Source organism: Longimicrobium sp. (assembly GCF_035474595.1).
Taxonomy (GTDB): Bacteria; Gemmatimonadota; Gemmatimonadetes; order Longimicrobiales; family Longimicrobiaceae; genus Longimicrobium.
The window spans coordinates 1-57,671 of record NZ_DATIND010000137.1; the positions used below are offsets into that span (position 1 = coordinate 1).

At 73.0% G+C, this 57,671-nt stretch carries 44 protein-coding genes and 1 pseudogene; 10 read left to right on the forward strand and 35 right to left on the reverse strand.

Annotated elements, in window-relative coordinates; genetic code table 11:
• The 11 genes from VLK66_RS23325 to VLK66_RS23375 form a co-directional block, all read right to left on the reverse strand.
• The coding region (locus tag VLK66_RS23325) for a RelA/SpoT family protein (protein ID WP_325311898.1) at window positions 1-1,188 on the reverse strand (1,188 nt) is incomplete at its 3' end.
• A gap of 262 nt (window positions 1,189-1,450) precedes the next feature.
• Window positions 1,451-2,209 carry a RadC family protein gene (gene radC / locus VLK66_RS23330; RefSeq protein WP_325311899.1) on the reverse strand — a complete coding sequence of 253 codons (759 nt, stop codon included), beginning with the start codon at window positions 2,207-2,209 and terminating at the stop codon, window positions 1,451-1,453.
• 160 nt (window positions 2,210-2,369) lie between these two features.
• Complete coding sequence (gene secA / locus VLK66_RS23335) at window positions 2,370-5,642, reverse strand: preprotein translocase subunit SecA (RefSeq protein ID WP_325311900.1); 3,273 nt, start codon at window positions 5,640-5,642, stop codon at window positions 2,370-2,372.
• A gap of 28 nt (window positions 5,643-5,670) precedes the next feature.
• Window positions 5,671-6,276 carry a nicotinate-nucleotide adenylyltransferase gene (nadD, locus tag VLK66_RS23340; protein ID WP_325311901.1) on the reverse strand — a complete coding sequence of 202 codons (606 nt, stop codon included), beginning with the start codon at window positions 6,274-6,276 and terminating at the stop codon, window positions 5,671-5,673.
• Between the two features lie 9 nt (window positions 6,277-6,285).
• Complete coding sequence (locus VLK66_RS23345) at window positions 6,286-7,092, reverse strand: outer membrane protein assembly factor BamD (protein WP_325311902.1); 807 nt, start codon at window positions 7,090-7,092, stop codon at window positions 6,286-6,288.
• 270 nt (window positions 7,093-7,362) lie between these two features.
• Complete coding sequence (locus VLK66_RS23350) at window positions 7,363-8,085, reverse strand: tetratricopeptide repeat protein (RefSeq protein ID WP_325311903.1); 723 nt, start codon at window positions 8,083-8,085, stop codon at window positions 7,363-7,365.
• Window positions 8,086-8,340: 255 nt separating this feature from the next.
• Window positions 8,341-8,694, reverse strand: a complete 354-nt coding sequence (locus tag VLK66_RS23355) for a cupin domain-containing protein (RefSeq protein WP_325311904.1) — start codon at window positions 8,692-8,694, stop codon at window positions 8,341-8,343.
• Between the two features lie 45 nt (window positions 8,695-8,739).
• Window positions 8,740-9,522, reverse strand: a complete 783-nt coding sequence (locus tag VLK66_RS23360; protein WP_325311905.1) for a tyrosine-protein phosphatase — start codon at window positions 9,520-9,522, stop codon at window positions 8,740-8,742.
• Window positions 9,519-10,505, reverse strand: coding sequence for an SDR family NAD(P)-dependent oxidoreductase (locus VLK66_RS23365; RefSeq protein WP_325311906.1), 987 nt, complete (start codon window positions 10,503-10,505; stop codon window positions 9,519-9,521). The genes VLK66_RS23360 and VLK66_RS23365 overlap by 4 nt, the downstream gene beginning before the upstream one ends.
• Before the next feature lie 2 nt (window positions 10,506-10,507).
• Window positions 10,508-11,470, reverse strand: coding sequence for a UDP-glucuronic acid decarboxylase family protein (locus VLK66_RS23370; protein WP_325311907.1), 963 nt, complete (start codon window positions 11,468-11,470; stop codon window positions 10,508-10,510).
• A 14-nt stretch (window positions 11,471-11,484) separates the two neighbouring features.
• Window positions 11,485-12,870 (reverse strand): UDP-glucose/GDP-mannose dehydrogenase family protein, encoded by a 1,386-nt coding sequence (locus VLK66_RS23375; RefSeq protein WP_325311908.1) that lies wholly within the window; start codon window positions 12,868-12,870, stop codon window positions 11,485-11,487.
• A 202-nt stretch (window positions 12,871-13,072) separates the two neighbouring features.
• On the opposite strand from VLK66_RS23375, the gene VLK66_RS23380 reads away from it, so the two are divergent.
• The 5 genes from VLK66_RS23380 to VLK66_RS23400 all read left to right on the forward strand — a co-directional run bounded on the left by VLK66_RS23380 (window position 13,073) and on the right by VLK66_RS23400 (window position 19,848).
• The gene (locus tag VLK66_RS23380; protein WP_325311909.1) at window positions 13,073-13,705 is read left to right on the forward strand and encodes a polysaccharide biosynthesis/export family protein; all 633 of its coding nucleotides are present in this window, start codon (window positions 13,073-13,075) and stop codon (window positions 13,703-13,705) included.
• A gap of 50 nt (window positions 13,706-13,755) precedes the next feature.
• Window positions 13,756-16,212, forward strand: coding sequence for a GumC family protein (locus VLK66_RS23385; RefSeq protein WP_325311910.1), 2,457 nt, complete (start codon window positions 13,756-13,758; stop codon window positions 16,210-16,212).
• A 102-nt stretch (window positions 16,213-16,314) separates the two neighbouring features.
• Window positions 16,315-17,415, forward strand: coding sequence for a GNAT family N-acetyltransferase (locus tag VLK66_RS23390; RefSeq protein WP_325311911.1), 1,101 nt, complete (start codon window positions 16,315-16,317; stop codon window positions 17,413-17,415).
• A 126-nt stretch (window positions 17,416-17,541) separates the two neighbouring features.
• A complete protein-coding gene (locus VLK66_RS23395; protein ID WP_325311912.1) occupies window positions 17,542-18,630 on the forward strand; it encodes a polysaccharide deacetylase family protein in 1,089 nt (362 codons plus the stop codon).
• 180 nt (window positions 18,631-18,810) lie between these two features.
• Complete coding sequence (locus VLK66_RS23400; protein ID WP_325311913.1) at window positions 18,811-19,848, forward strand: GNAT family N-acetyltransferase; 1,038 nt, start codon at window positions 18,811-18,813, stop codon at window positions 19,846-19,848.
• Between the two features lie 205 nt (window positions 19,849-20,053).
• Here the strand turns inward: VLK66_RS23400 and VLK66_RS23405 are convergent, their stop codons facing one another.
• Window positions 20,054-21,997, reverse strand: coding sequence for a nucleoside-diphosphate sugar epimerase/dehydratase (locus tag VLK66_RS23405; protein WP_325311914.1), 1,944 nt, complete (start codon window positions 21,995-21,997; stop codon window positions 20,054-20,056).
• Between the two features lie 21 nt (window positions 21,998-22,018).
• On the reverse strand, window positions 22,019-23,176 hold the full coding sequence (locus VLK66_RS23410; protein WP_325311915.1) for a DegT/DnrJ/EryC1/StrS aminotransferase family protein: 1,158 nt from the start codon (window positions 23,174-23,176) through the stop codon (window positions 22,019-22,021).
• Between the two features lie 503 nt (window positions 23,177-23,679).
• On the opposite strand from VLK66_RS23410, the pseudogene VLK66_RS23415 reads away from it, so the two are divergent.
• The 4 genes and pseudogenes from VLK66_RS23415 to VLK66_RS23430 all read left to right on the forward strand — a co-directional run.
• A pseudogene (locus tag VLK66_RS23415) lies at window positions 23,680-25,065 on the forward strand (methyltransferase domain-containing protein); the annotation flags it as partial.
• A gap of 325 nt (window positions 25,066-25,390) precedes the next feature.
• Entirely contained in the window at window positions 25,391-26,665 is a 1,275-nt protein-coding gene (locus tag VLK66_RS23420; protein ID WP_325311917.1) for a glycosyltransferase family 4 protein, read from the forward strand.
• The gene (locus VLK66_RS23425) at window positions 26,665-27,342 is read left to right on the forward strand and encodes a sugar transferase (protein ID WP_325311918.1); all 678 of its coding nucleotides are present in this window, start codon (window positions 26,665-26,667) and stop codon (window positions 27,340-27,342) included. Before VLK66_RS23420 ends, VLK66_RS23425 begins: the two co-directional genes overlap by 1 nt.
• On the forward strand, window positions 27,339-28,304 hold the full coding sequence (locus VLK66_RS23430) for a GNAT family N-acetyltransferase (RefSeq protein ID WP_325311919.1): 966 nt from the start codon (window positions 27,339-27,341) through the stop codon (window positions 28,302-28,304). The genes VLK66_RS23425 and VLK66_RS23430 overlap by 4 nt, the downstream gene beginning before the upstream one ends.
• A gap of 448 nt (window positions 28,305-28,752) precedes the next feature.
• Here VLK66_RS23430 and VLK66_RS23435 read toward each other — a convergent pair whose 3' ends face one another.
• From VLK66_RS23435 to gmd, 22 genes are all read right to left on the reverse strand, one after another.
• Window positions 28,753-30,003 (reverse strand): glycosyltransferase, encoded by a 1,251-nt coding sequence (locus VLK66_RS23435; protein ID WP_325311920.1) that lies wholly within the window; start codon window positions 30,001-30,003, stop codon window positions 28,753-28,755.
• On the reverse strand, window positions 30,000-30,884 hold the full coding sequence (locus VLK66_RS23440; RefSeq protein ID WP_325311921.1) for a class I SAM-dependent methyltransferase: 885 nt from the start codon (window positions 30,882-30,884) through the stop codon (window positions 30,000-30,002). Before VLK66_RS23440 ends, VLK66_RS23435 begins: the two co-directional genes overlap by 4 nt.
• Window positions 30,881-32,851: an asparagine synthase (glutamine-hydrolyzing) gene (gene asnB, locus VLK66_RS23445; protein ID WP_325311922.1), complete on the reverse strand. Its 1,971-nt coding sequence runs from the start codon at window positions 32,849-32,851 to the stop codon at window positions 30,881-30,883. The genes VLK66_RS23440 and asnB overlap by 4 nt, the downstream gene beginning before the upstream one ends.
• A 4-nt stretch (window positions 32,852-32,855) precedes the next feature.
• The gene (locus VLK66_RS23450; protein ID WP_325311923.1) at window positions 32,856-34,007 is read right to left on the reverse strand and encodes a glycosyltransferase; all 1,152 of its coding nucleotides are present in this window, start codon (window positions 34,005-34,007) and stop codon (window positions 32,856-32,858) included.
• Window positions 33,994-35,751 carry a carbamoyltransferase family protein gene (locus VLK66_RS23455; RefSeq protein ID WP_325311924.1) on the reverse strand — a complete coding sequence of 586 codons (1,758 nt, stop codon included), beginning with the start codon at window positions 35,749-35,751 and terminating at the stop codon, window positions 33,994-33,996. Before VLK66_RS23455 ends, VLK66_RS23450 begins: the two co-directional genes overlap by 14 nt.
• A 533-nt stretch (window positions 35,752-36,284) precedes the next feature.
• Window positions 36,285-37,064 (reverse strand): class I SAM-dependent methyltransferase, encoded by a 780-nt coding sequence (locus VLK66_RS23460; protein ID WP_325311925.1) that lies wholly within the window; start codon window positions 37,062-37,064, stop codon window positions 36,285-36,287.
• 10 nt (window positions 37,065-37,074) lie between these two features.
• Window positions 37,075-38,547 carry an O-antigen polymerase gene (locus tag VLK66_RS23465; protein ID WP_325311926.1) on the reverse strand — a complete coding sequence of 491 codons (1,473 nt, stop codon included), beginning with the start codon at window positions 38,545-38,547 and terminating at the stop codon, window positions 37,075-37,077.
• Window positions 38,544-40,064 carry an O-antigen polymerase gene (locus tag VLK66_RS23470; protein ID WP_325311927.1) on the reverse strand — a complete coding sequence of 507 codons (1,521 nt, stop codon included), beginning with the start codon at window positions 40,062-40,064 and terminating at the stop codon, window positions 38,544-38,546. The genes VLK66_RS23465 and VLK66_RS23470 overlap by 4 nt, the downstream gene beginning before the upstream one ends.
• The gene (locus VLK66_RS23475) at window positions 40,057-41,250 is read right to left on the reverse strand and encodes a polysaccharide pyruvyl transferase family protein (protein ID WP_325311928.1); all 1,194 of its coding nucleotides are present in this window, start codon (window positions 41,248-41,250) and stop codon (window positions 40,057-40,059) included. The genes VLK66_RS23470 and VLK66_RS23475 overlap by 8 nt, the downstream gene beginning before the upstream one ends.
• Window positions 41,247-42,326 carry a nitroreductase family protein gene (locus VLK66_RS23480; RefSeq protein WP_325311929.1) on the reverse strand — a complete coding sequence of 360 codons (1,080 nt, stop codon included), beginning with the start codon at window positions 42,324-42,326 and terminating at the stop codon, window positions 41,247-41,249. The genes VLK66_RS23475 and VLK66_RS23480 overlap by 4 nt, the downstream gene beginning before the upstream one ends.
• Window positions 42,323-43,657, reverse strand: coding sequence for a flippase (locus VLK66_RS23485; protein WP_325311930.1), 1,335 nt, complete (start codon window positions 43,655-43,657; stop codon window positions 42,323-42,325). The genes VLK66_RS23480 and VLK66_RS23485 overlap by 4 nt, the downstream gene beginning before the upstream one ends.
• Before the next feature lie 6 nt (window positions 43,658-43,663).
• Entirely contained in the window at window positions 43,664-44,959 is a 1,296-nt protein-coding gene (locus tag VLK66_RS23490; protein ID WP_325311931.1) for a glycosyltransferase family 4 protein, read from the reverse strand.
• Entirely contained in the window at window positions 44,952-46,046 is a 1,095-nt protein-coding gene (locus VLK66_RS23495) for an SDR family oxidoreductase (RefSeq protein ID WP_325311932.1), read from the reverse strand. Before VLK66_RS23495 ends, VLK66_RS23490 begins: the two co-directional genes overlap by 8 nt.
• Window positions 46,043-47,431, reverse strand: a complete 1,389-nt coding sequence (locus tag VLK66_RS23500) for a nucleotide sugar dehydrogenase (protein WP_325311933.1) — start codon at window positions 47,429-47,431, stop codon at window positions 46,043-46,045. Before VLK66_RS23500 ends, VLK66_RS23495 begins: the two co-directional genes overlap by 4 nt.
• Window positions 47,432-47,534: 103 nt before the next feature.
• Complete coding sequence (locus VLK66_RS23505; RefSeq protein ID WP_325311934.1) at window positions 47,535-48,731, reverse strand: nucleotidyltransferase family protein; 1,197 nt, start codon at window positions 48,729-48,731, stop codon at window positions 47,535-47,537.
• Complete coding sequence (gene hemB / locus VLK66_RS23510) at window positions 48,715-49,692, reverse strand: porphobilinogen synthase (RefSeq protein WP_349260538.1); 978 nt, start codon at window positions 49,690-49,692, stop codon at window positions 48,715-48,717. The genes VLK66_RS23505 and hemB overlap by 17 nt, the downstream gene beginning before the upstream one ends.
• Before the next feature lie 677 nt (window positions 49,693-50,369).
• Window positions 50,370-51,176 (reverse strand): formyltransferase family protein, encoded by an 807-nt coding sequence (locus VLK66_RS23515; protein WP_325311936.1) that lies wholly within the window; start codon window positions 51,174-51,176, stop codon window positions 50,370-50,372.
• Window positions 51,173-52,057 carry a polysaccharide deacetylase family protein gene (locus tag VLK66_RS23520; RefSeq protein WP_325311937.1) on the reverse strand — a complete coding sequence of 295 codons (885 nt, stop codon included), beginning with the start codon at window positions 52,055-52,057 and terminating at the stop codon, window positions 51,173-51,175. Before VLK66_RS23520 ends, VLK66_RS23515 begins: the two co-directional genes overlap by 4 nt.
• A gap of 79 nt (window positions 52,058-52,136) precedes the next feature.
• A complete protein-coding gene (locus VLK66_RS23525) occupies window positions 52,137-53,747 on the reverse strand; it encodes a capsule assembly Wzi family protein (protein WP_325311938.1) in 1,611 nt (536 codons plus the stop codon).
• Entirely contained in the window at window positions 53,744-55,255 is a 1,512-nt protein-coding gene (cobA, locus tag VLK66_RS23530) for a uroporphyrinogen-III C-methyltransferase (protein WP_325311939.1), read from the reverse strand. Before cobA ends, VLK66_RS23525 begins: the two co-directional genes overlap by 4 nt.
• Entirely contained in the window at window positions 55,252-56,199 is a 948-nt protein-coding gene (locus tag VLK66_RS23535) for a GDP-mannose 4,6-dehydratase (RefSeq protein ID WP_325311940.1), read from the reverse strand. Before VLK66_RS23535 ends, cobA begins: the two co-directional genes overlap by 4 nt.
• Before the next feature lie 5 nt (window positions 56,200-56,204).
• The gene (gene gmd / locus VLK66_RS23540; protein ID WP_325311941.1) at window positions 56,205-57,191 is read right to left on the reverse strand and encodes a GDP-mannose 4,6-dehydratase; all 987 of its coding nucleotides are present in this window, start codon (window positions 57,189-57,191) and stop codon (window positions 56,205-56,207) included.
• Between the two features lie 220 nt (window positions 57,192-57,411).
• On the opposite strand from gmd, the gene rpmB reads away from it, so the two are divergent.
• Window positions 57,412-57,603, forward strand: coding sequence for a 50S ribosomal protein L28 (gene rpmB, locus VLK66_RS23545; protein ID WP_325311942.1), 192 nt, complete (start codon window positions 57,412-57,414; stop codon window positions 57,601-57,603).
• Window positions 57,604-57,671: the final 68 nt, after the last annotated feature.

Sequence of the window (57,671 nt, forward strand, 5' to 3'; positions counted from 1 at the left end):
GCGGAGGAATTCCATGAACTCCTCCGGCTCCTTCGTCTCCTGCTGCCACTCCAGCACCTGGCGGAACCAGGTCAGCGTCTCGTCCACGTCGTCGGTGGCGCGCCCCTCCTTGTACTTCCAGTGCGCCGCGATGCCGTACTCGGCGGTGCGGTGCATCTCGCGCGTGCGGATCTGGATCTCGTACAGCCGCCCGCCGGGGCCGAAGATGGTCGTGTGCAGCGACCGGTACATGTTGCTCTTCGGCGTGGCGATGTAGTCGTGGAACCGCTCCGTCAGCGGCGTCCAGCGGTTGTGGATCACCCCCAGCGCGTGGTAGCAGTCGGTGACCGTCTCCACGATCACCCGCATGGCCATCAGGTCGTAGATCTCCTCGTAGCTCTTCTGCCGCCGCACCATCTTGCGGTAGATGGACCACAGGTGCTTGGGGCGTCCGGTGACCTCGGCGTCGATCCCCGCCTCGAGCAGCTCGGACTGCAGCGGCTCGCGCATGCGCTCCACCAGCTCCTCGCGCTCGCGCCGCTTCTCGCTGATCTTCTTGGCCAGGTCGCGGTAGGCGTCGGGCTCCAGGAACTTGAAGCACAGGTCCTCGAGCTCCCACTTGATGGTGGCCACGCCCAGCCGGTGCGCCAGCGGCGCGTAGATCTCGCGCGTTTCCAGCGCGATGCGGCGCCGCTTCTCCTCGGAGAGGTAGTCCAGCGTGCGCATGTTGTGCAGCCGGTCGGCCAGCTTCACCAAAATCACCCGGGCGTCCTGCGCCATCGAGAGCAGCAGCTTGCGGAAGTTCTCAACCTGCTGCTCGGTGCTGGTGCGGAACTGCACCTTGGCCAGCTTGGTCAGCCCGTCGACCACCGTGGCCACCTCGTCACCGAACGCCTCGCGCACGTCGTCGATGGTGGCGGGTGTGTCCTCGACCACGTCGTGGATCAGCGCGCTGGCGATGGTCACCGAGTCCAGGTGCAGGTCGCCCAGGATGGCGGCCACCTCCACGCAGTGGGTGACGTAGTCCTCGCCCGAGCGGCGCTTCTGCCCCGCGTGCGCCACGCTGCTGAACTCGTACGCGCGCGTCACCAGCTCCAGGTCCAGCCGGACGGCGTAGCTCTCGATGCTCGCGAACAGGTGCGGCGGGAGGATGGCGCGCGCGTGCTCCAGCGCGTCGCCTTCCAGCACGGCGGGGGCGGAGGTGGCCATCAGCGGCCCACCCGGCAACGGGGCGCCACAAGCGCCCGCCCATCCCGGGGGGACGGGCGGGGCCGGAACACGAGTGCGGAGATCGGCGGAAGCACGCTCATGCCTTCAATGTAAACACACGCGGAGCGCTGGTCACGTCCCCCGTGCGCCACCCGCAAGTTCCCGACCCGGTCCGGGGCACGATCTCCGCCTTCCTCGTCCCAGCGCCGCATTCCAACGGCGACCGGAACGCTCCGTCGCCGCTCGCCGCCGCGCACCGCGGCTACGCCGCCGCGAGCGCCCGGGGTGCCTCCGCCCCCTGGCGCAGCTGGCCGCGCTCGCCGAACGAGAAGTAGCGCCCCTCGCCGATGATCACGTGGTCCGAGACGGGCACGCCCAGCAGGTCGCCGGCCTGCACCAGCTCCCAGGTGATCAGGCGGTCGTCGGGCGAGGGCGCCGGCTCACCGCTGGGGTGGTTGTGCACCAGCACGATGGAGGCGGCGCCGTCGTGCAGCGCGTGGCGGAACACCTCGCGGGCGTGCACCAGCGAGGCGTCGAGGGTGCCGCGGCTGATGAAAACCTCGCGGAGGATCTCGTTCTGGACGTTCAGGACCAGGATGTGGAACTCTTCCTGGTCCATGTCGCGCATGCGGAAGCGGAAGCGCTCGTACACGTCGCGGGCGTCCTGCACGCGCACGCGCCCGGGGCGCGCCTCTTCGGCGGCGCGGCGCCCCAGCTCCAGCGCGGCCAGGATACGCCCGGCCTTGGCCTCGCCGATCCCGGCGACGCGGCCCGCCAGCACGCACAGCGGCGTGCTCATCAGGCGCCGCAGCGAATCGCCGCCGTCCTCGCCGTGGAAGGCGGCCAGGAGGTCGGTGGCCAGCTCCAGCGCGGTGCGCCCGGGCCGGCCATCGCGGGGCGGCTGCCCGGTTTCCACCAGCAGCGCCAGCAGCTCGCGGGTGGACAGCGCCCGCACTCCCAGCGCGCGCACCCGCTCGCGCGGACGGTCGTCGGCGGGCCACTGCTTGATCGTGAAGTGCATGATGAACCCCCGCAAAAGGTGAACGCCGAGCGCACACCGAACAAAATACGAAAGTGCTCTCCCCCTGTCCAGAACCTTCTCCCACTTCCCGCATGGCGAAGCGGGGCGGCGCGCCTCCCGGCACGCCGCCCCGCTGCTTTCCCCTGTCCCCTGCCGAACGTCAGCCCCGCCCGTGGCAGTTCTTGTACTTCTTCCCGCTCCCGCAGGGGCACGGGTCGTTGCGCCCCACCGCCGCCTGCGCGGCGGGCTTCGCGGCGCCGGCTTCCTCGCGGTTGGTGCGCAGCTGCCGCGCGGAGGGGGGAACCGCCGCGTACGGGTTGATCCCCAGCGACGAGCGCGGGCGCGGGGCCGGCGGCGCCTCGGGGGCGGGGGTCTCCTCGCCGCCGTAGCTGGCCTCCACCGGCTCGCCGGGCTGCCCGGGGCCGCCGTAGAAAAGCGGCGGCGGGGGCGGCGCCTGCTCGGGCGGCGCGATCTGCGCGCGGAAGGCGAAGCGCGCCACCGACAGGTACAGGTCGCGCATCAGCGACTCGAACATGTCGTACGCCTCGGCCTTGTACTCCACCAGCGGGTCCTTCTGCCCCCACCCGCGGAACCCGATCGACGCCTTCAGGTGGTCCAGGTCGTAGAGGTGGTCCTTCCACTTCTCGTCGATCGTGGACAGCACGATGAAGCGCAGCACCGCGTCGCCCGCCTCGCCGAACTGGTCGAGCTTGCGGTGGTAGGCCTCGTGCGCCAGCTCCTGCACGTAGTCGGCGACCTCCTGGCGGCTCTCGAAGTCGTCGCCTCCCTCGCCGTCGGGGCCGGGAAAGCGGTCGGCGGTGAGGAAGAAGTCCAGCGTCAGCCGCTGCCGCAGCCCCGCCAGGTCCCACTCCTCGGGGTGCGCGCCCTCGGTGTACTCGTCGACGATCGGCGGCAGCGACCGCTCGATCATCTCCCACACCTCGCCCTGCAGCTCGCCGCCGCCTTCCAGCGCGAAGGTGCGCAGGTCGTAGATCACCTCGCGCTGCTGGTTCATCACGTCGTCGTAGTCCAGCAGCCGCTTGCGCGCCTCGAAGTTCTGCATCTCCACCCGCTGCTGCGCGCCCGAGATCGAGTTGGTGATCCACGGGTGGGTGATGACCTCGCCCTCCTGCGCGCCCAGCCGGTCCATGATCCCGGCGATGCGGTCGGAGCCGAACAGGCGCATCAGGTCGTCTTCCAGCGACAGGAAGAACTCGCTGGCGCCCGGGTCGCCCTGGCGGCCCGCTCGGCCGCGCAGCTGCCGGTCGATGCGCCGGCTCTCATGCCGCTCGCTGCCGATGATGTGCAGCCCGCCCGACTCGACCAGGTAGTCGTCGGGCTTGGCCGACAGGTCCTCGCTCTGCTCCGGGTCCGGCAGGGTGCCCACCAGCTTCAGGTCCACCCCGCGCTCCTTCAGCCACGCCACCGTGCGCGGATCGGTAACGCCCGGCCCCAGCTTGATGTCGGTGCCGCGCCCGGCCATGTTCGTGGCGATGGTCACGGCCCCCGGCTGCCCGGCGCGCGCCACGATCTCGGCCTCGCGCTGGTGCTGCTTGGCGTTCAGCACCTCGTGCGGCACCCCGGCGCGCTTCAGCATCCGCGACAGCGTCTCGGAGACGTCGACCGACACCGTGCCGACCAGGACGGGGAGCTCCATGGCGTGCAGCCGCTGCGCCTCGGTGATGATGGCGTTCAGCTTCTCGCGCTTGGTCTTGTAGACCAGGTCGTGGCGGTCGTCGCGCTGGACGGGGCGGTTGGTGGGGATCACCATCACGTCCAGCCCGTAGATCTGGTGGAACTCGCCCTCCTCGGTCTCGGCGGTGCCCGTCATGCCGCCGAGCTTGTCGTACATGCGGAAGTAGTTCTGGATGGTGATGGTGGCCATGGTCTGCGTCTCGGCCTTCACCGAGACCGCCTCCTTGGCCTCCACCGCCTGGTGCAGCCCGTCGGACCAGCGCCGGCCCTGCATCATGCGGCCGGTGAACTCGTCCACGATCATCACCTCGCCGTTCTGGATGACGTACTGCTCGTCCTTGTTGAAGAGCGTGTACGCCTTCAGCAGCTGGTGGATGACGTGGATCTTCTCGCTCTTCTCCGCGTACTCGCGCTCCAGCGCGGCAATGGCGTCGCGCTTCTCGTCGACCCCCAGCTCGGGGTCGATCTCCACGCGGTGCACCTCCTCGCTGATGTCGGGCACGATGAACGCGTCGTGCTCGCCCGGCGCCAGCACGTCCAGCCCCTGGTCGGTCAGGTGCACGTTGTGCCCCTTCTCGTCCATCGAGAACAGGAGCTGCTCCTCCAGCTCGTGCACCTTCTTTTCCTGCATGTAGTCGCGCTCGACCTTGCCGATGGTCTTCACCAGCCCGGGGTCGTCGGAAAGCAGCTTCAGCAGGCGCTTGTTGCGCGGGGTGCCGCGGCGAGCCAGGAACAGCCGCTCGCCGGCCGAGTAGGGGTCGCCCGCGGCGATGTCCTTCTCGGCCTGCGCGATCAGCTCGTTCACGATGCGCGTCTGCCGGCGGAAGAGGTCGGCCACCGACGGGTTGTAGCGCGCGTACGCCTCGTTGGTCTCGTTGCCCACGGGGCCGCTGATGATGAGCGGCGTGCGCGCCTCGTCGATCAGCACGCTGTCGACCTCGTCGACGATGGCGTAGGCGTGGGCGCGCTGCACGCGCTGCTCCAGCGCGTGCACCATGTTGTCGCGCAGGTAGTCGAAGCCGTACTCGTTGTTGGTGCCGTAGGTGATGTCGGCGTGGTAGGCCTCGCGCCGCTCCGGGCCGTTGGGCTCGTGCAGGTCGATGCACCCCACCGTCAGCCCCAGATAGCGGTACACGTGGCCCATCCACTCGCTGTCGCGCTGGGCCAGGTAGCTGTTCACCGTCACCAGGTGCGCGCCGCGGCCGGTGAGCGCGTTCAGGTACAGCGGCAGGGTGGCGACCAGGGTCTTCCCCTCGCCCGTCGCCATCTCGGCCACCTTCCCCTGGTGCAGCACGATCCCGCCGATCAGCTGCACGTCGTAGGGCACCATGTCCCAGGTGAGGGCCTGGCCGGTGACGGCCACCTCGGTGCCCACCAGCCGCGCGCACGCCGCCTTCACGGTGGCGAAGGCCTCGGGAAGGATCTCGTCGAGCGCGGCCTCGGTGGCGCTCTTCAGCTCCTTCTCCACGCGCCCCATGTCCACCGCCAGCTGCTCGCGCTCGGCGGCGCTCTCGGAGCTGCGCTTCTTCTCGCGCAGCTCGTCGACCTCGGCCTGCAGGTCGGCCGTGGCCTCGCGGATGTAGGCGCGGAACTTGTCGGTCTGCGCCTTCAGCTCTTCTTCGCTCACGCCCTGCAGGCGCTCGAAGTGGCGGTTGATCTCGTCCACGATCGGCTGCAGGCGCTTCAGCTCGCGCTGGTGGCGCGTGCCGAACACCGCCCGGATCACGCTCTTCAACATCGGGAAAGAACCCTTCCGCTCTTCGTTTCTAGAGATTGGTCTGGTACAGCCCCAGCCGCGCGATCACCTCTCGCACCGCCTGGGGCACCAGGTACCGCACCGTCTGCCCCGCGCCGATGCGGCGCCGCACCTCGGTGCTCGACACGTCGACCCGCGTGACCGGCACCGCCATGGCGGGATACGCGAGCCCCGCGGGCACTCCCTCGCCGCCGCGCGACACCACCACCAGCCGCGCCAGCCGCACCACCTCGTCGGGCTCGCGCCACTGCGGGAGCTCGCGCAGGTTGTCGGCGCCGGTCAGGAAGAAAAGCTCCGCTCCGGGGTGCCGCGCGTGCAGCTCCCGGAGCGTGGCCACCGTGTAGCTCGGACCGGCACGGCGCAGCTCCAGGTCGCACGCCTCGAAGCGCTCGTCGCCCGCGACCGCCGCGCGCACCATCTCCAGCCGGGCCTCGGGCGGTGCCGCCACGGCACCCAGCTTGAACGGGTGCACCGCGGCGGGGATCCACAGCACGCGGTCCAGCTTCAGCGCCAGCGCGGCGTCCGAGGCGGCCACCAGGTGCCCCAGGTGCGGCGGGTCGAAGGTGCCGCCGAACACGCCCAGCCTTGCCGCGCCGCCCTCTGCCCCCGTGGCCACTTCCGCGCGCTACGGCGTGGGCGCGGCGGGCGAGGCCGCGGTGCGCGCCGCCGAGTCGGCGGGCGCCGGCGCGGGCGCGGCCGACAGCGCGCGCGCCTCGGCGCTCTGCGGGAAGTCGCGCAGCAGCCGCTGGCGGGCCTCGTCGGCCTCCTCGCGGTAGTTGATCCTGCCGTACGTCTCCACCAGCCGGGCCAGCGACGCCGGCGCCCAGGGGGTGTCGGGAAAGCCGTTGGCGGTGTCGTGGAAGTAGATGGCGGCGGCGTCGTACGCACCCCGGCGGTAGTAGAACATCCCGTTCAGGTACGACTTGTACGCCATCTTGTCGCGCATCTCCTTCACCCACGTGCGCACCGTGTCGGCCTGCGCCGTCGCGCCGTAGTACTGCGCGAAGCTCTCGCAGTAGGTGATGGCGGTCTCGGTGTACTGCTGGTCCAGCTGCGCGCGCGGCGACAGGTTGTGGTACGCCTCGCACAGCCGGTAGCGGGCCTCCTGCTGCTCGGCCTGCTGCGGGTAGTCGGTGATGAGGCGCAGCAGCTCCGAGGCGCTGGTCAGGTACTCGCCGGTGTGGATGTGCGAGATCCCGAGCGCCAGCAGGGCCTGCGGCATGCGCGCGTCGCCCGCCGAGTTGGCGTCCACCCACCGCTTGATGAGCTCCGCGGCGCGCGGATAGCGGTGGGCCTGGTACGCGGCCATGCCGCGCACGTACGCCATCTCCGGGGTGAGCGGAAGCTCCTTCTTGAAGACGGCGCAGGCGGGCAGGAAAAGCGCTGCCATGAGCGCGGGGGCGAGCCTGCGCCCGAGTCGGGTTCTGGTCATGGAAGCCGAGTACCCCGCCGGGCGGGGGCTTGTTCATTCCGTGTGGCCCCGGTGCATTCCGGCACTGGGGCGGGGGTCCGCAAGGCGCGCGCCGCGCAGGGGCTGCCGTTTCGGCGGCGCGCCCGGCGCGGCGCATTCGTACTTGTCAGCATGCCGTGCGGTTCCGGCAGCCTCGTTCCATCTTCGTCCAACCATCCAGCGACGAGCGGGCAAAAGCGGAAGTTCGGAGGACTGCCCTTTCGTACTTCCGTACTTCCGCACTTCGTCCGATCAGCTCGCCTCGCGCTGCCTCGCCAGCATCCCCAGGTAGCCGGAGACCTGCGCGTTGTCCGGCTGCTGCTGCTCGCACCGGCGCCACTCGCGCTCGGCGTCGTCCAGGCGGCCGGCGCGGTAGTGCGCCAGCCCCAGGTTGGCGCGGGCGGCCACGAACGACGCGCGGCGGTCCAGGATCGACTCCAGCTCGGCCACGCCTTCGTCGGCGCGGCCCAGCTCGATCAGCGTGCGTGCCAGCTTGTTGCGGATGTCCAGGAACTGCGGGCGCAGCGCCGCGGCCTTGCGGTACTCCTCCAGCGCCTCGTCGCCCGCGCCGGCGGCGGCGTAGGTATCGCCCAGCTCGGCGTGCATGTTGGCCAGCTTGGCCGCCGCCGCGCTGCTGAAGCGCCCGCCCGACTTCTCCTCGTCGGCCTCGGCGGCGCGCTGGAAGCTTTCGCGCGCCTCGTCGGTGCGCCCCAGGTCGTTCAGCGTGATGGCGCGGTTCAGGTGCGCCTCCACGTAGCCGGGGTTCAGCTCGGTGGCGCGCTCGAAGGCCGGCAGCGCCTCTTCGCCGCGCCCCAGCAGCGACAGGCACAGCCCGATCAGGTTCTGCACGTCGGCGAACGCCGGGTGCCGCTCGGCCACGCCCTGCAGGTCCTCGAGCGCGGCCACGTACGCGCCGCGCGCGAAGCTCTCCTTGGCCCGCGCGATCGTCTGCTCGACGGCAGGGTCCAGCGCCATGCAGACCTCTCGGGTCGGTGAACCTGGAAAGGAAAAAGGCGGGGGAAGATATCCATCCCGCCCACCCCCATCAAGCCGCCGCGACGTTCCGTCTCCCGTGTCCGGCGTCCTTCATCTCACATCCGGTCCAATCCCCCGCGTCCTTCAAAGCACGAACGCGCCACCGGCTCGATGAGGAGGCGCGAACGCAGGAGTATCGATGCGATATTGGCCGGGACAATCGGATGCCGGCCACGACGACTGCCGTCGCCGCGGTCAGGTGCCGGCGCGGCCGTAGCGGTCTTCCAGGCGCACCACGTCGTCCAGCTCGGGGGTGCTCACCTCGAGGATCACCGCGTCTTCCAGCGCCTCCACGCGGTGCACGTCGCCGGGGCGCACGGTGATGCACTGCCCCGCCGCCATCTCGAAGTCGGTGCCGTTGAAGTGGTACAGCAGGCGGCCGGAGAGCAGGTACATGGTCTCCATCTTCCGCTCGTGCTTCTGCAGCGACAGCGCGTGTCCGCGCGTGACCTCGATGATCTTTCCCGCGTAGCGCTCCTCGTGCGCGTACCAGATCTCGCGCCCCCACGGCTTGGGGACGATCTTGGGCTCGGTGACGGGAACGGTCATGGACGGGGGCAGGAGACGTCGAGTTCGAAAGGAGCGCGGAAGCGGCTACCCGCGGCGGAAGAGCTTCTGCCAGACCGAGGGCTTGCCGGGAAGCGGCGGCACCGCGACCGGCGGCTCGCCGCGCCAGAGGCGCTCGGGGTTCTCGCGGGTCAGCAGGCGCCCCTGCAGCTCTCCCCCGGCGCGCTCCAGCGCGGCCAGGAAGGCGGTGGTGTGCAGCGTTCCGCGGGCGTGGTAGTCGCTGCAAACATAATCCGCCAGCCCGCCCCTCAACAGCCCCCACGCCCGCTCGGCCGCCTCGGGTCCGTACTTTCCCAGGACCGAGCCGGCGTTCACCTGCAGGAACGCCCCCATCCGCTTCCACTCGCCCGCCGCGGCCAGGTCCGCCGCCAGGTTGGAGTAGCGCTCGGGGTGCGCGATCACCGGCGTCCACCCGCGCAGCTTCAGCTCGAACAGCACGTTCTCGGCGTGGGGCGGAACGCTGAAGAAGGGGAACTCCACCAGCACCAGCGCGCTGCCTCCCAGCCGGATGCGGGGGTCGGAAAGGTCGGGGGTGGGCGTGTCGAGCAGCACCTCCACCCCGCGCTGCAGGCGGAGATCGGGGAACTCGGCCGCCGCCATGGCGCGCACCGCCTCCCACGCGGCGTCCAGCGCCCCCATCGCGCCCGCCATCTCCTCCGGCCGGCCGGCCACCGAGGCCTGGAAGTGCGGGGTGACGATGATCCCCGTGGCCCCCTGCGCCCGGAACTCGGCCATGGCCGCGCGCGTCTCGTCCAGGTCGGCCGCGCCGTCGTCCACCCCGGGAAGGAGATGGTTGTGGAAGTCGATCACGGCGTCTCTCCCCGTGAGCCCCGGAACCACTCCACGAAGCGCGGGATCCCGTCCTCGATCCGCGTCCGCGGGTCGTACCCCAGCATCTCCCGCGCGCGGGAGATGTCGGCGCAGGTGCGCTCCACGTCGCCCGGCTGCGGCGGCTGGCGGTCGATCTTCGGCTCCACCCCCATCGCCTCGCCCAGCAGCTCCACCAGGCGCGAGAGGGTGACGGTGTCGCTCTCGCCCAGGTTGAAGACCTCGAAGCAGCCGGGGTGCGCCGCGGCGAAGTCCACCGCCGCCTCCACCCCCTGCACGATGTCGTCCACGTAGGTGTAGTCGCGCCGCGTGGACCCGTCGCCGAAGAGGGGGATGGGGCGCCCCTCGGCCATCAGCCGCGCGAACTTGTGGATCGCCAGGTCCGGCCGCTGCCGGGGCCCGTACACGGTGAAGAAGCGCAGGCAGACGATGGAGAGGCCGTACAGGTGGTTCCAGGTGCGGCACAGCAGCTCGCCCCCGCGCTTGGTGGCCGCGTAGGGAGAGATGGGGTCGGCCGCCGCGTCGTCCTCGCGGAAGGGTACCGGCGCGCTGTTCCCGTACACGCTGGAGCTGGAGCCGAAGACGAAGTCGCGCACCCCCAGCCGCCGCGCCAGCTCCAGCATGGCCGCCGTGCCGGTGAGGTTCACGTCGGCGTAGACCTCGGGCTGCTCCAGCGAGGGGCGCACCCCGGCGCGCGCGGCCAGGTGCACGATCGCCGCCACCTCGCCCGGCCCGGCGCCCGCCGCGGCGAGTCCCGCGGCGACGGCATCCGGGTCGCGGATGTCGGCCTCCACCAGGCGGAAGCGGTCGCTCGCGGCCAGCTCGGCCACCGCGGCGCGCTTGATGGCCGGGTCGTAGAACGAGTCGAAGCTGTCGACCGCGGCCACGCGCTCGCCGCGGTCCAGCAGCCGCCGGCAGACGTGGCCGCCGATGAAGCCGGCGCCGCCGGTCACCACGATGGTCATGGCTAGAGCGTGCGGGCGGACAGGTCGTGCCGCTCCACCAGCGTGCGAAAGTGGGGGATGGTGCGCTCCAGCCCCTCGCGCAGCGGCACCCTGGGCTCCCACCCCAGCACCTCGCGCGCGAGGGTGATGTCGGGGCGCCGCACCTTGGGGTCGTCCTCGGGAAGGGGATGGCGCTGCACGACCGAGCCGGTCCCCGGGATCATCTCCAGCACCTGGTCGGCCAGCTGCTGCACGGTGAATTCGATGGGGTTGCCGATGTTGGTGGGGTCCACGCGGTCGGAGTGGAAGAGGCGGAAGATCCCCTCCACCAGGTCGTCCACGTAGCAGAACGAGCGCGTCTGCGACCCGTCTCCGTAGACGGAGAGCGGCTCGCCGCGCAGCGCCTGCACGATGAAGTTGCTCACCACGCGCCCGTCGCCGGGACGCATCCGCGGGCCGTAGGTGTTGAAGATGCGCACGATGCGCGTCTCCACCCCGTGGAAGCGGTGGTAGGCCATCGTCATCGCCTCGGCGAAGCGCTTGGCCTCGTCGTACACCCCGCGCGGGCCCACGGGGTTCACGTGGCCCCAGTAGCTCTCGGGCTGCGGGTGCACCAGCGGGTCGCCGTACACCTCGCTGGTCGAGGCGAGCAGGAAGCGCGCGCCCTTGGCCTTGGCCAGCCCCAGCGCCTTGTGCGTCCCCAGCGACCCTACCTTCAGCGTGGGAATCGGCTGCTCCAGGTAGTCGACGGGCGAGGCGGGCGAGGCGAAGTGCAGCACCCCGTCCAGCGGGCCCTCGACGTAGATGAAGTTGGTGACGTCGTGCCGGACGAAGGAGAAGTCGCCGCGCCCGAACAGGTGCGCGATGTTGTCGGGGTGGCCGGTGATGAAGTTGTCCATCCCGACCACCTGGTGCCCCTCGGCCAGGAAGCGGTCGCACAGGTGCGAGCCCAGGAACCCCGCGGCTCCGGTGATGAGGACCTTCATGCGCGCGCCGCCCCTCAGCTCGCGGCGCCGGCCACGGCCGGCCGGGCGGGCACCACCGAGGGCGGCGGGTACGCCGGCGCGCGGCCCACGGACACGTACTCGAACCCCATCTCGCGCATGCGCGCGGGATCCCAGAGGTTGCGCCCGTCGAACACCACCGGCTGGGCCAGCCCGGCGCGGATGCGGTCGAAGTCGGGAACGCGGTACGGCGCCCACTCGGTCAGCACCAGCAGCGCGTCGGCGCCGGGAAGGCAGTCGTAGTTGCGCGGGCACAGCTCCAGCGCGCCGCCGGCCAGCAGGTCGGCGAAGTGCCGCTCGGCCTCGTGCCCTGCCTCGGGGTCGTGCGCGCGCACCGTGGCCCCCGCCTCGCAGAGCCGGCGCACGATGGTGAGCGAGGGCGCCTCGCGCATGTCGTCGGTCTCGGGCTTGAAGGCCAGCCCCCACACCGCGAAGGTGCGCCCCGAGAGGTCGGCGCCGAAGCGCTCCGTCACCCGCTCGACCAGCACGCCCTTCTGCTGCGCGTTCACCTTCTCCACCCCCTCCAGGATGGCCGGGTCGACCCCGCACTCGCAGAGGGTGTGCACCAGCGCCTTCACGTCCTTGGGAAAGCAGCTCCCGCCGTAGCCGATGCCGGCGAAGAGGAAGGCCGGGCCGATGCGCTCGTCGCTGCCGATCCCCCGCCGCACCTCGCCCACGTCGGCGCCCACCGCCTCGCACAGCGCGGCGATGGTGTTCATGAACGAGATGCGCGTGGCCAGCATGGCGTTGGCCGCGTACTTGGTGATCTCGGCCGAGGCGATGTCCATGAACAGCACCGGGTTGCCGGTGCGCACGAAGGGGGCGTACAGCTCGGCCAGCCGGTCGCGGGCGTGCTCCGAGTCCACCCCCACCACCACGCGGTCGGGCTTCATGAAGTCCTGGACCGCGGCGCCCTCCTTCAGGAACTCGGGGTTGGAGCAGACGTGGAAGCGGCGCGCGGTGTGGCGGCGGATGGCGTCGCGCACCTTGTTGGCCGTGCCCACCGGCACCGTGCTCTTGGTGATGACGATCTTCTCGGGGCCGTCGTCCGGCATGCTGCGCCCGATGGTCTCGGCGACGGCGAGAACGTGCTTCAGGTCGGCCGAGCCGTCCTCGCCCGGCGGCGTGCCCACGGCGATGAACACCACCTCGGCCGCGGCCACGGCGGCAGACACGTCGGTGGTGAACGACAGGCGCCCCTCGCGCAGGTTGCGCTCCACCAGCGGCTCCAGGCCGGGCTCGTAGATGGGGATCTCGCCGGCGTTCAGGCGGTCGATCTTGGCCCGGTCGATGTCGGCGCACGCGACCTGGTTTCCCGTCTCGGCCAGGCAGGCGCCCGCCACCAGCCCCACGTACCCCGTTCCCACCACCGCGATTTTCATGTAGCTTCGGTCTCGGTCTGGACGCGTTCCCGGTTCCAGGCACCCGCCCGGCCGGAGCGGGCGCAGAATAGCCGGACGTTCCTTCGGACGCAAGCCGAGAACAGGCGCGTACTTGTAACCCCGCGACGGTCGCTTATATTACCGGTCTCCACGCCGCCGGCCCCCGGGGTCCGCGGCAGTCTCCGTCAGCCGTTCGGGACACATGCGCCGATTTTTCGCGATCCTCGTGGCGGGCGCCGCCGTGCTGTCCGCCATGCCTCTGTCCGCCCAGCAGCAGCAGCCGCTGCCGGCGGCCATCGACAGCTCCACGCTCATGCTGAACCCGGGCGACCTGGTGCGCATCCAGATCTGGCGCGAGGCCGACATGAGCGGCGACTTTCCGGTGGACGAGGGCGGAGTGGTCACGCTCCCGCTGATCGGGCCCAAGCGGGTCACCGGCATCCCCATCCCGCGGCTGCGCGACGAGCTGATCGAGGCGTACCGCGCGCACCTGCGCAACCCGTCCATCAACATCACCCCCCTGCGGCGGGTGAACGTGCTGGGCGAGGTGGCGCGCCCCGGGCTGTACCCGGTGGACCCCACGGTGAGCCTGGCCGGGGTGGTGGCCCTGGCCGGCGGCGCCACGCCCACGGGTGACCTGCGCCGCATCCGGATCGTCCGGGGGGGGCAGGTGCTGACCGAGCACGCGGCCACCACCCAGACCGTGAGCTCGATGGACGTACGCTCGGGCGACCAGATCTACGTGGACCGCCGCGGCTGGTTCGACCGCAACAGCACTTTCGTGGTGAGCGCGCTGCTCTCGATCACCAGCATCGTGATCACGCTGGCCCGCTGAGGGCCTTTTCGCGACCGCGCGCCCAACTTCCTCGCTACCCGTATTCGCAGATGCCCAACGTGAACCGGCCCGGCTCGGACGCCGGGAAGGAGCTGGACCTTCGGGACCTGACCCACATGCTGTTCGGCAACCGCTGGGTCATCCTGTCGGTTACCGCCATCGTGCTGGCGCTGGCCGGCGTGTTCACGTGGATGCAGCACCCGGTGTACGAGTCGGGCACCACGCTGCGCATCGACGACAAGGACGCCTCGCGCAACCCCCTGCAGGAGTACCAGCAGGCCATGGGGATGCGGAAGGGCGTGATCGAGACCGAGACCGTGGTGCTGCAGAGCCGCACCATGGCCGAGGCCGTGGCCGACTCGCTGGCGCTGCACGTGGAGCTGGTGAAGCCGCACGTGGCCCGCGGCAACGTGCTGCGGGTGCTGCGCGCGCCGCGCGACGCGCGCCCCAACCAGTACCGGCTGTCGCTGCGCCCCAACCGCACCTACGCGGTGACGTCCGAGGCCCCGGTGGCGGGGCTCCCCACGGCGGTGCGGCTGGACGGCGCGCCCTTCCTGCTGGGCGACCTGAGGCTGGCGTTCAGCCCGTCGCTGCTGCGCAACCCGCCCGAGCAGGTGGTGGTGCGGGTGCGCAGCTTCCGCGCGGCGGTCGACGGCGTGCGCCGGCAGCTGACGGTGCAGCGGGTGAACCCCGACGCCGACGTGCTGGCCATCCGCTACACCAGCGGCGACCAGGAGCTGGTGGCCGAGGTGCCCAACGCGCTGACCTCCACCTTCATCCGCTACAAGAACGCCGGGGCCAAGACCGAGGCGCGCAGCACCGTGGAGTTCCTGCGCACCCAGGTGCAGCAGAAGAGCGGCGAGCTGCGCGACGCCGAGGTGCGGCTGCAGAGCTTCCGCGAGCAGGCGCAGGTGGTGAACCCGGGCGAGGAGGCCAGCTCGCAGGTGAAGCGCCTGGCCGACCTGCAGGCGCAGCGCGACCAGCTGGTGGGTGAGCGCGACGCGCTGTCGCAGCTGCTGGCGCGGGTGCAGAGCGCCGGCCGCTCGCCCACCGACCACTCGCCCTACCGGCAGCTGGCCAGCTTCCCGGTGTTCCTGTCGAACCCGGCGTTCCAGGACATGCTGCGCACCATCACGCAGCTGGAGAACGACCGCTCCACGGCCATGGTCCGCCGCACCGAGACCGACCCCGACGTGGAGGCCATCACCCAGCGCATCCACGCGCTCGAGCTGCAGCTGTACACCACGGCCACCAACTACCTGCAGAGCCTGAACAGCCAGATCAACTCCATCCAGGCCAACCTGGCGCGCTTCGGCGGGCAGCTGCAGACCATTCCCGCGCGCGAGGTGGAGTACGCCCGCCTGCAGCGCCAGCAGACGCTGCTGGAGCAGCTGTCCAGCCTGCTGCAGACGCGCCTGAAGGAGGCCGAGATCCAGCAGGCGGTGGAGCCCGGCAACGTGCAGGTGATCGACGCGGCGCTCCGCCCGCAGGCCCCCATCTCGCCCAACCCGGTGCGCAACCTTACGCTGGCCTCGGTGTTCGGGCTGATGCTGGGGATCGCGCTGGTGCTGGGCCGGCAGGCGCTCGACACCAAGATCCGCACTCCCGAAGACGCCGCCACGGTCACCGAGGCGCCGGTGCTGGGCACCATCCCGCGCATCGTCCTGCAGACCGAGCGCAACGGCAAGGGGGCGTACGCCGCCGCGGGGAACGGCAACGGGAATGGCAACGGCAACGGCAAGAACGGGCACGGCAAGGGCGCCATCGTTCCCGCCAGCCCGGGCGACTTCCTGGACACCCGGCTCATCACCCAGCGCGACCCGCGCAGCCCGGCCGCCGAGGCGTACCGCGCGCTGCGCACCAGCCTGACCTTCTCCAGCACCGACAAGCCGCCGCAGGTGGTGGTGGTGTCGAGCGCGCTTCCGGGCGACGGCAAGTCGACCAGCGCGTCGAACCTGGCGGTCACGCTGGCGCAGCAGGGCACCCGCACGCTGGTGGTGGACGGCGACCTGCGCCGCGGCCTGCTGCACACCATCTTCGGGCTGAAGCAGGAGCCCGGGCTCACACACGTGCTGCTGGAGCGGGCCACGCTCGACGAGGCCATCCGCGAGGTTCCCATCAACGGGACCGAGCACGTGCTGCACGTGCTGCCGGCCGGCGTGTTCCCTCCCAACCCGTCGGAGATGCTGGGGTCGGAGCGGATGCGCAACCTGCTGCTGACGCTGCGCGAGCGGTACGAGATGGTGATCTTCGACGCGCCGCCGCTGAACCTGGTGACCGACGCGGCGGTGCTGGGAACGCTGGCCGACTCGACCGTGCTGATCGCCCGCGCGGGGAGCACCGACAAGGGCGCGCTGCACCACGCGGCCGCGCAGCTGCACCACCTGCGCGCGCCTCTGGGCGGAATCGTGCTGAACGACTTCCGCGTGAGCGCCGGGCGCTACTACGGCGGCTATGGCTACGGCTACTACGGGTACGGCGTCTACGGCTACTCGCCGCGCGAGTAGCCGGCGCCCCGCCGGAATGCGGAGGGACGAGATGGAGAGCGGCAAGCCGCCGCTCTCCATTTCGTTGCCCCCCCGCGCCGCTGCCGCCCCGGCGGCCGCGCGATGAAGATCGAGACCGTTCCCGTGTCCGGGCTCGAGGAGCTCGCGCGCCGCGCCCGCAACTTCGCGGTGGTGCCCATGACGGTGCACCGGGCGCGGTCGCAGATGCTGAACCCGCTGGCGCGTCCCGGCGACGTGGCGATGGTCACGGCGTGGGACGAGGGCCGCCTGGTGGGCTACCTGGGGCTCATTCCCGCCGTGCTGCGGCACGACGGGCGGCGCACCCGGGTGGCGTGGATGTCGGGCTTCTTCGTGGCGCCGGAGCTGAACGGGCGCGGGGTGGGGCGGCGGATCCTGCAGGCCGCCACGGCGCTCCCGGTCGACATCTTCACCACGCTGTACACACCCACGGCCGGCCGGGTGCAGGAGGCGGCCGGCTTCCGCGTGGTGGGCGAGCTCGCCTACGCGGTGCTGGACCTGCGGCGCGCGGCGCCCTGGAACCTGGTGGCCTCGCGCATCGGCCTGGGGGCGGTGCGCGCCTCACGCGCGCTGAAGCGGGCCACCGCCGGGCCCATGCGCCGGCTGGCGTGCCGGCTCCTGCGCCGGGGCCTGCGCGCGCCGGCGGCGGAGTGGGAGCGGGTGGACCAGCTCCCGGCCGGGGCGGCGGTGCCTCCCTCGGCCGAGGCCGAGTTCGAGCGGGGACGCGAGGTGCTGAACTGGATGGTCGGCCACCCGTGGATCGTGGAGCCCGGCACGCTGGCCGAGGAGCCCGCGCCCGGATACTACTTCTCCAACGTCCGCGAGATCTTCCGCTACGTCCCCCTGGTCCGCCGCGGCGCCGCCGCCGGGGGTGTGGAGTGGCTCCTGCTCTCCCTCACGCGCACGGACGCGATCACCACGCTGAAGGTGCTGGACCACGCGGTGGCGGACCCCGCGGTGGCCGCGGCCGCGGTGCTGGAGTGGGGCGAGCGGCTGGAGGCGGAGGTGCTGGTGCTGCCGGTGGAGATGGCGGAGCCGCTGCGCCGCGTGCCCCTGGCGCGCGCGATGCTCCTGGCCAAGCGCCGCCCGTACATGGCGCACCTGCGCGATCCCCAGGGTGAGCTGGCGCGGGTGCTCCCCTGCGTCCGGTGGCACTTCTGCGACAGCGACGCCCCGTTCCTGTAGGCCGTCCTCCACCCGCCGCGAACGAAATCCTTCCCCGTTGCGCCGGACCCCTTCCACGCCGTACCCCGCCTTCCCCGTGATTCCGTTCATCCCCTCCATCGCCCCATCCACAAGACCTGACATGTCGTGCCGGACCGCTCCCGCCGCGGGAGCGCGCTCGTGAAGGCGCGGCTGGCCGGCGCGGCCATGGCGGCGGCGCGGGTGGTGCCGAATGTGGCCTACCGGCGGCTGATCGTGCGCAACGGGTTCGGCCTGTGCTACCACCTGGTCTCGGACCGGGCGCGGGCGCACGTGCGGAACCCGTCCAAGACGCCGGAGCAGTTCGAGCGCGACCTGGTGTACCTGAAGCGCCACTTCCGGGTGCTCTCGTACGCGGAGTTCAGCGCGGCGCGCGCGGCGGGGAGGGGACCGGGGCCCCGGGACGTGCTGCTGACCTTCGACGACGGGCTGGCGGAGTGCTACGCGGTGGCGCGGCCGCTCCTGCTGAAGCACGGGCTGCCGTGCACCTTCTTCGTGGCCACCGACGCCCTGGACAACCGGCAGATCCTGGGCGTTTCGCTGGCGCCGCTGGCGCTGGAGCGCTTCCGGGAGCTGGGGCCCGATGCGGCCGCGCTGATGAACCGGGAAGCGGAGCGGCTGGGCCGCGGGTCGGACACGGCGGAGGGGTGGGCGGCCTGGCTGGCGGGGCTGCGCTTCCTGGGGCGCACGCCGGAGCTGGACGGCGCCTGCGCGGTGCTGGGGGTGGACGAGGCCGGGTACCTGGCGAAGGAGCGCCCGTACATGACCACGGCCGAGGTGCGCGCGCTGGCGGCCGACGGGTTCACCATCGGCGGGCACACGCGCTCGCACCGGCTGGTGCGGGCGATGAGCCAGGCGGAGATGGAGGACGAAGTGGCGGGGTCCTGCGCCCGGGTGCGGGAGATCACGGGCGACGCGGAGGTCCCGTTCGCCTTTCCCTTCACCGGCACGGGCGTCCGCATCGCCGACGTCGAGGCGGTGCGGGCGCGGCATCCGTACGTCGGGCTGTTCTTCGGGATGGGGCTGCGGCGCTCGCCGCCCTACGTGGTGGACCGCGTCTGGGCCGATCCCCCGCCGCCGCCGGAAAGCCGCGGCTCGTCGCTCCCCGCCAACCTGAACGCCGAGTACGCGGCACGGATGATCGGGAAGGTGGCCGGCGCTCTCCGCCCGGGGCGGCGCATCTCCACGACGCTGTAGCCGGGGATTCTCGGGCGGGGAGCCGCCCCGGTCGGAGCCGGGGCTTGCCCGACCGGCCCTCCCCCTCCCACCTTCCTCCCTTATCCAATCTCCTCGCGCCACGAAACGCCACGCATGGAAATCGAGAGGATCGCGCTCCGCGATCTTGAATCCTTCGCCGCGCGCGCACGGTGCTGCGGCATGGTGCCCATTTCCGCGCGGCGGGCGCGCTCGCAGGCGCTGAACCCGCACGCGCGGCCGGACGACGTTGCGATGCTGGCGGCGTGGGAGGGCGCGCGGATGATCGGCTACCTGGGGCTCCTCCCCGCGGCCATCCGCAACGGCGAGACGCGGGCGCGGGTCAGCTGGATCAGCACCATCTTCGTGGACCCGCAGCGGACGGGGCGCGGGATCGGCAGCACGCTGGTGAAGTACGCGGCCGCCATCCCCCTGGACCTGTTCACCACGCTCTACCTCCCCCGTCTCCGCGGGCCGCAGATCGCGGCCGGGCTGCGGCCGGCGGGCGACCTGCCCCATGCCGTTCTGGACCTGCGGCGGGCCGCGCCGTGGAACCGCGCCGCCGCCCAGGCCGTGCGTTTCGCGCCGTTCCTATCTCCCGTGGCGGCGGGGCTGGAGCGGGTGACCGGGCCGCCGGTGCGGGCACGCGTCTACCGTTCGCTGCGCCACGAGATGCGCGGCGCCGAACGCGCGTGGGAGCCCGTCCCCGAGCTGCCGGCCGACGCCGCGCCGCCGCCCGCCGCGCCGGTGGAGTTCGAACGGGGGATGCCGGTGCTGCGGTGGATCGTGAAGAATCCGTGGATCGTGGAAGCGGGGGCGGAGAGCAGCGGCGAGCCCCGCTATCACTTCTCCGCCGTCCGCGACGTGTTCCGCTACATCCCGCTGCGGCTGTCGGCGCGGGCGGGCGGGGGCGACGGATGGCTCCTCCTCTGCGTCACCCGCTCGCGGGGGATCACGCAGCTGCGGGTGCTGGAGCACGCGGTGGACGACGCCGCGGCGGGCGTCGCGGCGGTGCTGGAGCAGGGCGAGCGCCACGGCGCGGACCACCTGGTGGTGCCGGAGTCCTTCGCCGCGGTGCTGGGGCGCGTGCGGGCGGCCCGGCCGCTGCTGGTGCGCCGGCGCCGGCCGTACATGGCCCGCGTGCGCCCCGGCGGCAAGGCGGAGGCGGCGCTCCCGCACGTCCGCTGGCACTTCTGCGACGGCGACGCGGCGTTCGTCTGATCCCCAGTCATCCCCAGTCTCCAGAAACAGCAGGATCACACGGAGGAAACGGAGGGAACGGAGGTGGATTTCTCCGTTCCCTCCGTTTCCTCCGTGTGATCCATGTCTTTTGGTGTTCGGAGAGATGAAAAAACGCGGAGCAGCAGAGGATTCCACTCTGCTGCTCCGCTTGTTCATCTACCCGACAACTGCTTCTGATCGACCGTCAGCGCGAGCGCCCCTGCTGGCGGCGGGCCCGCTCGTCGCCCGGGGCGCCTTCCTCCACGCCGTCGGCCTCCGCGGGGGTGCGGGTGGAGCGCAGAGGGGGGACGCTCTCGGGAACCAGGCCGCAGATGGCGCCGCGCAGCTCGTCGGCACTGGAGAGCGCCAGCGCCGCCATCAGCCGGTCGACGCCCATCCGCAGCAGCCCCGCGTCGGTCTCGTCGGTGCGGATGACCCGGATCTTGTCGACCGGCGTGGGCACCGTGGCCTCGACCGCCGAGGTCAGCTCCTCGTGCAGCTTCTCGCCGGGGCGCAGGCCGCAGAAGGCGATCTGGATGTCGCGGTACGGCTCCAGCCCCGACAGGCGGATCAGGTTCTCGGCCAAGTCGGTGATGCGCACCGGCTCGCCCATGTCGAGCATGGCGATGTGGCCGGCCGTCTCCTCCATGGCCGCGGCCTGCAGCACCAGCTGCACCGCCTCGGGAATGGTCATGAAGTAGCGCGTGACCTCGGGGTGCGTCACGGTGAGCGGCCCCCCCGCGGCCAGCTGGCGCTCGAAGAGCGGCACCACGCTGCCGTCGGAGCCCAGCACGTTGCCGAAGCGCACCGCCCGGAAGGCCGTGCGCGAGCGCGCCAGCCCCGGCCACCCCAGCACCACCCGCTCGGCCACCCGCTTCGTCGCCCCCATCACGCTCGACGGGTTCACCGCCTTGTCGGTGGAGATGAGCACGAACTTGCGGGCGCCGTGGCGCGAGGCGCACTCGGCCACGTTCAGCGTGCCCAGCACGTTGTTGCGCACCGCCTCGACCACGTTCTGCTCCATCAGCGGAACGTGCTTGTAGGCGGCGGCGTGGAACACGTAGTCCGGCCGGTGCTCGGAGAAGACCCGCTCCAGCCGGGCCTCGTCGTTGATGTCGGCCACCACCGGGTACAGCTGGATCTCGCGGTGCGCCTGCGAGATCTCCAGGTGCACGAAGTACAGCGGGCTCTCGGCCTGGTCCACCAGCACCACCCGTCGCGGCGCGAACCCGGCCACCTGCCGCGCCAGCTCGGAGCCGATGGACCCCGCGCCGCCGGTGATGAGCACCACCTTGTCCTGCAGGTCGCTGCGCACCGGTGCGGGGTCCAGCTCCACCGGCTGGCGCCCCAGCAGGTCCTCGATCTTCACGTTGCGGATCTGCCCCAGCTTGGCGCGCCCGTCCATCAGCTCGCGCCATGAGGGGATGATCTTGAACTCCACGTTGGTGGCGATGCACTGCTGCACCAGCCGCTGCATCTCGGCGCGCGTGGCCGAGGGGATGGCGATGACCACCAGGCGCGCGCCGGAGCGCTTCACCACCTTCTGCAGGTCGTCGGTGGGGCCCACCACGGGCACGCCGTGCAGGCTCATCCCGATCTTCCCCGGGTCGTCGTCCACCAGCGCCACGGGGCGCAGCCCGCCGTCGTCGGTGCGGCGGCACTGCCGGATGAGCCGCTCGCCCCCCTCGCCCGCGCCGATGATGACCGCGGGGGTGCCGCTGGCCGCGCCCCAGCCGATCAGCGCGCCCTCGCGCAGCGTGCGCACCACCAGGCGCCCGCCGCCGAACACCATCATCGCCACGCCCCAGTCCAGCAGCAGGATGCTGCGCGGGAAGCCGGCGAGCTGCCCCAGCACGTACAGGCCGGCCAGGAAGATCCCCGAGCTCAGCGTGACCGCCTTCAGCAGCGCCACCAGGTCCGAGATCCCGGCGTGGCGCCACCACCCGCGGTGCAGCCCGAAGCCCAGGAACAGCCCCATCCGGATGGGAAGGAGGTACAGCAGCGTGGCCCAGTACATCGGCCACACCCCGCGGGGGAGGGGGAGGTCGAAGCGCAGCGCGAAGGCCGCCAGGTAGCCCAGGGGAATCAGCAGCAGGTGACCGATGACCGACGCCACGCGCCGCCCCACCACCCCTCGGTTCATCTCCATCACCACGCGTCCTCCCGGGCCTCAGGCGGCGAAGGTGTCGGCCACGTCGCGCACGGCGGCCACCACGTCGGAGACATCGGCATCGCTCATGCCCGCGTGCAGCGGGAGCGAGAGGATGCGCTGGTACTCGCGGTGCGCCACCGGGAAGTCTTCCGGCCGCCAGCCGTACTTGCGGGCGTAGTAGGGGTGCATGTGCACGGGAATGAAGTGCACGCTCACGCCGATGTTGCGCTTCGCCAGCTCCTCGATGAAGCGGTCGCGGCCGATCGACAGCTGGTCCAGCCGCAGCCGCAGCACGTACAGGTGCCAGGCGTGCTCCACGTCGGCGCGGCATGACGGCGGCTCGAGCGCCGGGTGGCTGCAGAAGCCCTCGTGGTACGCCGCCACCACCTCGCGCCGGCGCTGCTGGAAGGCCGCCAGCTTCCGCAGCTGCCACAGCCCCAGCGACGCCTGGATGTCGGTCATGTTGTACTTGAAGCCGGGAAGCACCACCTCGTAGAACCAGCTTCCCCCCTTCTCGTACCGCTTCCACGCGTCGCGGCTCATCCCGTGGAGGCTGACCACGCGCGCGTCGTCGAGGAAGGCGGGGTCGCCGGTCAGCATCCCCCCCTCGCCCGTGGTCAGGTTCTTGGTGGCGTAGAAGCTGAACGCCACCGGGTTGCTCCCCGAACCGATGCGTCGGCCCCGATAGCTGGCCGGCAGCGCGTGCGCCGCGTCTTCCACCACCGCCAGCCCGTGCGCGGCGGCGATCTCGTTCAGCGGGTCCAGGTCGGCCGGGTGCCCCGCGAAGTGCACCGGGAGCAGCGCCTTCGTGCGCGGGGTGACGGCGGCGCGGACCCTCTCGGGCGACACGTTCAGCGTGTCGGGCTCCACGTCGGCCAGCACGGGGGTGGCGCCGGTGTGCTCGATCACGTTCACGCTGGCGGCGAAGGTCACCGGCGTGGTGACCACCTCGTCGCCCGGCCCGATGCCCAGCGCCACGAGCGCGGTGTGCAGCCCGGCGGTGCAGGAGTTCAGCGCCAGCGCGCCGGGGGCGCCCAGGTATTCCGCGAACGCCTGCTCGAAGCGGCGGGTCTTGGGGCCGGTGGTGATCCAGTCGGAACGCAGGGTCTCGACGACTTCGGCGATTTCTTCCTCGCCGATGTTGGGCGGCGAGAAGGGGAGGAACGTGCTTCGCATCTGGCAGGGGCCCGGGAAATGAACGGCGTCGGCTCGGCGTGGAATCTAGCCCGAACGCCGCGAAGGACAAGTCGCGCCCCGTGTTGCGGGCTTCGTGCCACCCCGCCGGCGCCGCGTACGGGGATGACGATGCCCCGGCGGCGCACGTCACCGGCGACGACATTACGCACGGGAACGCCCTCTCCCGTCCGCTCTTCGCGTGCGCGGACCGCCGCGCGGAAGGGCCCGCGGCCGCGGTGCGCCGGCGGCGGCACCGTCTTCGCAAAGGCATCGCCCCCGCCCGCCTCCGCGACAGCCGTGTTGCGCTGCGGCACAGTCCCGCGCCGGACGGGCGGGATGGGGAGACGCATCTTCATCCCGACGGGTCCGCGACGGCTTCTCCACGCGTCCGCCCCTTCGGGTGATCGCGTGCTAAGCGTTGCGGCGCATGCGGGTGGGGCGTGTTGACAGGGCGGGCGCCCCGGTTAGGTTTCCCCGCGCGAACGCCCGGGCGCCGGGCGGCCATGAACCCGGGGGAGAGCGACTTGCGCGGGGCCGGCACCTTCACCATCTCGATCGACACGGAGTTCGCCTGGGGGGTGCGCCACTACGGCGAGCTGGCGCCCGGCCGGCGCGAGGAGATCCGCAGGGAGAGAGAGATCGTGACGCGCCTGCTGGCGCTGTTCTCCCGCTACGACGTGCGCGCCACCTGGGCCGTGGTGGGCCGCCTGCTGGAGCGCGACCCCGGGGTGGCCGAGGCGGAGCTGGACCTGTGGTACACGCCCGACGTGATCGAGGAGATCGCGGCCGCCGTGCCGAGGCAGGAGATCGGCAGCCACAGCTACGCGCACCTGTTCTTCGACGAGGGCGCCGCCCCGCGCGAGGCGGCCGAGGCCGACGTGGCCGCGGCCCGCCGCGTGCACGAGCAGCACGGGCTGGCGTTCGACTCGTGGGTGTTCCCGCGCAGCATCGTGGGGTACCGCGACGTGCTGGCCCGGGCCGGGGTGCGGGTGTACCGCGGCGCGGGGCGCCGCTGGTACTCGGGCCTTCCCGTGCGGCCGGTGCGGCGCGTGCTGAACCTGGGGTCGTTCGCGGTGGGGGCCACGCCGCGCACGGTGCGCCCCAGGGTGGACGAGCTGGGGATGACCGACGTTCCGGACAGCATGCTGCTGTTCGGCCGCGGCGGCGTCCGGCGGCTGGTGCCGCCCCGCAGCCTGGTGCGCATGGCCAGCGCGGGGCTGGAGCGGGCCGCGCGGCGCGGCGAGGTGTTCCACCTGTACTTTCATCCGTCGAACTTCGCGCACGACACCGACACGCAGTTCCGGATCCTGGAGGAGATCCTTGCCCACGCGCAATCCCTCCGGTCCGCCAACCGATTGGAGATCCGAACGATGGGCGAGTTGCATCAGAACACGGGCAGTGCCGGGGTGGCCGACGAGCGGATGATCGAGTTCCGGCGCGCGGCGCTGGAGTTCCACAACGACAACGTGGGCCGCTTCGAGAACCACTACAGGCAGGCGGCCGCCGACCCGTTCACCTCGTCGTTCACCTACGGCCGCCGCCAGCTGGACCGCGAGCTGGACTCGGTGCTCGACACGCTCCCCCAGGGCGCCGCCGTGCTCGACATCGGCTGCGGCACGGGCGAGCACCTGAAGGCCATGCGCGAGCGCGGCCTGACCGTCACCGGGCTGGAGCCGGCGCCCAACATGCGCGCCGCGGCCCAGCGCACCAACCCCGGGGTGCAGATCGTGGACGGGTCGGTGCTGGCGCTTCCCTTCCCCGACAACAGCTTCGACTTCCTGATCGCCACCGAGGTGCTGCGGTACTTCGACCGCAAGGACATCCGCCGCGCCTACGCCGAGATGCTGCGCGTGCTGAAGCCGGGCGGGCGGATGTTCTTCACCATGGTAAACCTGTTCGCGCTGGACATGTTCAACCTGCACTACGCCGTGCGCCGGGTGGCCGCCAAGGCCCTGGGCCGCACCGGCCCGGTGCCCACCGAGTTCGTGACCCCCGGCGAGGTGCGGCGCGAGCTGCTGGAGCTGGGCGCCGGCGACGTGGAGATGCGCGGCCGCGTGTTCGCGCCGGTGCGCATCGCCTACAAGCTGAACCGCGGGCTGGGGCGCATGGTGGGGCGGGCGCTGGACGGCTTCGACCAGAAGGTGTCGGGGAGCCGCTGGCACGTTCCGCTGGCCGGCCACCTGGTGGCCATCGCCCGGAAGTAAAGCGGCGCCGGTGCCCACCTCCACACCCGTGACCCCCGCCCCGCGCGCCGGCGCCCCGCCGGCGCGCGCGTCCGCGTCCGCGCCGGCCACGCGGACGGTGCTGTACTTCATCGCCTATCCGCAGCGGATGGCGGGCGCCAACCGCTCGCTCTTCGAGCTGGTGCGCAACCTTCCCCCCCGCATCCGCCCGTTCGTGGTGATCGCGGGCGAGGGGCAGGTGGCGGACAGCTACCGGCAGGCGGGGATCCCCTGCACGGTGCTGGCCCCCGGGGGGTCGCTGGGCACGTACGGCCGCGGGCTGATGCGCACCTCGCGGCTGCAGCGCATGCGCATCGCCCTTTCCGAGCTCCTTCCCTTCACGCTGAAGCTGCGCCGGCTGATCGTGGAGACCGGGGCCGACCTGGTGCACGTGAACGACCCGCGCGGCGCGCTGATGGCGGGCCCCGCCGCGCACCTTGCGCGGCGCCCCGTGGTCGCCCACGTGCGCGGCGAGATCCCCTTCAGCCGCCTGGCGCGCGGCGCCTTCGTGCACGGCGCCCGGCGGCTGATCACCGTCTCCGAGGGCGTCCGCCGCACCCTTCCCCCGCGGGGGCGCGAGCAGGCGGTCACCGTGTACAACGGAATCCGCGAGCTTCCCCGCCCCGAATCCCCCATCCCCTTCCTGCAGCACCTGCGCGGGCGCGGCGTGACGGTGGTGGCCTGCTTCGCGTCGGTGGTGCCGTTCAAGGGGTTCCACCACCTGCTCCGGGCGGCGGCGCTGCTGCGCGACCGCGGCTGGGCGGAGCGGGTGGCGTTCGTGTGCGTGGGCGACATGGTGGAGGGGTACGAGAAGTACCACGCGTGGCTGGCCGCCCTCGCGGCCGAGCTGGGGGTCGACAACGTGACCTTCACCGGGTGGCAGGCGGACCCGTTCGCGTTCTACGCCTCGGCCGACGTGGCCGTGCTCCCCTCGGTGAGCCACGAGCGCGCGGTCATCGCGGGCGAGGAGGTGGACGTGCGGGGGAACGAGGGGTTTCCGCGCACCCACCTGGAGGCGATGGTCTTCGGCCTCCCGGTGGTGGGCACCCGCATCGCCGGCGTTCCCGAGCAGGTGGAGGAGGGGGTGACGGGGCTGGTGTGCGAGCCCTCGGACCCCGCGGGGCTGGCCGGCGCGCTGGAGGTGCTGCTGCGCTCCCCCGAGCTGCGCCGGAAGATGGGCGAGGCCGGGCGCGAGCGGGTGCACCGGCTGTTCTCCACCCGCGCGTACGTGGACGGGGTGATGGCCGTGTACGACGGGATCCGGTGATGGGCGCGCCGCCCGCCCGTCCCGACGAGGGCGCGCCCGTCGCGCCGCCGCCGCGGGGTGCCTGGCCGGCCGCCAAGCGCGCGATCGACGTGGCCGGCTCGGCGGTGCTGCTGGCGGGGCTCTCGCCGCTGCTGGCGGTGCTGGCGGTGGCGGTGCGGGTGGAGGGCGGCGGGCCGGTGTTCTACCGCCAGGAGCGGCTGGGGCAGGGCGGGCGCACCTTCCGCATGTTCAAGTTCCGCACGATGCGCCCGGGAAGCGACCGGGCCATGGAGCTGAACCCCGACGGCTCGGTGCGCACCTCGGACCAGGACCCGCGCATCACCCGCGTGGGGCGCGTCCTGCGCCGGCTGAGCCTGGACGAGCTGCCGCAGCTGCTGAACGTGCTGCTGGGCCACATGAGCCTGGTGGGCCCCCGCCCCGACCTTCCCTTCCACGCGCAGTACTACGGACCGCGCGAGCGCGCCAAGCTGGCCGTGCGCCCGGGGATCACCGGGCTGGCGCAGGTCTCCGGGCGCAACGCGCTTCCCTGGCCCGAGCGGCTGCAGCTGGACGCGGAGTACGTGGAGCGCTTCTCCCCGGGGATGGACCTGCGCATCGTGGGGCGTACGCTACGGAACGTCGTCCGCCAGGAGGGGATCTACGCCCACACGTCCACGCCCGGCGACGGACGCAAGTGACGGCCGATCTCCGCGCACTCGCGCCGGGCGATCTTCCCGCGATCGCGTCGGGGATCGAGCGCTGGGCCAGCGAGCACCCGGACCGCGCGGCGGGGCTCTCCGCGGCGGCGCAGGCGGAGCTGGCGCTGGCCTCGCTCGCCGCGGATGCGGAGGCGGGCGCCCGCCTCCTGCTGGCGGGGGATGCGGACGCCGGCACGGTGTGCGGATGGACGCCGCTGCCGTGGGACAGCGAGGTGCTCGGCGTCCCCTCCGCGCGCGTTTCCGTCCTCTCCTGGGGCGGGTGGGACGATGCGGGGGCGATGCGGATCGGCGCGGTGGTCGGAGGCGCGGTGCGCGAGGCGGACGCCTCCGGCGCGCGCCTCCTGGTCCTCCGCGCCGATGCGCGCGACGCCCGCGCCGTCCCCGCGCTGGAGGATGCGGGGTTCCGCCTGGCCGACACCCTCGTCACCTTCGCCACGCAGCGGCTGGAGGCGCCGGAGGATGCCGCGCGCGGCGTGGATGCGGCGGAGGAGCGGGACCTGGACGCGCTGCGGCGGATCGCGCGGGGCTTCCGCACCGGTCACTTCCACGCGGATCCGCGGATCCCGTCCGCGCGGGCGGAGGATGTCTACGTCCGCTGGATCGAGAACTCGCTGGCGGGGCGGGCCGACGCGGTGCTGGTCGGGCGGGACGAGCGGGACGCGGTGGAGGGATTCATCACCTGCCGCATGGACCGCCGCCGGAGCGCCTCGCTCCCGCGCCCGCACGGGGTGATCGAGCTGGTGGCGGCGGACGCAGCGGCGCAGGGGCGCGGCGTCGGCGGGCGGCTGGTGGCCGCAGCGCTGCGCTGGTTCGCCGCGCAGGGCGCCGGCTCGGCCGAGGTGGGGACGCAGATCGACAACCTGGGCGCGGTGCGGCTGTACGAGCGCTCCGGCTTCCGCATCGCCGGCTTCAGCCACACCTTCCATCGCTGGTCGCCCTGAGGAACTCATACCGAATCCGGGAATTCAGTTCGAGAATCCGCGCCGCATCAACCCGACGTCATCCTGAGGCCGACCACACCGTAACCAGTATCTATACAAGAGGTTGCAGGCCGAAGGATCTATCGGCGCGGCAGCACGTGATTCGGCGAGATGCACGGATTCTTTCGCCGGATTGTTATCATTCACGCAGAGGACCGGAGCTGCGCGAGCCGGCCCCCCTCACCGGCTGAAGCCGCAGCAACAACTACGGGAAGCCTCGCAAACCGCGCGAGGCTGTTCGGCTCGGCAACGGTTTCGGCTCCCGAGGACGCCCTCCCTTTCATCCATCTGGGTCGCGCGAGGCGCGTGTTCGACTCTGCCTGAGACGATTACGATTCTTTTCAAACGCGAAGAGCGCGAAAGGGGTGATTTTCCCCTGCCGCGCTCTTTCGTCCATCTACCTGCCGCCTCAGTGCCGTGCGGACGCGTCGGGCGGAGCGAGGCGGTCGTACACCTCCAGCACGGTGCGCATGAAGCGCTCGCGAGAGTGCTCCTGCGCGCGGGCGGCGGCCGTGGCGCCCATCCGCGCGGCCAGCTCGGGGTCGTCCAGCAGGCGCAGCAGCGCGGCGGCCAGCGCGCCGGCGTCCCGCGGCGGCACCAGCAGCCCTGTGCCGCCGTCGATCACCGCCGCGCGCGTCCCAGCGTTCGAGGCGGCTACGACGGGGATCCCCATCGCCCCCGCCTCGAGCAGCACCTGCCCCAGCGCCTCGCGGTACGACGGGAGCGCCAGCACGTCGAACGCCGCCACGGTGGACTGCGGCGCGTCGACCAGCCCGGCGAAGGTCACGGCGCCCTCCAGCCCGTAGCGGGCCACGCGCTCGTGCACCTCGCGCGCAGTTTCCTTGTCGCGCTCGCTGGGGTCCACGCCGCCCACCACCACCAGGTGCGCGTCGCGGCCGGCGGCGCGCACCTCGCGGAACGCCTCCACCAGCTCCAGGATTCCCTTCTCGGCCACCATCCGCCCCACGAACCCCACCACCCGCGCCCCCGGCGGCACCCCCAGCTCCTGGCGGCGCCGCTCGCGCGCGGCCGCGTCGAAGCGGCCGGGGTTCCACGCCTGCAGGTCCAGCCCGCAGCCACCCACCCCCAGGCAGGTCACGCGCTCGGCGGGGTGGCGGCCGCGCTCCACCATGTAGCGCGCGTCCTCGGCCCCCAGCGTGAGCGTCCACCCGGTGGACGGCGCCAGCATCCGCTCCAGCCGTGGGTACAGCCACAGCAGCAGCGGGTCGGCGCGCCCGCCCAGCCCGTCGGTGAAGAAGGTGCCGCGGGCGTGGTGCAGCACCGGGGTGCCGGTGGCCCGCGCCGCCAGGCGCCCCAGCAGCGAGGGGATGGGCCCGTGCAGGTGCACCACGTCGTACCGCCCGCGCCGCAGCACGCCCACCAGGCGCGCCAGCGTGGCCAGGTGCCGGGCGGACCCCATCTTCCGCGAGAACTCCACGGGGATGTAGCCCACCCCGGTCCCCTCCAGCTCCGCCACGTGGGGGCCGCGCCCGCAGGCGATGTCGACCTCCCACCCATCCCGCACCAGGGCACGGGCGATGGGAAGCATCTGCCGGGGGATGGCCAGCGAGAGCGTGGCCACGTGCAGTGCCCGGCGCGGCCGAGCCGGCGCCGCGGCCGCCTCCGCGGGCGCGGAGCGCGCCGGCGCCCGCGTGCTCACCCGCCCACCACCCCGGCCCGCTCCCGCCGCTCCGCGGGTGACGCGTCGCCGCGGGCGCCCGGCGCCGTCATCCACACGTACATCTGCTGGCGGCCGCCCACGCGCTGGATGCCGCGCAGCACCGCCCGCTTGGCGCTCCGCAGCAGCGACCGCCGGGCCGGCGGCGAGCCGCGCATCCCGGGAATCGCCCGCTGCTCCACGCCGGCGAAGCCCGCGTTGCGTGCCAGCAGGTCCATCGACTCGCGGGTGAAGAACTGGATGTGCGCGGGCGCCTGCAGCACCGAGCCCGCCAGCCGCCGCGGGGCCAGGCCCACCACCCGGAACGCCCACGCCCCCACCGTGGGCACCTTCATCACCAGCACCCCGCCCGGCGCCAGCAGCTCGCGGGCGCGGCGCGCGAAGGCGGTGGGATCGGGAAGGTGCTCCAGCACGTCCCACATGGTCACCGCCTGGAACGGGCCCGGGAGGTCGGCGCTGAGGAAGTCGCCCGAGACGGCGTCCAGCCCGCGCGCGCGGCAGAGCTCCGCCGCCGCGGGAGAGAGGTCGATGCCGAAGGGGCGATACCCCGCCTCGGCGGCGGCGGCCAGGAACTCGCCGTTGCCGCATCCCACGTCCAGCACCGCGCCCCCGGCGGGCACGCGGGGGACGAAGTCCTGCGCGATGCGCTCGCGCACCGAGCGCTGGAACACCGGATCGTCGCGGAACCCCGAGTAGTCGTGGTGATACAGGTCGCCCAGCGCCTCGGCCTCTTCCCGGCCGCCGTGCCCGAAGTGGTGCCCGCAGGCGCGGCACCCGGCGAAGGTCCACCCGTCCAGCCCGAAGTAGCGCTTCAGCGCCGCGCCCCCGCACACCGGGCAGCGCGCGTCGTTGGCTTCGCTCATCCCGCCCGTCCTCCCATGCCCGCCACCGCCACCTGCACGCCGGAAGCGCGCGCCGGCACGTCCAGCCGGTCGTGCGGCGACAGCGTCCGGTCGATGAAGATCCGCATCCACAGCTCCAGAAGAAGGAGGAGCCAGATCCGGCTCCCGTGCTCCTCGCGCCCGCTCCGGTGCGCGTCCAGCAGCGCGCGCACCGCGTCGGGGCGGAAGAATCCCCGCGACGCCGCCGCGTCGTCCAGCAGCACCCCGGCGGCCGCGCGCCCCAGCGGCCCACGCAGCCACGCGCCCACCGGCACCGCGAAGCCCTGCTTGCGCCGGTAGATCCCCTCGCGGGGAACGTAGCGCGCGGCCAGGCGCTTCAGCAGGTGCTTGGGCTCCCACCCGGCCAGCTTCACCCCCGCGGGGATGCGCGCGGCCAGCTCCATCAGCGCGGGGTCCAGCAGCGGACTGCGCAGCTCCAGCCCGTACGCCATGCTGGCCACGTCGGCCTTGGCCAGCATCAGGTCCGGAAGGACGGTGGCGATCTCGGCCGCCAGCACCCGGTCGGCGTCCGTCGGCCCGTCCGCCCGCGCGAAGGCGTCCAGCCAGTGCGCGTCCGCATCGCCCGCGGGGAGACGGCGGGCGAAATCCGGCTCCAGCAAGCCGTCCAGCCGGCCCCGGAAGCCGCGCTCGGCCAGCGGATCGAACACCCACTCCAGCCGCGCCCCCCGCGCCGGCTCCGCCAGCCGCCGCAGCCGCCGGGCGGCCCGCGCGGCCGCGCCCCCGGCGCGCTCCGCCGCGCGCAGCGCGCCCGGGAGCGCGCCCCGGCGGAGCGCCGACGGCACCACGCGCATGTAGGTGGACGCGGCGCGCGCCAGCAGCGGCCCCGGGTACCCCGCGAAGAGCTCGTCCCCGCCATCCCCCGTGAGCGCCACGGTCACGTGCTCGCGCGCCGCCTGCGACAGGTACATGGTCGGCAGCGTGGCCGCGTCTCCGAACGGCTCCCCCGCCGCGTACACCAGCCAGGGGAGGACGGCGGCCGCGTCGGCGCGGACCATGTGCTCGTGGTGGTCGGTGCCCAGGTGGCGGGCCACGCGGCGCGCGTGCTCCAGCTCGCTGAACCCCGCCTCCTCGAACCCCGCGGAGATGGTGGTCACCTTCCCCGGCGAGAGCTCGGCCATCACCCCCGCCACCAGGCTGGAGTCCACCCCGCCGCTCAGGAAGGCGCCGATCGGCACGTCGGCCACCAGCCGGCGCCCCACCGCCGCGCGCACCTCGCCGTCGATCGCCCCCAGCCACTCCTCTTCCGAGCGCCGCTCCTGCCGGGCGAAGCTCAGGCTCCAGTAAGAGTGGATCGACAAAGTGCCGCCGCGGAACTCGGCGCGGTGCGCGGGGGGAAGCTTGCGGACGCCCTCCACGAAGCTCCCCTCGCCGGGGACGCACAGGTAGTGGAGGAAGTCGCGCACGGCGCCCGGGCGCACCTCGGGCGCCGCCGGGAGCAGCTCCAGCAGCGCGGGAAGGGTGGAGGCGAAGGCCAGCCCGCCGCCGTCCTCGGCGTAGTACAGCGGCTTCTTCCCCACGCGGTCGCGGGCGAGGTGAAGGACGCCGCGCGCGTCGTCCCACAGCGCCAGGGCGAACATCCCCGACGCGCGGCGCAGCAGCCCTTCGATCCCCCACTCCTCGTAGCCGTGGACCACCACCTCGGTGTCGCTGTGCGAGCGGAAGCGGTGGCGCCCCTCCAGCTGCCGGCGCAGCTCCTGGAAGTTGTAGATCTCGCCGTTGAAGACCACGCGCACCGTGCCGTCCTCGTTCGCCATGGGCTGGCGCGCGTCGTCCGACAGGTCGATGACCGAAAGGCGGCGGTGCCCCAGCATGGCCGCGGGGCCGCACCACTCGCCCAGCTGGTCCGGCCCGCGGTGCTCGAGAGCCTCCGTCGACGCGCGCAGCCGCGCCGGCTCGGGGCGCCCCACGCGCCCGCAGATCCCGCACATGGTCCTACTCCGCTGGAAGGTGGCCGTGGGCCACGGCCTGGAAGAACCGCCCGTACCCGGCGGCGATGGCCGGCGCCGCGAAGTCGTTCGCCCGCGCCCGCCCCGCCTCGCGCAGCCGCCCCGCGAGCGCGCCGTCGCCCAGCACCCGCGCCAGCGCGCCGGCCAGCGCCCCCGCGTCCGACGGGGGGATGAGGAGCCCGCTCTTGCCGTCGCGGATGATCTCGGCGGGGCCGTGCGGGCAGTCGGTGGCCACCACCGGGGTGCCCACCGCCATCGCCTCCACGATCACGTTGCCGAACCCCTCCCAGAGCGACGACAGGGCGAAGACGTCCGCCGCGCGCATCAGCTGGTACGGGTTCGCGCGGAAGCCCGGCATCCACACCGCGTCGGCGATGCCGAGCGCCGCGGCCTGCGCGGTGAGCTCGCCGCGCAGCTCGCCCTCGCCCACCAGCCAGAGCCGGGCGGCGGGGACGGTGCGCCGCAGGAGCGCGAACGCATCGAGCAGGGTGGAAAAGCCCTTCTGCTCGGTCAGCCGCCCGCAGGCCAGCACCACGGGCCCCTCGCCCGGCGGGGGCTCGAAGGGCTCGGCGGCCAGGCGCATCACCTCGTCGTCCACGCCGGCATTGTAGATCACGCGGATGCGGGGCGCCACCCGCGGCACCACCCGCGCCACCTCGTCCTCGACGCCGCGCGAGATGGCCACCACCCCGGCCGCGCGCGGGTAGAGGGCGCGGATGGCGCGCAGCAGCGCCCGGCGCCGCCAGTCTGGGTCGCGCAGGAACTCCATCGCGGGCGACACCTGCACGCCGGCCACCACGGGCGGCGCGCCGCGCAGCCCGGCGGTGGAGGCCAGCGCCACGCAGTTCGCGTGGTCCATGAACGAGCACACCAGGTCGGGGCGCAGCCGGCGGACCAGGCGGCGCAGCGCCAGCGGCGCGCGCGCCATCCGCCCCCCGGGAAGGGGGTGGAACGCCACGTCGGGGGCAAGCTCGCTTTCGTACGAGCCGCCCCCGCGCGCCACCGCCACCGACACCCGGAACCGCCCGCGGTCCAGGTGGTTGGCCACTCTCACCAGGTGCTTTTCGGCCCCGCCGCCCCCCAGCGAGGCGGTGAAGAAGAGAACGTGCAGCCGCTCCTCCGCTCTAGGCTCCGGCACCGGCCGCGACCGCGGCGGTGCGCATGCGCTCGCCGCCCGCGCGCTCGCCGGGCCGTCCGTTCAGGTGGACGACGAAGGGCCCCGCCGCCAGCACGTCCAGGCGGCCGTCCATGAAGGCGCGCACCGCGTCGCGCGGCGTGCAGACGATGGGCTCTTCGTGCATGTTGAAGCTGGTGTTGATCACCGTGGGGCTTCCCGTCAGCCGCTCGTACTCGGCCAGCATGCGGAACACACCCGGGTTGGAGCGCTCCGTGACCAGCTGCGGCCGCGCCGTGCCGTCCACGTGCACCGCCGCCGGCGCGATGGCCTTCATGCGGTCGGTGCAGTCGAAGGTCACGGTCATGAACTCGGCCGCGTGCCGCGCGCGCTCCACCCCGTGGAACAGGTCGCCGGCGCGGTGCGCCAGCGCCATGGGCGCGAAGGGCATGAACTCGGTGCGATTCAGCCGCCGGTTCAGCCAGTCGTTCACGGTGGGGTCGGTGGCCGAGTACAGGATCGAGCGATTACCCAGCGCGCGCGGGCCGTACTCCATCCGCCCGTCGAAGCGCGCCACCACCTTCCCCTCGGCCACCAGCCGCGCCACCTCGGCGTCGGGGTCGGCGGCGCGCTCGAAGGGGAGGCCGCTCTCGCGCACCGCCGCCTCGATCTCGCGCTCGGTGAACCCCGGCCCCAGGTACACGTGGTCCAGCGCGCGGGGCATCAGCCCGTCGCTGCGGGCGGCCAGCCAGAGCGCGGCGCCGGTGCCCACGCCGCCATCGCTCATGGCGGGGTAGACGAAGATCTTCTCGACGCCGGGGATCTCCATCACCCGCTGGTTCATCTTCACGTTGGCGAAGACGCCCCCGGCGCCCACCACGTGCGTGAGCCCGTGGCGGGCAAGGTACAACGCCACGTAGCGCTGCACCACCTCTTCCAGCACCGTCTGGTACGCCGCGGCCATGTCCTCGCGCGAGTACTGCCCGGCCAGCCGGCGCGCGCCGTACGGGTCCTGCGGCGTCTTCAGCCGGTAGTAATCGTCGCGCGACACGTCGAAGCCCTCGCGCACGCGCGGGCCCAGCACCTCGGGGTCGCCGAAGGCGGCCAGCCCCACGATCTTCCCCTCGTGGCGGTTGGGCTTGAAGCCCAGCGCCTGCGTCACGCGGCGGTAGAAGGTGCCCAGCGAGTGGGGATAGGGGATGCTCTGCAGCAGCCGCATCCGCCCGCCCTCGCACAGGTAGAACGACCCCGCCGCGCCGCTCCCGTAGCCGTCCAGCGACACGCCCAGCGCGCGGTCGAACCCCGAGGAGAAGTAGGCGCTGGCCACGTGCGCGGCCTGGTGGTCCACGTAATGGATGCGCCCCGCCAGCCCCATCTCCACCAGCGGCTGGGTGATCTCGCGCTCCAAGCGGCGCCCCGACGCCCAGTTGGGGTCGCGCACGATGTTGCGCGTGTAGTTGGCCAGGTGCGCGCCGCGCTCGCGCAGCGGCGCCCCCGACGTGGCCGCGAAGGGCAGGTTGCGCGCCCAGTTGCGCGCGTTCAGCATCAGCTCGCGCCGGGGCGCCAGCCAGGGCAGCGCCACCGCGTCCACGTCGCGCGGGCCGATCCCCGCGAGGTCCAGCACCGCCTGGATGGCCTGGCGCGGCATCCCGCCCTGGTTCTTCACGCGCGTGAACCGCTCTTCGGCCGCCGCGGCGACCACCGTCCCGTCCACTACAAGCCCCGCGGCCGACTCGTGCGCCGGGGGCGAAATGCCAAGGATCACCATCGGTCTGCACCTGCAGGGGAAGAGGGGACGGGGCGGCGCGGCGGGAAAGCCGTGCAGCGGCTACAAACGCATGCTTTATGCCTGCCACACTCCACGGTAGCACATCGCCCGGCAAAACATATGTTGCTCCACGCGTGAACGGCAACGGCGGCGGCGCGCATGGATTCCCACGCACCCTCCATCCTTCCCGGAGTACGCGAATCTCCCTGTGGATCGCCCGCATCTCCCTCGTCGCGCGTGCCCGCGTGGCGGTGCGTCGGGACGATCGTCGGATCTCACGCGGAGGCGCGGAGAACTGCCGTGTTTTTCCGCGTCTCCGCGTCCTCCGCGAGAGTCACGTCTCTCCTGGCCGGGAGATGTCGAATCCCCCCAAACCGAACGGCCCCGCCGCCGATCATCCGGCAGCAGGGCTGGAAGGAAAGGAACAGCGTGTATGGAGATCGCGGAAAGCGGCGATCAGGAAAGCGCGATCCATCCCCCGATCGCGCTCCCCCGCAGGCCAGGAGTGCAATCGGGGATTGCGGAAGCGGGCGCTACTTCCCGCGCGTCCCCACCGCGACGAGTCCCTCCCAGGCGAAGGAGGGGCGCTCCGTGGTCCAGCGGAGGAACGGGTTGTAGCCGAGGGTGGACACCACCTTCACCCCGGAGCGCAGCGCCAGGTCCAGCGGCCGCACCCCCACGCCGTCGCGGTAGGCGCGGCTGAAGCGGCGGGGATACTGCCCCTCGACGACGACGGAGGAGAAATAGCGCTCCATCAGCTCGCGCAGCTCGGGGCCCGAGTACTCCTGGCAATGGTAGGGGTCCTGCGGCTCGCCCGTGGGAAGGCGGTGCGGCGTGGTGAGCGCCAGCACGCCGCCGGGCCGCAGCACGCGGCGGACTTCCGCGAGCAGCGCGTCGGGGCGGTCCAGGTGCTCCAGCACCTCCACCATGGTCACGTAGTCCAGCGCCCCGTCGGCGAAGGGAAGCGCGTACGCCGAGGCGCGCGCCACCTCGACGCCCGCGGCCCCGTGCTCGCGCAGCTTCCCGCTCGCCAGCCGCAGCGCCGTCTGCTCCATGTCGATGCCCACGGCGCGGCCGCCGTGCAGGGAGATCTTGTACAGCATCACCCCGTCGCCGCACCCCACGTCCAGCCCGCGGGCGCCGGCCAGGTCCACGCGCGCCGCCACCCGGCCGAGCGCCACGTCGTAGCGGGCGTGCGCGCCGGGGCTGGAGCGGCGCCAGCCGCCCTCGTAGGTCAGGCGCCAGTGGTAGGCGCCCTGCTCGTCGTACTTCAGGAACTGCTCGGAGGCCGCCGGGGCGGAAGGGTGGGTCATCGTCACCGGTTCAGTACCGTTTCAGGCGCAGGATGCCGAACGCCACGCCAAGGACCACCAGCGGCATCAGCGACATCAGGCCGCCGACCACCGCGTCGCTCGACGGCTCGATCGCGTTCCAGATCACCATGATGTACATCAGCATCATCAGCGGCTCGCGCCCGTACGCCAGGAACACGCGCGAGAGCCACCAGTGGAACACCCCGAACGCCGCGAAGGCGAAGAGCACCCCGGGGATGTTGAAGTTCCAGTAGGCCTCGCCCACGGCCGTGGCCGGCACCCCCGCGCGCACCCCGAAGAAGGTGCGCCCCACCTGCCCGCCCACCAGGCCCGGCTTCCCCGGCCAGAACTTGCGCGGCACCGGCGCGGCCAGCGCCGCCAGGTAGCTGGCGCCGTACAGGTGCGGCACCCGGCCGGGCACGTAGGCCAGGATGGGAAGCGCGCCGTCGGCCACCGTGCGGCGGCTCACGATCTCGCCGGTGGCGCGGGTGCCCACGGCGTGCTTCACCGAGAAGTCGGTGAGGGTGCTCCAGTCTACGGACCCCTGCCAGGTGCTGTTGCGCAGGTTCCCCAGCACCGCCAGCAGGATCATTCCCATCACCCCCACCATCGCCATGCGGGTGGGGGCCAGCTTGCGCTCGCGCAGCATCCACACCAGCACGATGATGACCAGGGTGTAGATGATCCCGCCGCGGCTTCCCGAGCCCAGGAACTGCGTGCACAGCGCCGCCACGAAGCACATCCAGAAGAGCGGCGACCACGCCGCGCGGCGGTCGACCGCGAACCAGATCAGGCAGGCGCTGGTGGCCAGGCTGGTGAGCTGGAACCAGTAGAAGTCGCCCGCCAGGCTGACGCCGCGCCCCCGCCCCCAGGAAAGGACGTGCGCCGCCAGGCCGCCCTTGCCCTGCAGGTAGATCATGAACACGAGGGTGGAGAAGAGCACCACCGCCGGCACCTTCAGCCGCAGGTTGGAGGCCGGGCGGAACTCCAGGCTGGGGATGGGGAAGCGGGGCGCGAAGCGGAAGCCCACGTAGTAGGCCAGCAGCCCCAGGGCCATGAGCACCAGCTTCCACGACACCAGCTCGCCCAGCTGGTCGGGGGTGTACTGCATGAGCGCCACGTGGTACTGCAGCCCGAACGCGTACGCGGGAAACTCCTTGGCCAGGTGCACCACGCTGAGCATGGCCGCCAGCACGAGCGGGTGGAACCACCCGTAGTCCGAGCGATACACGATCAGCGGCAGCATGCGCACGCCGATGAACAGGAAGAGCGAGGGGATGACCAGCTCGGCGGCCGGGGCCGCGGTGAGCAGGGCCAGCACCCCGGCGGAAAGCGCGTAGACCAGGAAGAAGCCCAGCACCATCACGCGGTGGCTGGGCTTCATGCGCACGAAGGGCGAGCCGTCGGGCTGCGACGGCATCTCCCAGCGTCCGCGGCGCGACGCCGGGAACGGAACCCGCGGCTGCGAGGCGAGCGTGCTCATGGCGCCTCCGCGGGGGAGAGCGGGTGGGCGCGGCCCGTCCGCAGCAGCCCGAAGGCCGCCGCCAGCACCACGAAGGGAACCGCCATGAACACCACCTGCACCACGGCGTCGCTGGTGGGCTCGGGGGCCAGCCACATCACCAGCACGTAGAAGAGCATGAGGGTGGGGCTGCGGCCGTGCGCGGCCAGCAGCGAGGCCATCCACTTCAGGAACACGCCGAAGAGCGCGAAGACCAGGATGATACCGGGGATGTGGAAGTTCCAGTAGGCCTCGCCCACGGCCGTGGCGGGCACGCCGCTGCGTACCCCGAAGAAGGTGCGCCCGATCCGCCCGCCCACCATTCCCGGCTTGGCGGGCCACATCCCGCGCGGCACCGGAAGGGTGAGCACCGCCAGGTAGCTGGAGCCGTAGATGTGGTCGACCTCGGTGGGAACGCGCGCCAGGATGGGGAGCGTTCCCTCCTCCACCGTGCGCCGCGACACCAGCTCGGGAAGCGCGCTCTCGTGCACCACCTCGCTCAGCGAGAACTCGGTGAGCACGGTGTAGTCGAGGTGGCCCCTCCAGAGCCCCCGGCGGAACTCGCCCAGGAGCCCCACCGTGACCACGGCGGCCATGCACAGCCCGCCGAAGCGGACCCACGAGATCCGGCGCTCGCGCAGCGCCCACAGCAGGAAGCCGGCGATCAGCACCCCCAGCACCGCGCCGCGGCTGCCGGCGGCCAGGAAGTCGATGGCCAGCGACACCGCCGCCGCGGCCAGGAACAGCGGCCGGCGCAGGGCGGCGCGGTCGTTGGCGAACCAGAGCAGGCAGGCCAGCCCGCCGGTGCTCACCAGCACCACCCAGTAGAAGCTTCCCGACAGCGCCTCGGCGCGGCCGCCGCTCCACGACAGCAGGTGCCCCGCGATCCCGCCGCGCTGCGACACGTACAGCCAGAAGGCGCCGGCCGCCACGCCCACGGCCGCCAGCGCCCGCGGCGCCACCGAGGCGCGCGCGGGAAACCTCACCCGGGGCAGCGGAAGCCTGGGGCCGAAGAAGAACCCGGCGTACAGAGACAGCACCCCCAGCCCCGACAGCGCCAGCTTCCATCCCAGCAGACGCCCCAGCTCCTCGCCGGCCACTTGCGGGAGCGCCGCGTGGCGGCTGAGCCCCCAGGCGTACGAGGGGAACTCCTGCAGCAGCGGCCGCGCGCTGAGGAGGGCGCCCAGCACCAGCGGGTGGAACCACCCGGTGGCGCGCAGCGGCAGGTACAGCACCATGAGCCGGCACGCCACCAGGAAGGCCAGCCCGGGGATGATCCACTCGGCCCCCGGCGCGCCGGTGAACAGGGCGATGGAGCCGGCCAGCGCCACGTACGCCGCCCCGGCGGTCAGCAAGGCCAGCCGGTACGCCGGGCGAATGGGCACGAACGGGTTCAGCTCGCGCGCCACCTCGTCCGGCACGCCGCCGCCCGACGGCATCCACCGCCCGGCGGGGGCGCCGCCCAGCAAGGCGCCGGGAACCGTGCGCAGCTCAGCCACCGGCGGCCGCGGGCACGGGATCGGGCTCGAACTCGGGGCGCGGCGCGGGGGCGGGCGCTGCCCCGACGGCCTGCCGCACCAGGGCCCACATCTGCGTGGTGCGCCGCACGTAGTCGGCGCGCCCCGCCGCCAGCCCGGCGGCCACGCGCTCGCGCCCGGGCCCGTCCAGCAGCGCGTCGAGCCGCTCCAGCGTGGCCTCCACGGGCGCGGCGGCGTCGCACAGGCACTCGGGGCAGCCGAAGTCCTCGAACAGCTCGCGGTACTTGTGGCTCCACCCGGTGGCCAGCGAGGGCACACCCTGGGTCATGGCCCCCACCAGCGCGTGGTAGCGCGACGCCACCACCGCGTGCGAGGCGCCCAGGATCCCCTTCAGCGCGCGCGCGTCGGGCTCGGCCACCACCGGCACCCGCCCCCCCGCGGCGTCGCGCACGGCAATCGCCAGCTCGTGGTCGTTCCCCGTGTCGTGCACCAGCAGCAGCGGCCGCATGTCGCGCCGGAGCAGGTGGCGCACCACGCCGGTCAGCAGCGAGGCGTAGGCGCGCGCGGCGTCGGGCCCCGCCTTGTCGGTCATGCGCAGGTTGGGCACCACCGCCACCTGGCGCGGGTGCGGGCGGAACCCGTCGGGAAGGCGACCGGGAACCGCCACGGTGAAGTCGGGCGCCAGCTCCACCCGCGCGCCGGCCACGCCCAGCCCGGCCACGTGCTCGTACGAGCTGCGGTCGCGCGCGAACACCAGCGGCAGGTCGGCCAGCGCGCGCGAGAACGCCGCGCGCGTGGCAGGGTCGCGGAACGGCCCCAGCGCCTGCGGGAGGAGCACCGCGGGGACCCCCGCCCGCCGCCAGCCGCGCGCCAGCCGGGCCAGGTTCCGCGCGCCAGCCGCGCCCCACTGGTCGGTGTAGGCGAAGCCCGACGAGTCCAGCACGGCGCCCACCTCGGCGTCGGTCACGATCCCCAGCGGGGCGCGCAGCCGCCGCGGCACCAGCGCGCCCACGGCGGCCAACCGGCCGCCCCCGCGCCGCGACACCATCTGGTACAGCCCCAGCGGCGCGCGCTCGGCGTAGCTCCCGGCGTTGGCCGCCATGGCCAGGCGCGCGCCGCCCCAGCGCGCCACCTCCTGCACCACGGCGTGCAGCATCAGCTCGGCGCCCTTGTTGCGGAACCCCACGCCGCGCACCCAGACCATCATGGCGTGTCGTACCTCCGCAGCTCGTCCAGCGGCTTCTTCCCCGAGGCCGGCACCAGCGCGTCGGGGTCCGGGTATCCCACCGCCACCAGCATCACCGGCCGCTCATCGGGCTCCAGCGAGAGGAGCGCGGCCATCTGCCGCTCCTGCTCCTCCAGGTCGGGCCAGTTGATGCAGCAGGAGCTGAGCCCCTGCGTTTCCAGCGCGAACACGAAGGCCATGGTGGCCAGCGCCGCGTCGATGTAGATGACGTGGCGGTCGCGCTCGTCGAAGTAGGCGCGCTGCCGCCCCAGCACCACCACCACCGCGGGAAAGTTGTGCTCGAAGCCGCGCGTGCCCATGGGCACCCCGGCCACGCTGCGCACCCGCGCGGGGTCGGTGAACACGCGGAACTCGAAGGGCTGGCGGTTGCAGGCGCTGGGCGAGAGCGCGGCCACCGCCACCGCGCGGTCGATGAGGTCGCGGGGAACGGGGCGCTGCAGGAACCAGCGCACCGAGCGGCGCCGGTGGGCCAGCTCCAGCAGGTCGTCGTACGCCACCGGGGGCGGCCCCGACAGGTCGCGCCGGTAGGGCGCCAGCGGCCGCCCGCACTCCACCCCGGGCACCGCCGTCCGGCCGAACCCCGAGCGCGCGCGGTCCACCCGCGGGTCGGCGCCGGGCGCGGCCACCGCCTGGAAGTACGACGACAGCACCTCGCCCGCCCACCCCACCTCGGGGCCGGGGGCCTCGCCGCCCTGCACCCGCGCCGAGAACGCCTCCACCGTTTCCTCGATGTAGTCGGCCGCGAAGACGTCGCGGCGGGGGCGCATGATCAGCCCCTTCTCCAGCCGGTGCACGTTGCGGCGCAGGAGATACTTCCCCCCCCGCGGCGACACGGCGTCCTCCTCGTAGCGCAGGCGGCCGTACAGCACCGCCCGGTGCTCGCGCCCGAAGGCGCCCGAGGCGAAGCAGTAGTACAGCGACGCGCTCCAGCGCCAGCGCGAGGCCAGGCGCAGCACGGCCATGCGCACGCCGCGGCGCGCGCGGCGCAGCGCCGGACGGAGCGCGGCCGGCACCAGGCGGCGCAGCCCCGCCCTCACGCGGCCCTCGCGCGCAGGCGGAAAGGCGCGAACAGCGCCCGGGTCATCATCAGCCCGGCCCTCCAGGTGCGGCGGTCGGTGAAGCACGCCAGGTAGGTGGCGGCGGTGTACGAGGCCAGCGTGGCCACGGCCGCGCCGGCCGCCCCGTAGCGGGGGATCAGCACCAGGTTCAGCGCCACGTTCACCACGGCGCCCACCAGGTTGCGGGTCAGCGAAAAGGTCAGCAGGTCCTCCACCACCAGCCAGCGGGAGAGGATGGCCCCCATGAAGATCCCGGGGCAGGTCCAGATGTGGATCTGCAGGATGCGGCCGGCGCCGTGGTACTGGGGGCCGTACATCAGGTCCATCATGGGCCCGGCGGTCAGCGACACACCCGCGGCCAGCACGATCCCCGCCCACGCCATCACCACGTACATCTGCTGCAGCCGCCGCTGGTACGCCTCCTCGCCCATCCGCTTGCTCTCCACCATCATGGGCAGGAGCGAGGTGCCGATGGTGGTGGGAATGAAGTACCAGAGCTCCGAGAGCCGCGCCGCCACCGCGTAGGTGCCCACCTCGCGGGCGCCCACCATCTCGCCCAGCATCACCTGGTCGATCTTCAGGTAGATGAGGCTGCCGGCCGACGACAGGATGAGCGGCCACGACTGCCCCACCAGCGCCCGCGCGCGGTGCACCACCACCCGCCAGCGGCGCAGCGAGTACCCCTGCCTGCGGTACACGTACAGCAGCCCCGCCGCCTGCACCGCCTGCTGCAGCGTGGCGGCGGCGGCGAACGCCACCAGCGGCGCGCGCGACAGGATCATGGCCACGCGCAGCGCCGCCCCGATCGCCACCGCGGCGGTGCGCGCCTGCACCGCGTAGCGCGACTCCACCCGCGACTGGAACCAGAAGTCCACCGAGTTGAAGGCGTCGAACACCATCCCCGCCGCCACCACCGCCACCAGCCACCCCGTGTCGCCGGCGCCCGGGCGCAGCAGCGACACCGCGCCGATCAGCACGGCGGCCGCGGTGCCGGCGGCCAGCCGCAGCGCCACGGTGGTGCCCAGCAGCTCGTCGCGGTTCTCGGGCTCTTCCACCAGCCGCCGGGTGACCAGTCCGTCGAGCCCCAGGTAGGGGATGAAGGCGAAGAGCCCCACCAGCGCGATGGCGTAGTTCAGCCCCCCGAACGCCTCGGGGCCCAGGTAGCGGGCCATCCACACCGAGACGCCCACGTTCAGCAGCAGCGTGGCCACGCGCTCGGCCATCAGCCAGCCGGCGTTGCGCGCCACCCCCTGCAGGCTCCGGCTCTGCATCGTGCGCAGGAGCCGCTCGCGCACCTTCGCCATCGCCATCTGCCCCTACCCCGCCAGCCTGGCGTACACCGCCTCGAGGTCGCGGGTCACCACGTCGACGTCGAAGCGGCGCACGTATTCCTCGCCGGCGGCGGCCATGCGGGCGCGCAGCGCGGGGTCGCCCGCCAGGCGCAGCAGGTAGCCGGCGAACTCGTCGGCGCTGCGGGCGAAGAAGCCGCCCACCTCGTGCCGCAGGGTGCCGCGGATCCCCACCACGTCCGAGGCCACCACCGGCAGCCCGTACCCCTGCGACTCGGCCACCACCCGGCCGAACCCTTCCACGATGGAGGGAAAGGCCACCAGGTCGAGCGCGCGGTACCAGCGCCACACCCGGTCTTCCCACCCCACGAACCGCACGCGCCCGCTGAGCGCCGGCTGCGCGGCGGCGGCGTGGCAGGCCTCGGCGTAGGCCGGGTCCTTGGCCCCGCCCACCAGGTAGAAGTGCACGCGCGGGTCGGCCTGGGCCACCCGCGGCGCCACCTGCTCGAGGAACTCGCGCTGCCCCTTCATGGCGAAGATGCCGCCCACGAGCCCCACGGCCACCTGCCCCGGGGGGATGCCCAGCTCGGCGCGCGCGTCGTCGCGCGAGAGGGTGCGGCGGTGCTCCCGGATGTGGTCCAGGCGAATGCCGTTGTAGATGCCCACCACGCGCGGCGCCACCCGCGCCCGCAGCCGCGGCGACATCGACTCCACGCAGAAGTCGCGGAGCGGCTCGCTCACCGCCACGGTCAGGTCCGACACCGCCATCGCGGCCTGCACCGCGAACCCGATGCGGTTCCCCGGCTGCAGCCCGCGCACGTGGTGCACCAGGGTGCGCCCCGAGAGCTTGGCGGCGGGCGCCACCAGCACCATCCCCTCGAAGTCGGCGTGCACCACCTCGGGCCGCACGCGGCGGATCACCCGCAGCAGGCGCAGGTTGTACCACGCCGCCAGCGCCACGCGGCGCAGTCGCGCAACCTTCCCCCGGCGGCGGCGCGCGGCCAGCATGGCGCTGGCGTCGAAGAACTCGTGCGACACGCCGGCTTCCTCCAGCTCGGCCAGCGCGGGGTCGTCGGGGCTCGCGGCGGCCACCACCACGTGCGCGTCGAGCGAGCGCTGCCGCTCCAGGAACAGCAGCAGGCTGCGGGTGCCGCCGTACAGCTTGGGGTCGCTGCGCAGCATCAGGAACAGCACACGCGGGCGGCGGCGCGGGCCGATGGGGCCGGGCGCGCCGCCGCGTGGGTTCCCTGCCGGTTCCGCCACCTCCCCGCCGCCGCCACCCTCCCCGTTCGCCCTGGTTGCCGTTGCGAGCTTGTCAGCCATGGGTCTCCACGGCGCGCGGCGCGTGCGCCGCGACGGGTGGGGGCGCGCCGTCGCGCGGGGCCGAGAGGTCGGCCACGTACCAGTCCAGGGCGGCGCGCAGCCCCTCGGCCACGGTGTGCGTGGGGGCGTACCCCAGCACGCGCCGCGCCTTGTCGATCGAGGCCAGCGAGTGGCGCACGTCGCCGGGGCGGAAGTCGGCGTGCTGCAGCCGCGCCGCGGCCGCCGCGGGCGAGCGCGGGGCCAGCCCGTCTCGCAGCGCGGCGAAGAGCGCGGCCAGGGTGGTGCACTCGCCGCCGGCCACGTTGAACACCTGCCGCGTCACCGCCTCGGCCGGCGCGGCCGCGGCCAGGAGGTTGGCCTGCACCACGTTGTCCACGTAGCAGAAGTCGCGGCTGGTCTCTCCGTCGCCGTACACCACGCAGGGCTCGCCCTTCAGCAGGGCGCGGACCCAGCGAGGGATGACGGCCGCGTACGGCCCCTCGGGCGACTGCCGCCGCCCGAACACGTTGAAGTAGCGCAGCCCCACGGCCTCGATCCCGTACACCCGCGCGAACACCCCCGCGTACAGCTCGCCCGCCACCTTGCTGGCGGCGTACGGCGAAAGCGGCGCCCCGGTGACCTCCTCGACCTTGGGAAGCGCCGGGTGGTCGCCGTACACCGAGCTGGAGCTGGCGTACACCAGGCGGCGCACGCCGTGGCGGCGCAGCGCCTGGAGGAGGTTCACGAAGCCGTCCACGTTGTTGCGGTGGGTGGCCTCGGGGTCGTCGATCGAGCGGGGAACCGAGCCGAGCGCGGCCTGGTGCAGCACCACGTCCACGCCGCGGCACGCCTCGTCCAGGTCGGCGGCGCGGCACAGGTCGCCCTCCACGAAGTGGAAGCTCCCCGAGCCGGACCCCGACGCCGCGGCGGCGGCCTCGAGCAGGTTGCCGCGGCTGCCGGTGCTGAAGTTGTCGAGCCCCACCACGCGCTGGCCCAGCGACAGCAGCTCCTCGACCAGCGCCGACCCGATGAACCCGGCCGCGCCGGTGACCAGCCAGGTGCGCGGCGCCCCGCGCACTTCCCGGCGGACCTCCTGGAGGCGCGTCATACCGGGGCGGGCTGCAGACGGGACGCCGCCTCGACCGTGCCCGGCCGGGTGAGCCCCACCACGCGCGCCCCCGCGCCCGAGCCGCTCCGGCGCAGCACGCCGCGCGTGTCCACCACCAGCTTGGCCAGCGCGCTCACGCGGTTGTAGTCCACGCTGCTGTGGTCGGTGACCACCACCACCAGGTCGGCCGAGGCCAGCGCCTGGTCGGTGAGCGGCACCGAGTGCAGCGGCAGCCCGCGCAGCGCCGTGTCGCCGTCGTCGCGGATGACGGGGCAGAAGGGGTCGTGGTATTCCACCTGCGCGCCGCGCTCCTGCAGCATCCGGATGATCTCCAGCGCCGGGCTCTCGCGCAGGTCGTCGATGTCCTTCTTGTAGGCCACGCCCAGCACCAGCACCCGGCTCCCGTTCACCGCCTTGCGCTCCTCGTTCAGCGCCGTGGCGGCCTTGTGCACCACGAAGGCCGGCATCTCGGCGTTGATCTCGCTGGCCAGGTCGATCATGCGGGTGCGGAAGGCCAGGCTGCGCATCTTCCACGACAGGTAGTGCGGGTCCAGCGGGATGCAGTGCCCGCCCAGGCCGGGGCCGGGGGTGAACTTCATGAAGCCGAACGGCTTGGTGGCCGCGGCCTCGATCACCTCCCACACGTCCACGCCCAGCTTCTCGCACGCCTGCGCCAGCTCGTTGGCCAGCGCGATGTTGATCATGCGGAAGGTGTTCTCGTACACCTTGGTGAGCTCGGCCGCCTCGGCGCTCTCCACCGGCACCATGGCCTCGAAGATCCCCGAGTACAGCGCCATCCCGGCCTGCAGGCAGGCGGGGGTGATGCCGCCGATGACCTTGGGGGTGTTGCGCGTGTGCCACACCGCGTTCCCCGGGTCCACCCGCTCGGGGCTGAAGCAGAGGAAGAAGTCCTCGCCCACCTTCAGCCCGCTCTCCTCCAGGATGGGGAGAACCACCTCGCGGGTGGTGCCGGGGAAGGTGGTGCTCTCCAGGATCAGCAGCTGCCCGGGGCGCAGCGCGTGCAGCACCGCGTGGGTGGCCGCGATCACATAGGAAAGGTCGGGGTCCTTGATCTTGTTCAGCGGCGTGGGCACGCAGATCGACACCGCGTCGCACTCGGCCAGGCGGGTGAGGTCGGAGGTGGCCTGGAGCAGCCCCTCGCCCACGAACGCGCCCACCACGTCGGCGCTCACGTCGGCGATGTGGCTGTACCCGGCGTTCACGCCGTCGACCACCGGCTGGGTGATGTCGAAGCCGATGCAGCGGTAGCCGCTGCGGGCGATCTCCACGGCCAGCGGCAGCCCCACATAGCCCAGGCCGATCACGCCCACGACGGCCTGGCGCTGCCGGATCCCGTCCAGCAGGTCTTCGTGCGAAACGCTCATCGTACTCTGGTTCGAGTTCGCGTGCCCGCCGCGCGTAAGCGGCGGTGCCACGGCACCTTGCGGCACTTCGGTGGCAAAGGTCGGCCCCCGTCGGCGTGCAAAGCTAACATGGGGTGCGGGATTGTGAAAGCCGCGCTCCGGACGGCACCCGGGCGGCGGCGCGCCCGGCGCCGGCGGCCAGCGGGAGCGCCGCGGCGGTCCAGAAGGCGTAGCGTGCGCCGCGCACGGCGGTGCGCAGCGCGGCACCCAGCCGCGGCACGCGCCGCTCGGCCCAGGCCAGCGGCGGCAGGTGCGAGCCGTGTGCGTTGCGCGCGAGGAGCGCCCGGAACTCGCTCCGGTCGGCGGGGGCCCCCACCAGCGGAACCACGGTCAGCGCCAGCTCGGCGCGCACCCAGGGTGGAAGCCGCAAACGCACCGTCCAGAACTGCAGCCCGTATGCCGCCGCAGCAATTCGCCCGAAACAATCGGTGCCCGGCGTGCCGGCGGCCAGCGCTCGCCCCGCCTCCAGCACCTCGCCCAGCGGCAGGGCGAAGCGGTGGGCGCCGGCCCGCGCGCCGATCTCCTCCACCTCGTCCGCCGTGCACTCGCGCAGCGCGGCGGCCAGGAGCAGCAGGTCGCGCAGGCCGCCGCGGCGCAGCGGGTGGTGCAGCGCGGAGTGCACCAGCAGGTGCCAGGCGTGGTCCAGCGGCGCGGGGCGGCGGAGCGCCGGCCAGCCGGGAAGGGCGACGGCGCGCTCCAGCACCCCGGGCTCCGCCTGGTCCGGTGGGAGCCCGGTGTGGATCTCCACCGGCACCGCGCCCGGGGCGATCCGGGGCCGCGCGTGCCACTCGTCCGCGTGGCTGTACGGCTGGTATCCCGACGCGTCCAGCGCCTCGCCCAGGCGCCCGGCGGCGCCCGGCTCCAGCAGCACGTCCACGTCGGCCAGGTCCAGCGGCTCGGCGCCGGGGGTGAGGACCACGCCGCCCTTCAGCACCACCACGGCGGCCCCGCCGAGCGACGCCGCCGCGCGGGAGATGAGGGCCAGCCCGGCGCGGGCGGAGAGCACGCGCTGCGTCTCGATCCCGGCGCGCTGGCGAAGGAGCGTGGCGATCTCGGGGGGGAGGCGCGTCGCCCCCGAATCTCCCAGCCGGGCGTGGAGGGGGAGGGCGCAGCGTTCGACGCGGAGGAAGAGCTCCCATCCCGCCCGATCCCCCGGCGCCTCGCCCGCCTCTTCCCCGAAGAAGACCGCCCACGCCCAGCGGCGGACCGCCAGCGCGGCGGAGACGGCGGAGCGCCCGGCGGTGTCAGCCGCGGCGGGCACGGGCGAAGCGGCGCGCGTAGTAGCTGATGACCAGGTCGGCGCCGGCGCGGCGGATGGAGGTGAGCGCCTCCTCGTGCGCGCGCGGGCCGTCGATCCACCCCCGCTCCGCGGCGGCCTCGATCATGGCGTACTCGCCGGAGACGTGGTAGGCGCAGACGGGAAAGCCTGTCTCGTCCTTCACCCGCCGCACCACGTCCAGGTACGCCAGCGCGGGCTTCACCATCACCATGTCGGCGCCCTCGGCGATGTCGAGCCGCACCTCGCGCAGCGCCTCGGCCACGTTGCCGGGGTCCATCTGCGCGGTGCGCCGGTCGCCGAACTCGGGGGCGCTTCCCGCGGCGTCGCGGAAGGGGCCGTAGAAGGCGCTGGCGTACTTGGCGGCGTAGGAGAGGATGGCGGTCTGCTCCAGCCCCGCGTGGTCCAGCGCCGCGCGGATCGCCCCCACCCGCCCGTCCATCATGTCCGACGGCGCGACGACGTCCGCCCCCGCCTGGGCGTGGGAGACGGCGGTGCGCGCCAGCAGCGGAACGGTGCGGTCGTTGTCCACGTCGCCGTCGACGATGATGCCGCAGTGGCCGTGGCTGGTGTACTCGCAGAGGCAGACGTCGGTGATCACGAGAAGCTCGGGAAGCTCGCGCTTCAGCAGGCGGACGGCGGTCTGCACGATCCCCTGCTCGTCGTAGGCCCCGCTCCCCTCCGGGTCCTTGGCGGCCGGAAGCCCGAAGAGAAGCACGCCGCCCAGCCCCAGCCGGAGCGCCTCCTCGGCGTCCTTCAGCAGCTCGTCGGGCGAGGTCTGCTCCACGCCCGGCATCGATCCCACGGGGCGGCGCACGCCGCTGCCGGGGACGGCGAAGAGCGGGAGGATCAGGTCGCCGGGGAGAACCGTGGTCTCGCGCACCAGCGCGCGCAGCGGCTCGGTGCGGCGCAGCCGGCGCGGCCGGTACGCGGGGTGACTGGACATCAGCATCGTTGGGACTCTCTTCGCTTGTATCACGATGCGGAGGTGGACCACGGGGTTGCCCCTGCGAGCCTCACGCCGCGTCAGCCTTGGACCAGTCCACGGCCGTGTTCGCCCGGCGGTCACGCCGATCGGAGCGCTGGCGCCGAGCCGCGGTCATAGCACATAACGTCGCCGTGGCCGCGCGTCCAAGATCGGTGTACTCCGCACCCGGCGCCGCGTTCGATACGACGGGGAGATATCCGCCGTGCATCGCGCGTCTCCTCCCATCGCATCGGCGCAGGGCCACGAATGCGCGGAAGGCCGGGCGCGGAGCCTCCATGCCCGATATCGTCAACCGAATTTCTCATACCGGATTCGGAGATCGATCGTGCAATCCGGAAGCGCACGTGCAACCCTGCCTATAGATCCTTCGGCCTGCAATCGCTCGTGCAGGGACAACGACGCTGGGGCCGGCCTGAATAGAAAGTTCCGGGCGCAGCCGGTCACCGGCGACTGAAGTCGCAGCAACAACTACGGGAAGCCTCGCAAACTGCGCGAGGCTGTTCGGCTCGGCGACAGGCTCCGGCTCCGGAGGACGCCTCCCTTTCATCCATCGTGGCCGCGCGAAGCGCGGTGTTCGACTCAGGATGACGTCTCTCTGTGCGTTTGTAATGCACAGATGATAGCCAGATCCGGTATCAGGCGCGGGCGCGGCGCCGGCGGGCGAAGGCGCGGACGTCGGTGAAGGCGGGCATGGGAAAGAGCCCCGTGCGGTCCGCCGGCGTGCCCTCTCCCAGCATCCCCGCCGGAAGCCTTCCCTCGCGCTCCACCTGGCGGAGCAGCTCGGCCAGGAGGGCGCCGCCGCGGCGCTTCTTCTCCACCATCACGTCCAGGAAGTCGCTGGACGGGCCCATCGCCACCGGGAACGACGCCAGCAGCCGGCCCGCGTCGACCTTCGGCACCATCTCGTGGATGGAGACGTAGCCCGCGGGCTCGCCCTCCATCATCTCCCAGAAGGTGCCGAAGCTCCCCCGGTACAGCGGCAGCCGCCCGTTGTGGACGTTCACCGCGGCCACGCGCGGCACCTCCAGCACCGCCGCCCGGAAGATCTCGGGCGCGCCCACCGACACCAGCACGTCGGGGCGGAGCGCGCGCAGCTGCTCGATCGAGGCGTTGAGCGAGGCCACCGCGTGCACCTCCGGCGTGCCCGGCCACGCCTGCTCGCGCCGCAGGTGCAGCCCCGCCGCGCGGTCGCGGCCGCGGGGGAGCCTGGCCGCGGCCGCCGCGAGCCGCAGGCAGCCGCCCACGCCGCAGAGCAGGAGCGGCGTGGCGGCGCGCTGCCACACCGGCCCGCGCGGCCGCACCTTTCCAGCGACGGCGAACACGGCCGCGAGCGGTGGTCCGTCCGCATCGCGGTACGCCCGCCAGAACACGCCCCCCAGCGCATCGTCCGGCGCGGTGGCCAGCACCACCCGCAGCGGACGCGCGCCCGCGTCGTCCGTCATCCCGCGCGTCCTCGCGCCGCGCGCGGCTGGGCGGCGCGGGCCGGCGCCGCGGAGGTCCGGCCGCCGGGCGCCGTCTGGTCCACCCGGACCGGCGTGTACCCCAGCGACAGCACGTCGGACAGGTAGCGGCGCAGCAGCTCCACGTTCTGCGGCCCGATCCCGCGGCGGTGGCGCCGGGGGATGTCCGCCTTCAGCGCCTGCGCCTCCGCGCTCACGAACTCGGCGGGGTGCACGTAGAACACCAGGGTGTCGGCGCGCGCCCGGATGCGGCGGTTGGCCCAGCGCAGCGGGCGCAGGCCGAACGCGCGCAGGCCGCTCATGTTCATGGGCACCACGAACGCGGAGGGCGGCACCTCCACCACCGGGCTGTCACCCGGCACGGCCAGGTGCTCGCGCGACGGATGGTAGGGGTCGCGCGGGGCGCGGAAGTACCGGGTCTGGTGCCCCAGCTGCCCCATCCCCGCGTCGTAGCGGCGCGCCGGCACCGACGAGTCGTGGGTGTAGCCCAGCGTCTCCAGCACCCGCAGCGTGGTCTCGCCCACCCACAGGTTGGGCGCGCGGAAGGAGTGCGGCCGCACCCCGGTGGCCTTCTCGACCGCGCCGGTGGTCAGCTCCAGCCAGCGGAGCTGATCGGCGTACGGCGAGCTCCCGTAGTTCTCGTAGTTGCGCAGCCCGTGCTCCCAGCCATGGCTGCCCACCTCGTGGCCGCGGCGCACCGCCTCGGCCAGCAGCTCGCCGTACTCGGACGCGAAGCCGCCCACGGAGAAGAAGGTGCCGCGGATCCCCAGCTCGTCGCAGAGGTCGTAGAGCGCTGGAAGGGCGACCTCGGAGCCGCGCACCCAGTCCACGTCCACGCTGAAGCAAAACGTCTTATCACCCATCACGAATCAGGTTGCGGTGCGGCGGAGGCGGATCGGGCCCGCCAATGTATCCGGCCCCCGGGCCGGTGCCAACCCGGCTTCAGAACAGCCAGGCGAAGGTGGCCTGCAGCGAGTGCTCCGTCCCCCAGTCGCCGTGCTCCAGCTGCCACCGGGCGCGGGCCTCGGCGCGCGGGAAGAGGCGGAAGGCGGCGTCCAGCCGGCCGCCCTCGCTGCGCCCGGTGCGGGTGGGCGTGTACAGGTTCCCCCCGTTGTAGCGGGGGATGTGCAGGCTGTAGTCCGAGCGGTCGCGCAGGAAGGCGCGCGCGTCCAGCCGCAGCCGCGCGTCCAGCGCGTCGCCCTGGACGTACGCCGCGTACTCGGCGCCCTCGCCGCCCAGCGGGTGCCCCAGCGGCCGGTCGTGCACCGCCCAGTTGCCGCGGAAGGTGGCGCTGGTGTACCACACGCCGTGGCCGCAGCAGGCGTGCTTGAAGTAGGTGTACTCCGCCCCCAGCGCCGCGTTCGGCACGCCGGGGAGGGCCGGGAGGAAGAGGCCGATGATGCGCGCCGGCTCCTCGTCCAGCGCCCCCGCCGCGTCGTCGGCGCCCCACTCCACGTACAGCGTGGCGGGAACGACGGTTTCGGTGGGCAGGCGGTAGCGCCCCTCGAGCGAGAGGATCTGGTTCTCGAAGCGGCTGTGCACGACGCCCACCAGCATGCGCAGCACGCGGCCGGCGGTCACCGGCTCCGCGTCGCCGCCGAACATGGAGCCGCGGTTGATGGCCAGCGTCACGCGAGGATGCGGCTGCATGGCCGCGCGCAGCCCCCACAGGTCCGGGTTGGTGGGATGCCGCGCCGGGTCGTTCACCGGCCCCGCGAAGGTGTGCAGGGTGACGGGGCCCAGGTAGCGGAGGAGCGACGGAAGGCGGAAGGGCCGCGTGGTCTGCAGCTCGATGCGCGGAAGCGCGTCGGGGTCGGAGTAGACGATTCCCCCCGTGCGCCCGTAGCCGTAGCCGACCGGCGCGCGCCCCACGGAGAGCTGGAAGGGCCCGGCCCCCACGGCCACGTCCCACTGCCGCAGCACCGCCTCGCCCCCGCGGTAGGCACCCTCGGCGCTGGCGCTGGCCCACGGCAGCGCCACGCCGCCGAGCAGCGACACGCGCGCGGCCGAGACGTCGGGGAGCGGACGCGGGTCCTGCCGGTTGATCTGGTAGCCGATCACGGCGCCCACGCGCCCGGAGGCGTCGTCCACCCCCGCGGCCGCCTGTCCGCCGAGCAGCGTCACCGGCCCGGAGGCGCGGTTCGCGAGCCCGTACTCGGGGAACTCCTCCACGAAGCGCGCCTCCCATCCGGTCGCCAGCGCGCGGAGCGAGGGAGACGATGCGTTCGCGGCGGCCTCGGCCAGCGCGCGGGCCACCTCGGCGCGCGGCACGGCGCGCTGCGCGGGGAGGAAGCGGGTGAGGCCCAGCGCCTCGGCGCGCCACGCGGCCCGCACCGCCCAGTGGTCCTCGGGAAGGAGGGGAGATGCGTGGAACGACGAGCCGCCGCGCATCCGCGTGTCCGTCACCGCCGGCGAGGTATCGGCCGACGCGATCACGGTGTCCGTCACCACGGCGGTGTCGACGGCGACGGCGGTCGTGTCCTGCGCCGCGGCGCGCGCGGAAAACGCGGCGGCCACGCAGATCACCGCCACGCCCTGTCTCCCCATCCTCATCCGGCGCTCTCCGCGTAGAAGCCCCGGATCGCCTCGACGAGCCCCGGGATGGTGTACTCCGCCGCCTCCACCTCCACCGCCATCCCCATCTCCCGAACCGTTTGCGAGGTGACCGGGCCGATGGACGCCACCTTCGCCCTCCCCACGTCGGCACCCACCAGCGACGCGAAGTTGCGCACGGTGGAGCTGGCGGTGAAGGTCACCAGGTCCACCTCGCCCGCGTCCAGCCGCCGCCGCACCTCGTCCGCGCCGGCGCCGTCCTGCACGGTGCGGTACGCCACCACCTCCACCACCTCCGCCCCACGGGCGCGCAGCCCGTCGGGGAGCACGGCGCGGGCGATCTCCGCGCGGGGAAGGAGGATGCGCTTCCCGTCCACGCCCGCGGCCGCGAGCGCCTCCACGGCCGCCTCGGCCACGAACTCGTCCGGCACCAGGTCCGCGCGGATGCCGTGCTTCGCCGCCTCGGCCGCCGTCGCGGGGCCGATGGCGCAGACGCGCGCGGCGCCCAGCGCCCGGGCGTCGCGCCCCATCCCGGCGAGCTCCCGGAAGAAGTGCTCGACGCCGTTCACGCTGGTGAAGACGATCCAGTCGAACGTCTCCGCACGAGCTGCCGCCTCGCGCAGCGGCGCCGGGTCCGCGGGGGGAACGATGCGGATGACGGGGAGCTGCAGCACCTCCGCCCCCAGCCGCTCCAGCGTGGCGGCGAATTCGCTGGCCTGCGCGCGGGCGCGGGTGACCACGATGCACCGACCCGAGAGCGGCCGGCGGTCGAACCAGGCCAGCTCATCGCGCAGCGAGACCACGTTGCCGACCAGGACGATCGACGGCGCGCCGATGTTCGCGGCGCGCGCGATCTCGGGAAGGGTGGCCATCGTTCCCATCACCGTGCGCTGGCGGGGATACGTTCCCCACTCCACCGCCGCGGCGGGCGTGTCGGGCGAGCGTCCGGCGGCGATCAGGCGGCCGAAGTTCTCCTCCATCCGCCCCACGCTCATGTAGAAGACCAGCGTCCCCGTCCCCCGGGCCAGGAACTCCCAGTCGACCTCCGTCTCCGCCTTCGTGGGGTCCTCGTGCCCGGTCACCAGCGTCACGCTGGTCGACAGCCCGCGGTGGGTGACGGGGATCCCCGCGTACGCCGGCGCGGCGACCCCCGCGGTCACGCCGGGGACGACCTCGAAGGGGATGCCGGCGCGCGCCAGCTCCAGCGCCTCTTCCCCGCCCCGCCCGAAGACGAACGGATCGCCGCCCTTCAGCCGCACCACCGTCTCGTGCTTCCGCGCGAGATCGACCAGCAGCGCGCTGATCTCGTCCTGCGAGAGGACGTTCTTCCGCCCGCCGCGCTTCCCGGCGAAGATCCGCTCCGCCCGCGTGGCGAGCTCGACGATCCCGGGCGACGCGAGGGCGTCGTAGACGAGCACGTCCGCGCGCGCGAGCAGCTCCGCGGCGCGGACGGTCAGCAGCCCCGGATCGCCCGGGCCCGCGCCCACCAGGTACACGGTGCCGGTCACGCCGCCTCCGCGTGCGCGGCCAGGGCGCGCTCCTCGTGCTCCAGCAGCTCCGCCAGCGTCCGCCGCAGCGGGATCTCCGGCGCCCAGCCGAGCCCGCGCAGCGCCGACGCGTCGCCGCAGAGGAGGGGGACGTCCACCGGACGGAAGCGCGCGGGATCGGTCTCCAGCCGCGCGCCGGTGCCGCTCAGCTCCACCAGCATCTCCACCAGTTCGGCCATCGAGTGCGCCTCGCCCGTTCCCACGTTGTACGCCTGGCCCGGCTCGCCGCGCTCAATCAGCGTGCGGTAGGCGCGAACCACGTCGCGCACGTCCAGGTAGTCGCGCCGCGCCTGCAGGTTGCCCACGCGCAGCACCGGCTCGGCGCGCCCCGCGCGGATCTCCGCCAGCTGGCGGGCGAAGGCGGACAGCGCGAAGCGGCCGTCCTGCCCCGGCCCGGTGTGGCTGAACGAGCGGGCGATCACCGCGGGAACGCCGCGCGCCGCCGCCTCCACCACCGCCATCTCCGCCGCCGCCTTGCTCGCCGCGTAGGGGTTGGTCGGGCGAAGGGGACGGGACTCGGGGATCGGCTGCTCGTCCTCGGGGACCGCGCCGTACACCTCGGCGGAGGAGATGAAGAGGAGGCGCGCGCCCTCGGGGAGCGCGCTGACCAGCCGCAGCGTCCCCGTCGCGTTCACCTCCCACGTCGCGACGGGATCGACGAACGAGTCCGCCACCGAGGCCTGCGCGGCCAGGTGGAAGACCCGCTCCGGCCGCGCCTCGCGCATCGCCGCGGCGATCGAGTCGGCCGACGCCAGCTCCATCGGCAGCCAGCGCGCATCGCGGAGCGCGGCCGGGGGCGCGTGGCCCGCCTGCAGCGTTCCCCACACCTCGCACCCGTCGGCCAGCAGCGAGCGCACCAGGTGGCACCCCGCGAAGCCGGCCGCGCCGGTGACCAGTGCGCGCACGGCGCTCAGCCCGCCGCCTGCGCGCCGCGGACCAGCGGCCGCAGCCGGTCCAGGTCCGCGTCCACCATCATCGTCACCAGCTCGTCGAAGCCCACCTCGGGCTCCCACCCCAGCTCCTCGCGCGCCTTCGCCGCGTCGCCGACCAGGAGGTCGACTTCCGCCGGGCGCATGAAGCGCTCGTCCTGCACCACGTGCTCGCGCCAGTCCAGCCCCACGTGCCCGAAGGCCAGCTCCACCAGCTCGCGCACGCTGTGCGTCTCGCCGGTGCTGATCACGTAGTCGCGCGGCTCGTCCTGCTGCAGCATCAGCCACATGGCGCGCACGTAGTCGCCGGCGTAGCCCCAGTCGCGCTGCGCGTCCAGGTTCCCCAGGTGCAGCTTGTCCTTCAGCCCCAGCTTGATCCGCGCGGCGCCGTCGGTCACCTTGCGCGTCACGAACTCCAGCCCGCGGCGGGGGCTCTCGTGGTTGAACAGGATCCCGCTCACCGCGTACATCCCGTAGCTCTCGCGGTAGTTCACGGTGATCCAGTGGCCGTACACCTTGGCCACGCCGTAGGGGCTGCGGGGGTAGAAGGGCGTGTCCTCCACCTGCGGCACGGCCTGCACCTTTCCGAACATCTCGGACGACGAGGCCTGGTAGAAGCGGATCTTCGGGTTGTGCACCCGGATCGCCTCCAGCATGCGCGTCACGCCCAGCGCCGTCACGTCGCCGGTGAGGGTGGGCTGGTTCCAGCTGGTCTGCACGAAGCTCTGCGCCGCCAGGTTGTACACCTCGTCGGCGCCGCACTCCTGCAGCGCGTACAGCAGCGAGTTCTGGTCGGTCAGGTCGCCCGGCACCAGCTCGATGCGGTCCTGGATGTGCTGGATGCGCTCGAACGTCACCGTGCTGCTGCGGCGCACCAGGCCGAACACGCGGTACCCCTTCTCCAGCAGCAGCTCCGCCAGGTAGCTGCCGTCCTGGCCCGTGATGCCGGTGATGAGAGCGGTCTTCATTCCGTTGGTCGGTGGGAGCGGATTCGTCCGGAACGCCGAAAACCACCGCAGCCGGGGCGGCGGTGTGCGTCGCGGGTCGCACGGGCGGAAACGTAGCCCGCCCCCGAAGGCGTGTCAATCAAAGGAGATAGGCCGCCAAGGGTTGACCGTGGGCCCGGTCTGCCTTAGGTTTCATGGCTTGTGACACAACCGGCGAATACGAGAGACTGAGGAGATTCCGATGGCTTTCTGCGAGGTCTGCGGAAAGGGGCCGCGCAGCGGGAACAACGTCAGCCACGCGAACAACAAGACCAAGCGTGTGTGGCGTCCGAACCTGCAGCCCGCGCGGATCGTGACCGACAACGGCACGCACAAGCGTGTTCGCGTGTGCACGAGCTGCCTGTCGGCCGGCAAGGTCCGCAAGGCGGGCTGAAGCCGTCCGGCGCTTCCGCATTGAAGAGTTCAGCGGTCGCATCTCCTTCGCGAGGTGCGGCCGCTTCT

Bases quoted from the DNA above. Each gene is read 5' to 3' on its own strand.
- VLK66_RS23345 (WP_325311902.1), bottom strand. From the start codon at position 7,092: ATGACCAGAACCCGACTCGGGCGCAGGCTCGCCCCCGCGCTCATGGCA.
- VLK66_RS23500 (WP_325311933.1), bottom strand. From the start codon at position 47,431: ATGAGCGTTTCGCACGAAGACCTGCTGGACGGGATCCGGCAGCGCCAG.
- VLK66_RS23425 (WP_325311918.1), top strand. From the start codon at position 26,665: ATGGGCGCGCCGCCCGCCCGTCCCGACGAGGGCGCGCCCGTCGCGCCG.
- VLK66_RS23515 (WP_325311936.1), bottom strand. From the start codon at position 51,176: ATGACGGACGACGCGGGCGCGCGTCCGCTGCGGGTGGTGCTGGCCACC.
- VLK66_RS23490 (WP_325311931.1), bottom strand. From the start codon at position 44,959: ATGGCTGACAAGCTCGCAACGGCAACCAGGGCGAACGGGGAGGGTGGC.
- VLK66_RS23495 (WP_325311932.1), bottom strand. From the start codon at position 46,046: ATGACGCGCCTCCAGGAGGTCCGCCGGGAAGTGCGCGGGGCGCCGCGC.
- VLK66_RS23355 (WP_325311904.1), bottom strand. From the start codon at position 8,694: ATGACCGTTCCCGTCACCGAGCCCAAGATCGTCCCCAAGCCGTGGGGG.
- hemB (WP_349260538.1), bottom strand. From the start codon at position 49,692: ATGTCCAGTCACCCCGCGTACCGGCCGCGCCGGCTGCGCCGCACCGAG.
- gmd (WP_325311941.1), bottom strand. From the start codon at position 57,191: ATGAAGACCGCTCTCATCACCGGCATCACGGGCCAGGACGGCAGCTAC.
- VLK66_RS23485 (WP_325311930.1), bottom strand. From the start codon at position 43,657: ATGGCGATGGCGAAGGTGCGCGAGCGGCTCCTGCGCACGATGCAGAGC.
- VLK66_RS23400 (WP_325311913.1), top strand. From the start codon at position 18,811: ATGGTGCCCATTTCCGCGCGGCGGGCGCGCTCGCAGGCGCTGAACCCG.
- VLK66_RS23520 (WP_325311937.1), bottom strand. From the start codon at position 52,057: ATGGGTGATAAGACGTTTTGCTTCAGCGTGGACGTGGACTGGGTGCGC.
- asnB (WP_325311922.1), bottom strand. From the start codon at position 32,851: ATGTGCGGGATCTGCGGGCGCGTGGGGCGCCCCGAGCCGGCGCGGCTG.
- VLK66_RS23375 (WP_325311908.1), bottom strand. From the start codon at position 12,870: ATGAAAATCGCGGTGGTGGGAACGGGGTACGTGGGGCTGGTGGCGGGC.
- VLK66_RS23460 (WP_325311925.1), bottom strand. From the start codon at position 37,064: ATGACCCACCCTTCCGCCCCGGCGGCCTCCGAGCAGTTCCTGAAGTAC.
- VLK66_RS23440 (WP_325311921.1), bottom strand. From the start codon at position 30,884: ATGAGCGAAGCCAACGACGCGCGCTGCCCGGTGTGCGGGGGCGCGGCG.
- secA (WP_325311900.1), bottom strand. From the start codon at position 5,642: ATGTTGAAGAGCGTGATCCGGGCGGTGTTCGGCACGCGCCACCAGCGC.
- VLK66_RS23465 (WP_325311926.1), bottom strand. From the start codon at position 38,547: ATGAGCACGCTCGCCTCGCAGCCGCGGGTTCCGTTCCCGGCGTCGCGC.
- VLK66_RS23475 (WP_325311928.1), bottom strand. From the start codon at position 41,250: ATGATGGTCTGGGTGCGCGGCGTGGGGTTCCGCAACAAGGGCGCCGAG.
- radC (WP_325311899.1), bottom strand. From the start codon at position 2,209: ATGCACTTCACGATCAAGCAGTGGCCCGCCGACGACCGTCCGCGCGAG.
- VLK66_RS23525 (WP_325311938.1), bottom strand. From the start codon at position 53,747: ATGAGGATGGGGAGACAGGGCGTGGCGGTGATCTGCGTGGCCGCCGCG.
- VLK66_RS23350 (WP_325311903.1), bottom strand. From the start codon at position 8,085: ATGGCGCTGGACCCTGCCGTCGAGCAGACGATCGCGCGGGCCAAGGAG.
- VLK66_RS23365 (WP_325311906.1), bottom strand. From the start codon at position 10,505: ATGACCATCGTGGTGACCGGCGGCGCCGGCTTCATCGGCGGCCACGTC.
- VLK66_RS23380 (WP_325311909.1), top strand. From the start codon at position 13,073: ATGCGCCGATTTTTCGCGATCCTCGTGGCGGGCGCCGCCGTGCTGTCC.
- VLK66_RS23410 (WP_325311915.1), bottom strand. From the start codon at position 23,176: ATGCGAAGCACGTTCCTCCCCTTCTCGCCGCCCAACATCGGCGAGGAA.
- VLK66_RS23455 (WP_325311924.1), bottom strand. From the start codon at position 35,751: ATGGTGATCCTTGGCATTTCGCCCCCGGCGCACGAGTCGGCCGCGGGG.
- VLK66_RS23390 (WP_325311911.1), top strand. From the start codon at position 16,315: ATGAAGATCGAGACCGTTCCCGTGTCCGGGCTCGAGGAGCTCGCGCGC.
- VLK66_RS23405 (WP_325311914.1), bottom strand. From the start codon at position 21,997: ATGGAGATGAACCGAGGGGTGGTGGGGCGGCGCGTGGCGTCGGTCATC.
- rpmB (WP_325311942.1), top strand. From the start codon at position 57,412: ATGGCTTTCTGCGAGGTCTGCGGAAAGGGGCCGCGCAGCGGGAACAAC.
- VLK66_RS23370 (WP_325311907.1), bottom strand. From the start codon at position 11,470: ATGAAGGTCCTCATCACCGGAGCCGCGGGGTTCCTGGGCTCGCACCTG.
- VLK66_RS23385 (WP_325311910.1), top strand. From the start codon at position 13,756: ATGCCCAACGTGAACCGGCCCGGCTCGGACGCCGGGAAGGAGCTGGAC.